The 57,671-nt window shown below is 35.9% G+C and carries 51 protein-coding genes and 2 pseudogenes (1 of these 53 running past the window's edge); 28 read left to right on the forward strand and 25 right to left on the reverse strand.

The features are described 5' to 3' along the window. Positions 1 to 63 precede the first annotated feature (63 nt). The 4 genes from BCR22_RS10985 (at position 64) to lepB (ending at position 3,479) form a co-directional block, all read left to right on the forward strand. Positions 64 to 885 (forward strand): WxL domain-containing protein, encoded by an 822-nt coding sequence (locus tag BCR22_RS10985; protein WP_069654933.1) that lies wholly within the window; start codon positions 64 to 66, stop codon positions 883 to 885. Positions 886 to 973: 88 nt separating this feature from the next. After that, entirely contained in the window at positions 974 to 2,122 is a 1,149-nt protein-coding gene (locus BCR22_RS10990; RefSeq protein ID WP_069654934.1) for a WxLIP family cell surface protein, read from the forward strand. Positions 2,123 to 2,144: 22 nt separating this feature from the next. Next, positions 2,145 to 2,813 carry a hypothetical protein gene (locus BCR22_RS15270; RefSeq protein ID WP_069654935.1) on the forward strand — a complete coding sequence of 223 codons (669 nt, stop codon included), beginning with the start codon at positions 2,145 to 2,147 and terminating at the stop codon, positions 2,811 to 2,813. Between the two features lie 15 nt (positions 2,814 to 2,828). Then, the gene (gene lepB, locus BCR22_RS15275) at positions 2,829 to 3,479 is read left to right on the forward strand and encodes a signal peptidase I (protein WP_141706573.1); all 651 of its coding nucleotides are present in this window, start codon (positions 2,829 to 2,831) and stop codon (positions 3,477 to 3,479) included. Positions 3,480 to 3,575: 96 nt separating this feature from the next. Here lepB and BCR22_RS11005 read toward each other — a convergent pair whose 3' ends face one another. After that, complete coding sequence (locus BCR22_RS11005; RefSeq protein WP_069655100.1) at positions 3,576 to 3,938, reverse strand: hypothetical protein; 363 nt, start codon at positions 3,936 to 3,938, stop codon at positions 3,576 to 3,578. 433 nt (positions 3,939 to 4,371) lie between these two features. Here BCR22_RS11005 and BCR22_RS11010 point away from each other — a divergent pair, with 433 nt between their 5' ends. The 3 genes from BCR22_RS11010 to BCR22_RS11020 all read left to right on the forward strand — a co-directional run bounded on the left by BCR22_RS11010 (position 4,372) and on the right by BCR22_RS11020 (position 7,201). Continuing rightward, a complete protein-coding gene (locus tag BCR22_RS11010) occupies positions 4,372 to 4,947 on the forward strand; it encodes a TetR/AcrR family transcriptional regulator (RefSeq protein ID WP_069654936.1) in 576 nt (191 codons plus the stop codon). Positions 4,948 to 5,055: 108 nt separating this feature from the next. Continuing rightward, positions 5,056 to 6,750, forward strand: coding sequence for an oleate hydratase (locus BCR22_RS11015; protein WP_069654937.1), 1,695 nt, complete (start codon positions 5,056 to 5,058; stop codon positions 6,748 to 6,750). A 229-nt stretch (positions 6,751 to 6,979) separates the two neighbouring features. Continuing rightward, a complete protein-coding gene (locus BCR22_RS11020; RefSeq protein ID WP_069654938.1) occupies positions 6,980 to 7,201 on the forward strand; it encodes a hypothetical protein in 222 nt (73 codons plus the stop codon). Between the two features lie 64 nt (positions 7,202 to 7,265). Here BCR22_RS11020 and BCR22_RS11025 read toward each other — a convergent pair whose 3' ends face one another. Then, positions 7,266 to 8,003 carry a class A sortase gene (locus tag BCR22_RS11025; protein WP_069654939.1) on the reverse strand — a complete coding sequence of 246 codons (738 nt, stop codon included), beginning with the start codon at positions 8,001 to 8,003 and terminating at the stop codon, positions 7,266 to 7,268. A gap of 271 nt (positions 8,004 to 8,274) precedes the next feature. Here BCR22_RS11025 and BCR22_RS11030 point away from each other — a divergent pair, with 271 nt between their 5' ends. Continuing rightward, complete coding sequence (locus BCR22_RS11030; protein ID WP_141706577.1) at positions 8,275 to 9,057, forward strand: hypothetical protein; 783 nt, start codon at positions 8,275 to 8,277, stop codon at positions 9,055 to 9,057. A 104-nt stretch (positions 9,058 to 9,161) separates the two neighbouring features. Here the strand turns inward: BCR22_RS11030 and BCR22_RS11035 are convergent, their stop codons facing one another. The 5 genes from BCR22_RS11035 to BCR22_RS11055 all read right to left on the reverse strand — a co-directional run bounded on the left by BCR22_RS11035 (position 9,162) and on the right by BCR22_RS11055 (position 12,001). Then, on the reverse strand, positions 9,162 to 9,560 hold the full coding sequence (locus BCR22_RS11035) for a DUF1622 domain-containing protein (protein ID WP_069654941.1): 399 nt from the start codon (positions 9,558 to 9,560) through the stop codon (positions 9,162 to 9,164). A gap of 38 nt (positions 9,561 to 9,598) precedes the next feature. Beyond that, on the reverse strand, positions 9,599 to 10,342 hold the full coding sequence (locus tag BCR22_RS11040) for a class I SAM-dependent methyltransferase (protein WP_069654942.1): 744 nt from the start codon (positions 10,340 to 10,342) through the stop codon (positions 9,599 to 9,601). Positions 10,343 to 10,470: 128 nt separating this feature from the next. Further along, complete coding sequence (locus BCR22_RS11045; RefSeq protein WP_069654943.1) at positions 10,471 to 10,854, reverse strand: ACT domain-containing protein; 384 nt, start codon at positions 10,852 to 10,854, stop codon at positions 10,471 to 10,473. 27 nt (positions 10,855 to 10,881) lie between these two features. After that, on the reverse strand, positions 10,882 to 11,349 hold the full coding sequence (locus BCR22_RS11050; protein WP_069654944.1) for a GNAT family N-acetyltransferase: 468 nt from the start codon (positions 11,347 to 11,349) through the stop codon (positions 10,882 to 10,884). A gap of 286 nt (positions 11,350 to 11,635) precedes the next feature. Then, entirely contained in the window at positions 11,636 to 12,001 is a 366-nt protein-coding gene (locus BCR22_RS11055) for a hypothetical protein (protein ID WP_069654945.1), read from the reverse strand. A 241-nt stretch (positions 12,002 to 12,242) separates the two neighbouring features. Here BCR22_RS11055 and BCR22_RS11060 point away from each other — a divergent pair, with 241 nt between their 5' ends. The 4 genes from BCR22_RS11060 to BCR22_RS11080 all read left to right on the forward strand — a co-directional run bounded on the left by BCR22_RS11060 (position 12,243) and on the right by BCR22_RS11080 (position 16,193). Next, positions 12,243 to 13,007, forward strand: coding sequence for a C39 family peptidase (locus BCR22_RS11060; protein ID WP_069654946.1), 765 nt, complete (start codon positions 12,243 to 12,245; stop codon positions 13,005 to 13,007). A gap of 198 nt (positions 13,008 to 13,205) precedes the next feature. Beyond that, positions 13,206 to 13,904 (forward strand): glucosamine-6-phosphate deaminase, encoded by a 699-nt coding sequence (locus BCR22_RS11065; protein WP_069654947.1) that lies wholly within the window; start codon positions 13,206 to 13,208, stop codon positions 13,902 to 13,904. A gap of 112 nt (positions 13,905 to 14,016) precedes the next feature. Further along, positions 14,017 to 14,580 (forward strand): DNA-3-methyladenine glycosylase I, encoded by a 564-nt coding sequence (locus BCR22_RS11070; RefSeq protein ID WP_069654948.1) that lies wholly within the window; start codon positions 14,017 to 14,019, stop codon positions 14,578 to 14,580. Between the two features lie 839 nt (positions 14,581 to 15,419). Continuing rightward, a complete protein-coding gene (locus tag BCR22_RS11080) occupies positions 15,420 to 16,193 on the forward strand; it encodes a MurR/RpiR family transcriptional regulator (protein WP_069654950.1) in 774 nt (257 codons plus the stop codon). A 163-nt stretch (positions 16,194 to 16,356) separates the two neighbouring features. Here the strand turns inward: BCR22_RS11080 and BCR22_RS11085 are convergent, their stop codons facing one another. After that, on the reverse strand, positions 16,357 to 19,347 hold the full coding sequence (locus tag BCR22_RS11085) for an LTA synthase family protein (RefSeq protein ID WP_240485878.1): 2,991 nt from the start codon (positions 19,345 to 19,347) through the stop codon (positions 16,357 to 16,359). A 230-nt stretch (positions 19,348 to 19,577) separates the two neighbouring features. Further along, positions 19,578 to 21,041, reverse strand: coding sequence for an AcpB/EbpR/MafR family transcriptional regulator (locus BCR22_RS11090; RefSeq protein WP_069654951.1), 1,464 nt, complete (start codon positions 21,039 to 21,041; stop codon positions 19,578 to 19,580). A gap of 389 nt (positions 21,042 to 21,430) precedes the next feature. Between BCR22_RS11090 and BCR22_RS11095 the strand changes: the two genes are divergently transcribed. After that, positions 21,431 to 22,915 carry a lytic polysaccharide monooxygenase gene (locus tag BCR22_RS11095; protein ID WP_069654952.1) on the forward strand — a complete coding sequence of 495 codons (1,485 nt, stop codon included), beginning with the start codon at positions 21,431 to 21,433 and terminating at the stop codon, positions 22,913 to 22,915. Between the two features lie 204 nt (positions 22,916 to 23,119). On the opposite strand, the gene BCR22_RS11100 is transcribed toward BCR22_RS11095, so the two are convergent. The 6 genes from BCR22_RS11100 to BCR22_RS11125 all read right to left on the reverse strand — a co-directional run bounded on the left by BCR22_RS11100 (position 23,120) and on the right by BCR22_RS11125 (position 26,918). Continuing rightward, positions 23,120 to 23,389, reverse strand: coding sequence for a hypothetical protein (locus BCR22_RS11100; protein WP_069654953.1), 270 nt, complete (start codon positions 23,387 to 23,389; stop codon positions 23,120 to 23,122). 12 nt (positions 23,390 to 23,401) lie between these two features. Continuing rightward, entirely contained in the window at positions 23,402 to 23,710 is a 309-nt protein-coding gene (locus tag BCR22_RS11105; RefSeq protein WP_069654954.1) for a hypothetical protein, read from the reverse strand. A 14-nt stretch (positions 23,711 to 23,724) separates the two neighbouring features. Continuing rightward, positions 23,725 to 24,921, reverse strand: coding sequence for a hypothetical protein (locus BCR22_RS11110; protein ID WP_069654955.1), 1,197 nt, complete (start codon positions 24,919 to 24,921; stop codon positions 23,725 to 23,727). Beyond that, entirely contained in the window at positions 24,921 to 25,337 is a 417-nt protein-coding gene (locus BCR22_RS11115; RefSeq protein ID WP_069654956.1) for a hypothetical protein, read from the reverse strand. Before BCR22_RS11115 ends, BCR22_RS11110 begins: the two co-directional genes overlap by 1 nt. 195 nt (positions 25,338 to 25,532) lie before the next feature. After that, positions 25,533 to 25,925, reverse strand: coding sequence for a hypothetical protein (locus BCR22_RS11120; RefSeq protein WP_069654957.1), 393 nt, complete (start codon positions 25,923 to 25,925; stop codon positions 25,533 to 25,535). A gap of 357 nt (positions 25,926 to 26,282) precedes the next feature. Beyond that, entirely contained in the window at positions 26,283 to 26,918 is a 636-nt protein-coding gene (locus BCR22_RS11125; protein WP_069654958.1) for an NAD-dependent epimerase/dehydratase family protein, read from the reverse strand. A 260-nt stretch (positions 26,919 to 27,178) separates the two neighbouring features. Between BCR22_RS11125 and BCR22_RS15100 the strand changes: the two are divergent. Beyond that, positions 27,179 to 27,610, forward strand: a pseudogene (locus tag BCR22_RS15100) (glycoside hydrolase family 65 protein); the annotation flags it as partial. Positions 27,611 to 27,781: 171 nt separating this feature from the next. After that, on the forward strand, positions 27,782 to 30,247 hold the full coding sequence (locus tag BCR22_RS11135) for a heavy metal translocating P-type ATPase (protein ID WP_069654960.1): 2,466 nt from the start codon (positions 27,782 to 27,784) through the stop codon (positions 30,245 to 30,247). 99 nt (positions 30,248 to 30,346) lie between these two features. On the opposite strand, the gene BCR22_RS11140 is transcribed toward BCR22_RS11135, so the two are convergent. The 3 genes from BCR22_RS11140 to BCR22_RS11150 form a co-directional block, all read right to left on the reverse strand. Continuing rightward, complete coding sequence (locus tag BCR22_RS11140) at positions 30,347 to 31,018, reverse strand: NAD(P)H-dependent oxidoreductase (protein WP_240485879.1); 672 nt, start codon at positions 31,016 to 31,018, stop codon at positions 30,347 to 30,349. Positions 31,019 to 31,125: 107 nt separating this feature from the next. Further along, positions 31,126 to 31,479 carry a winged helix-turn-helix transcriptional regulator gene (locus BCR22_RS11145; RefSeq protein ID WP_069654962.1) on the reverse strand — a complete coding sequence of 118 codons (354 nt, stop codon included), beginning with the start codon at positions 31,477 to 31,479 and terminating at the stop codon, positions 31,126 to 31,128. Between the two features lie 46 nt (positions 31,480 to 31,525). Then, positions 31,526 to 32,509: a serine hydrolase domain-containing protein gene (locus BCR22_RS11150; RefSeq protein ID WP_069654963.1), complete on the reverse strand. Its 984-nt coding sequence runs from the start codon at positions 32,507 to 32,509 to the stop codon at positions 31,526 to 31,528. Between the two features lie 438 nt (positions 32,510 to 32,947). Here BCR22_RS11150 and BCR22_RS11155 point away from each other — a divergent pair, with 438 nt between their 5' ends. Then, positions 32,948 to 33,856, forward strand: a complete 909-nt coding sequence (locus tag BCR22_RS11155) for an AEC family transporter (protein WP_083241824.1) — start codon at positions 32,948 to 32,950, stop codon at positions 33,854 to 33,856. A gap of 58 nt (positions 33,857 to 33,914) precedes the next feature. Here BCR22_RS11155 and BCR22_RS11160 read toward each other — a convergent pair whose 3' ends face one another. Then, complete coding sequence (locus BCR22_RS11160; RefSeq protein ID WP_069654964.1) at positions 33,915 to 35,432, reverse strand: UDP-N-acetylmuramoyl-L-alanyl-D-glutamate--L-lysine ligase; 1,518 nt, start codon at positions 35,430 to 35,432, stop codon at positions 33,915 to 33,917. Positions 35,433 to 35,895: 463 nt separating this feature from the next. On the opposite strand from BCR22_RS11160, the gene BCR22_RS11165 reads away from it, so the two are divergent. From BCR22_RS11165 to BCR22_RS11180, 4 genes are all read left to right on the forward strand, one after another. Then, on the forward strand, positions 35,896 to 37,545 hold the full coding sequence (locus BCR22_RS11165) for a putative polysaccharide biosynthesis protein (RefSeq protein WP_069654965.1): 1,650 nt from the start codon (positions 35,896 to 35,898) through the stop codon (positions 37,543 to 37,545). A 130-nt stretch (positions 37,546 to 37,675) separates the two neighbouring features. Then, the gene (locus tag BCR22_RS11170) at positions 37,676 to 38,398 is read left to right on the forward strand and encodes a pseudouridine synthase (RefSeq protein ID WP_069654966.1); all 723 of its coding nucleotides are present in this window, start codon (positions 37,676 to 37,678) and stop codon (positions 38,396 to 38,398) included. A gap of 124 nt (positions 38,399 to 38,522) precedes the next feature. Then, on the forward strand, positions 38,523 to 39,410 hold the full coding sequence (locus BCR22_RS11175; protein WP_069654967.1) for an ABC transporter ATP-binding protein: 888 nt from the start codon (positions 38,523 to 38,525) through the stop codon (positions 39,408 to 39,410). Continuing rightward, positions 39,407 to 40,228: an ABC transporter permease subunit gene (locus BCR22_RS11180; protein WP_069654968.1), complete on the forward strand. Its 822-nt coding sequence runs from the start codon at positions 39,407 to 39,409 to the stop codon at positions 40,226 to 40,228. Before BCR22_RS11175 ends, BCR22_RS11180 begins: the two co-directional genes overlap by 4 nt. 170 nt (positions 40,229 to 40,398) lie before the next feature. Here the strand turns inward: BCR22_RS11180 and BCR22_RS11185 are convergent, their stop codons facing one another. Next, positions 40,399 to 41,241, reverse strand: coding sequence for an NAD(P)H-hydrate dehydratase (locus tag BCR22_RS11185; RefSeq protein WP_069654969.1), 843 nt, complete (start codon positions 41,239 to 41,241; stop codon positions 40,399 to 40,401). 150 nt (positions 41,242 to 41,391) lie between these two features. Between BCR22_RS11185 and pepV the strand changes: the two genes are divergently transcribed. From pepV to tnpA, 4 genes and pseudogenes are all read left to right on the forward strand, one after another. After that, positions 41,392 to 42,807 carry a dipeptidase PepV gene (gene pepV / locus BCR22_RS11190; protein WP_069654970.1) on the forward strand — a complete coding sequence of 472 codons (1,416 nt, stop codon included), beginning with the start codon at positions 41,392 to 41,394 and terminating at the stop codon, positions 42,805 to 42,807. A 188-nt stretch (positions 42,808 to 42,995) separates the two neighbouring features. Next, positions 42,996 to 43,949, forward strand: a complete 954-nt coding sequence (locus BCR22_RS11195; RefSeq protein WP_069654971.1) for an ABC transporter ATP-binding protein — start codon at positions 42,996 to 42,998, stop codon at positions 43,947 to 43,949. A 1-nt stretch (position 43,950) separates the two neighbouring features. Further along, a complete protein-coding gene (locus BCR22_RS11200) occupies positions 43,951 to 45,468 on the forward strand; it encodes an ABC transporter permease/substrate-binding protein (RefSeq protein ID WP_069654972.1) in 1,518 nt (505 codons plus the stop codon). A 1,261-nt stretch (positions 45,469 to 46,729) separates the two neighbouring features. Then, positions 46,730 to 47,203, forward strand: a pseudogene (gene tnpA / locus BCR22_RS11210) (IS200/IS605 family transposase). Between the two features lie 236 nt (positions 47,204 to 47,439). Here the strand turns inward: tnpA and BCR22_RS15765 are convergent. From BCR22_RS15765 to BCR22_RS11220, 3 genes are read right to left on the reverse strand one after another with little or no spacing between them, the layout of a single operon-like run. After that, entirely contained in the window at positions 47,440 to 48,273 is an 834-nt protein-coding gene (locus BCR22_RS15765; protein WP_240485880.1) for a hypothetical protein, read from the reverse strand. A gap of 20 nt (positions 48,274 to 48,293) precedes the next feature. After that, on the reverse strand, positions 48,294 to 49,496 hold the full coding sequence (locus BCR22_RS15770) for a DEAD/DEAH box helicase (protein ID WP_240485881.1): 1,203 nt from the start codon (positions 49,494 to 49,496) through the stop codon (positions 48,294 to 48,296). Then, positions 49,483 to 50,640: a Hachiman antiphage defense system protein HamA gene (locus BCR22_RS11220; protein WP_069654974.1), complete on the reverse strand. Its 1,158-nt coding sequence runs from the start codon at positions 50,638 to 50,640 to the stop codon at positions 49,483 to 49,485. Before BCR22_RS11220 ends, BCR22_RS15770 begins: the two co-directional genes overlap by 14 nt. Before the next feature lie 383 nt (positions 50,641 to 51,023). Between BCR22_RS11220 and BCR22_RS11225 the strand changes: the two genes are divergently transcribed. Then, a complete protein-coding gene (locus BCR22_RS11225; RefSeq protein ID WP_069654975.1) occupies positions 51,024 to 51,593 on the forward strand; it encodes a matrixin family metalloprotease in 570 nt (189 codons plus the stop codon). 6 nt (positions 51,594 to 51,599) lie between these two features. Then, positions 51,600 to 52,436, forward strand: coding sequence for a hypothetical protein (locus BCR22_RS11230; RefSeq protein WP_240485882.1), 837 nt, complete (start codon positions 51,600 to 51,602; stop codon positions 52,434 to 52,436). A 138-nt stretch (positions 52,437 to 52,574) separates the two neighbouring features. Here the strand turns inward: BCR22_RS11230 and BCR22_RS11235 are convergent, their stop codons facing one another. Together BCR22_RS11235 and BCR22_RS11240 are read right to left on the reverse strand one after the other, a co-directional pair. Further along, positions 52,575 to 53,558, reverse strand: a complete 984-nt coding sequence (locus tag BCR22_RS11235) for a LacI family DNA-binding transcriptional regulator (protein ID WP_069654976.1) — start codon at positions 53,556 to 53,558, stop codon at positions 52,575 to 52,577. Between the two features lie 13 nt (positions 53,559 to 53,571). Next, on the reverse strand, positions 53,572 to 55,053 hold the full coding sequence (locus BCR22_RS11240; RefSeq protein ID WP_069654977.1) for a sucrose-6-phosphate hydrolase: 1,482 nt from the start codon (positions 55,051 to 55,053) through the stop codon (positions 53,572 to 53,574). 248 nt (positions 55,054 to 55,301) lie between these two features. Here BCR22_RS11240 and BCR22_RS11245 point away from each other — a divergent pair, with 248 nt between their 5' ends. Both BCR22_RS11245 and BCR22_RS11250 read left to right on the forward strand, forming a co-directional pair. Further along, positions 55,302 to 57,263, forward strand: a complete 1,962-nt coding sequence (locus BCR22_RS11245) for a sucrose-specific PTS transporter subunit IIBC (protein WP_069654978.1) — start codon at positions 55,302 to 55,304, stop codon at positions 57,261 to 57,263. Next, on the forward strand, positions 57,253 to 57,671 hold the 5' portion of the coding sequence (locus BCR22_RS11250) for a glycoside hydrolase family 13 protein (RefSeq protein WP_069654979.1). Its footprint extends 1,195 nt past the window's final position; the window shows 419 of its 1,614 coding nt (coding positions 1-419); it begins with the start codon at positions 57,253 to 57,255; its stop codon lies off the right edge, out of view. Before BCR22_RS11245 ends, BCR22_RS11250 begins: the two co-directional genes overlap by 11 nt.

The raw sequence follows: 57,671 nt of genomic DNA on the forward strand, positions 1-57,671 counted from the left end.
GTTAACTTGGATATTAGCCAAGTTGCCTTAATAGATTACACACATTTTAGGAGGAAAAACAATATGAAAGCAAGAAGTCTTTGTACAACAACATTAGCAGCAATCTTAGGAGTAGCGGTGGTAGGAACAGCATCCCCTGCTTTGGCGGCACCAACAGAATTAAGTTCAACAGGAAATGTAACTGTAGAAGAAGGAACAGCCGGTGGTGGTGACCAAGGAACGGTCGATCCAGAAAATCCTGATCAAACATTACCAACTCCAGATCCAGACTCTCCAGGAGAAAATACAAACCCAGATACTGGTTCCCTAGTGATTGAAAAAACAACAAATTTAGACTTTGGAACAATTAAAACATCAGCGAATACTGTAACAAGTTTTGCGAAACCAATGAGTTTTGAAAGTGGTGCGAAAAAGCGTGGCGCATACGTACAATGGGCAGATGTTCGTGCGGGAGGAACATACGGTTATACAGTGACCGCTCAATTATCAAGCCAATTCAAAGATAGTACAGGAACAAACGTATTGACAGGGTCAACAATTGATTTCAGTAACGGATTACTTGCGGCACAAGGCGACAATACAAATACAGTACCATCAAGCGCACAAACTGCTTTTCAACTAACGGAAACAGCGAACGATGCAAAAACAATCGTAACGGCAAGCAAAGATAAAAAAGAAGGTAAAGGTCGTTATGCAATGGAATTTGGTCAAAGTAAAGATTCAACGGTGGGTGTCGCAGGTACTGATGCGAATTCAGTGAAATTAACTGTCCCAGCAGCTACAGCTTCAAACATGGCAGCAACAAATTATACTGCAACAGTCACTTGGAAAATTACTGCTGCACCAGCTGAAGAAGAAACACCAGAAGAAACGCCAGAAGCATAAGCAGGCTCTTCGATTTTTGTAGAGGAACAAGTGTAACTTGTTCCTCTGCGTACATAGAAAAAATACTTTAGAATAAATGAGGTTAGTTATGAAATCACATATAGGATCTATAAAACAATGGGTGAGTATCTTCTTGAGCATCGTGGTTATTGGGCTCTTTTTTTTAAAAGCAGTTCCTAGTTATTCCGCTGCTGAGAATCCAGCAGGTGCTACAGGTTTTACTTACAGTATCACTTTTCCTGACAATCAAGTAGATAAAGAATTAGGCTATTATCAATTAAAAATGACGCCAGGACAGCACCAAAAATTAGCAATTGCCTTAAGCAATCCCAGTGATGAAAAAGTGACCATTGATGTGAAAGTCAATGGAGCAAAAACCAATCAAAATGGGGTCATTGAATATGGGGAATCTACAATCAAAAATGATCCGTCTCTAAAATTTGACTTTACAGATCTAGTAAAAGCACCAGAATCTGTCGATCTAGCGCCAGGAGAAACCAAAAACTTAGAATTGACGGTGGCTATGCCAGAAACCGGCTATGATGGCGTTATAGCTGGGGGTGTTCAGTTGATGCGTGCTGGCCAAATAAATGCCGCAACAGGCGGTGGGGGCTCGAAAATCATCAATCAATATGCCTATGTTATTGGGATGGTTCTACAAGAAACTGAGACCAAGATAGATCCTGATTTGACTCTAAACAACGTCAAAGCTGGGCAAAGCAATTATCGTAATGCAATTTTCGTCAATTTTTCTAATGTGATGGCCACGTATTTAAATAATATGACTGTTGAAGTACAAATTACAGAAAAAGGAAAGGAAACGGTATTATACGAACGCAAACAAACAGCGATGCGGATGGCACCAAACTCATTTATTGATTTTCCAGTCAGTATGAATGGAGAGCGAATGGTTCCAGGCGATTATGAAGCGGATATCCTAGTTACTTCAGGGAAAAAAAAATGGACATGGAAAAAAGAGTTTAAGATTACAGATGAGGATGCCAACAAATTTAATGAACGCGATGTAGGTCTGGTTCAAGAAAAAGGATTAGACTGGAAATTGATTCTACTAATCGTTGCAGCCTTTCTAATATTGATCATTCTGCTCTTTATTCTTCTACGTTTTCTTCGAAAAAAGAAACAAACCAAAGAGGACATAGCCAAAAAAGCACGTAAAAAAAAGAAAAAACAAGTAACTGAACCGACAAGCAACAAACGAAAGAAGCCAAAGAATTAATGGAGTATAGGAGCTGAAGAGAGTGTCTATCGTAGATTGGATTTTCGTTACAGGTATCGCACTAACGATCGTTGCACTCCTAGGATCCGCCTATTTTTTGGTACAGATCTTACGAACATCGCAGCAGATTCGCCGGCTACCAGTCAGACGAATAAAAAATAAGAAAAAACGACGTTTTATAGCGCGCAAACGTCAAAAGTTGATAAATAAGAGGAAACGAAGCCTTAGATATTGTCTTGTTCTATTGGTAGTAACGGTTCTATTTGGTGGAGCATCTGGCTATCTTTCCTACTATCAATCAATGAATTTGACAACAGATGATTCGGATTCTGTCGTTAAAGGGTATTATCTCTTGCGTGATTTTGAACAACAGATCACGATTGCTAAAGAAAAGGGCGATGACGAAGAAAAAATGCAAAAAAATATTCGGTATCTTGCTACCGCAATGGCAAGTTACGGATCGAAAACGGCAAGTACGTCTAATTCACAAGAAGGGCAGTTGACATTGAATCGCTATTATAATGCCGTCAAACAATTAGGGATGAATGCCAGTACTCAAACCAAAAATTTTTATGGCAATGCCGCTGTTGTCAACGATTTTTTAGAAGACATCAAAAAGGTACAGACGTATGAAAAAGCAGCATTCGCTTATTATAATGTGGATGAGTCTGCCTTCTCACAAGAGAAATAAATGGAGTGAGAAACGATGAAACAACGTCCGATACCTAAAAGAAAGAACACGACCAAAGTTAGTCGTAACACCCATATACCATCTAGTGGGAAAAGACTTAGTCCTTCAAGAGACAAGCGAGTCTCTAAGAAAAAGCGGCGCAGACGCGGGTGGCAGATAAAAGAATTCTTTCTAGCAGTGACTTTAGTTAGCGTAATAGCTATAGGGGTAAGTGTCTTCTTCATCAGCATCCTAACAGTTCGCGGCTATAGTATGGTTCCGACATTGCGTGAAGGAGACAAGGTATTAATTCAAAAAAAAACAACGTTTCGCCGATTTGACTTAGTCGCATACACAGTCGGCGACGGAGACCCGCAGATTCGACGAATCATCGGATTACCAGGAGAGACAATCCGATATACTCAGGATACGTTGTTTGTGAATGAGCAACCAGTGGACGAAAAATTTTTGGTAGACGAAATCAATGAGAGCCAAAAAAATGGACGTGATTATACGGAAGATCTTGAGCAACAACCGATTGTGATTCCAGAGGGGTATTATTTCGTATTGGGGGATAACCGCCCCTATGCGACGGATAGCCGACATTACGGATTGGTTGCGGAAAAGCGTTTCCTTGGTAAAGTGACCACACAGTTGTTTCCGTTCAATGAAATCAAAGCATTTTAAACTATAGTGAGGTCAGCAAATAAGCTCCGTTAACAAAAATAGCCGGTTGAAAATTGAGAAAATTTTCAACCGGCTATTTTTTCTTAAAAGGATCGATTATGGTAAAAATTTCTTTTTTAGTTTTTTAACGAATATGATCGAAATTTTCGATACAATAAAACTGACAGCTATTGTTGAAAAAATAACTATGGCAACCTTAATTCCGTCATTCTGCCATTCTCCGTTTAAAATAGATAAATTAATCAAGCCGTAATAAGCTATTATAGAAAAGAAAATACCTAAGAAGTAAAAAGCCATAATCTCACAACTACTTTGAGTCCCTTTTCTTGCTTCATATTCGGAATAACCACTTTGAAAGGGGATTGGACTGCCATTTTGCGAAGGGTCAGGTTTCATTGTATTTCTAACTAAATCAGTGGTATCTATTTTAGTAGCATTTTTAAAGTCATGTTCAGTCATAGTTTTCTCCTTAATTTTAATAAAACATAGTGAGATTTGGTCCCATTTCTTCATTAGCAGCCACTTTATCAGAATAAATATATAACTGAACTGATTGTATAGTAGTTTCCTTCAAATTGGTACAGAAACGAATAGATGGGTTAAAAAGCTTGTGTATGGCAGGAACTGTTGGACCGTTTGCTTTCAATCCTTTTGAAATGGGTCATTGTACACATATCCCCACAGCCAGTATAGAAAGTATATTGATTAAAAACTCTGTACGAGTAGGAACCATTTCTGAACAGCTCTCTTAGAAAAAACGAAATACCATCCATTAAAAGCCATTTTCTACGAGGACCAACCATTAACAATCCATAAAAATCCCTCAAAACCTTATATTTTCCTTTCATTTTTTGGTATGATGAAGCTATCTAAAAAAAGTGAGGAAAAAAACATGAGTGAATCACAAATAACCAAAAAAGCTATTTCATCGGCATTGATTGAATTATGCGATAGAAAGTTATTCAATAAAATCAGCGTTCAAGATATCACCAAAGAAGTTGGCTTAAATCGTCAAACGTTTTATTATCATTTTACCGACAAACAAGATCTTTTGCGCTGGATTTACACACACGATGCATTGATTTATCTAGATTCACCAGATGTGTCTATCGACAATTGGGAAGAGCAAGCTTTGAAAATGCTAAAAGCGATTCAAGCCAAAAGTGATTTTTACTATAATACGGTCAGTTCTGATTCAGATATCTTAAGAACATGCTTTTCAGCGATAACGAATAAACTGTTCATTAATTTATTTGATCAAATGGATAAAGAAAACCAATTGCTGCCAGAAGACAAAGTATTTTATGCCCGATTCTTTTCATATGGCTGTAGCGGTGTCTTGATTGATTGGATTCTCGGTAGTTACAAAGAATCACCACTAGAAATCGCGACACAGTTATTCCGTTTGGCTAAAGATACTGAATTTTTCTCTTACCGTCTCTATGCCCAGGAAAATGAACTGTTGTGACAAATTGTCCATAGTGTCTAAAAAGAAGACGGAATGGAAAGGCTATCACAAGACATTTACATGAAAGCATTGTACGCTAGGTTCATAAATTGAATCGGGGGGATTTTCATGAAAAAAAGACATATTGGATTAGCTGCCGCAAGTGCATTAGGTGCGGCTTACCTTGCTAAAAAAGTATCTGCTGAAAAAAAAGCAACAACTGCTGCTGAAGTAGAAGAAGAAATCAATAGCCGTTATTACGGAGACAAACAGGTTTATCTGATTGGCGGTGGTATTGCAACTATGGCGGCAGCGGTTTACTTAATACGAGATGCTAATTTTAGTGGAAAGAACATCCATGTGATCGAAGGGATGAAAATTCTTGGTGGAAGTAATGACGGGATCGGTACGAATGACAAAGGCTTCGTCGCGCGTGGTGGTCGGATGCTAAATGAAGAAACTTATGAAAATTTCTGGGAATTGTTCGACAGTATTCCTTCACTTGAATGGCCCAATCATAGTGTGACAGAAGAGATTTTGAATTTTGATCATTTACATCCGACGCATGCACAAGCTCGTTTAGTGACAAAAAATCAAGAAATCCTTGATGCTCATACAATGGGCTTTGATAACGAAGATCGTCTAGCGATGACAAAACTATTAGCGGCATCTGAGGAAAGCTTAGATGACGTAACGATTGAAGAGTGGTTTGGTCCGCATTTCTTTGAAACAAATTTCTGGTATATGTGGCAAACAACATTCGCGTTCCAAAAATGGAGCAGTGCGTTTGAATTACGTCGTTACATGAATCGAATGATTTTAGAATTTTCTCGTATTGATACCTTAGAAGGGGTTACTCGAACACCGCTAAACCAATACGATAGCGTGATTTTACCATTGAAAGCATTTTTAGAAAAACATGGGGTAGACTTTACGCTAAATGAAGATGTGGTTGATTTAGAATTTGAACCAGGCGCTGAAATTACCGTAACGGCGTTGAAACTTGGCGATGGAGAAACAATCGAACTAAACGCAGAAGACGTGGTAATCATGACTAACGGAACGATGACAGATAGTTCGACAGAAGGGGATTGGAGTACACCAGCGCCAGTTGTTACAGAAGAATCTCGTTCTGCACGTCTATGGCGCAATATTGCGAAGAAAAAAGCTGGCTTAGGGAATCCTGAACCATTCTTTGGAAACGAAGCTGAAACAAATTGGGAAAGCTTTACTGTCACTTGTCGTGGGGACAAATTATTAAAACGAATTGAAGAATTTTCTGGCAACATTCCTGGATCAGGTGCTTTAATGACGTTAAAAGATTCAAGTTGGTTGATGAGTACCGTTGTGGCGGCGCAACCTCATTTTAAAAATCAAGACCCTGATACGACTATTTTCTGGGGCTATGGTATTTACACAGATAAAGTCGGTGATTACGTGAAAAAACCAATGCGTGATTGTACTGGGGAAGAGATTTTATACGAATGGATTTGCCAAATGGGGTGGCAAGCGGATTGGGATGAAATCATCAAAGATGTAGTGAATGTGATTCCAGCTTACATGCCTTATATTGACGCACAGTTCCAACCACGTAAAATGACAGATCGTCCGCAAGTTGTTCCAGAAAATAGTACGAATTTTGCGATGGTCAGTCAATTTGTGGAAATTCCGAAAGATATGGTCTTTACAGAAGAATATTCTGTACGAGCTGCGAGAATAGCTGTCTATACGTTATTTGATATTGATAAGGAAATCATTCCGGTGACACCTTACAATCGTGATCCAAAAGTGTTAGCAAAAGCTGCTCAGACGATGTTTAGATAATAAGTGATAGGTACTAAAAGAGTGAGGCTGGATGTGACGCGTAGTGTGATGTCCTAGCCTTACTCTTTTAGGATAACTCTAATCAATAGAGTTATAGGAAGAATGACCTAGAAAAATCTCGGACTTTAGATGGATGTTTCTCTCAAGACAAAAACGTATAATAGAGAAGTAGGGAAATAAAGAAGAGAAAAAATAACAGATAAAGTCAAAAGGAATAGGGGAATGGTTCATGAAACGAGTATTTAAAACAGTAGTATTTGAGATGAGTTTGTATTATGGGTTGTTGGCCATTGTGTTGCCATTGATTTATGCAGTTACATATCATGTTTCATTTATGTCTGTTTTTAGCGTTGAGTGGCTTGCGGTGACACTATTCATCTATCCAATCGTACTTATTTTATCCACTATTCGTTATGGATATGGTCGAATGAGGAAAACGACTCATCTGTAAATAGAATAAAACAGCTAAATTAAAAGCATGCAACTTTTAGTTTAGCTGTTTTATTTTTGAGAACCTATAATGTTAATTGTTCCATATTGAATGCGTCTGTCATTGCTTGTGTAGCCTTTTCCATTGGTGTGACTGATTCTAATTCACCTTGCACAGCGATTCGTGTTGTCGCATACATATCGCCACAGGTGATCAATGTGATCATCTTCTTGCCTGGGACGTCATCGATCAACTCTACTCTGGAAGGATCGATTTTTTCAACATAAGTGATTTTATATGTATAAACATTGTTCAAATCTGTCGTATAAATCAGTTCTCCTGGTTTTGAATATTCCAGTGGTGAAAACAAAGAAATCATGTCCTGTACACGATGACTAGCAAGAGCATAATTGCCTTTCCCCATCTCTTGATCCGGCTTCATCGTTCCAGCACCCGTTAGTAAAACAACATTGTCTAATCCTCTGAAAATCGGCAAGTTGATTTTTACATCAGGCAGTGCAACGGCACCAACAACAGGCAGGTTTTTATTTGACAGCTGGGCTTTTAGAACAGCTTCTGTACTAAGAGATTCAACTGCAGCAAAGTCAAAAGAAGTATCGGTCTGATTATTTTTTTGAACGATTTCAGGCGTTAACTTCTCTACAGCATATTCTTTTCCATTTTGTTGAATCAACCAATTTCTGATTTGTGTATTGAAAACTAAGGCTAAACCAACAATGAGTAATAAGAATAGGAAGATATTAATCAGCCAATTACTTTTTCTTGATTTTTTCTTTTTAGGGCGTACTTTTTTCGAGGCCATAAGCATCCTCCTTTTTTCTTTTAAGTGTATCATAAATCAATTTGAAACCCTAGTTTAAAATTCTTATTTTTTTTATAAATAGATATATTAAAAAGGAACCTTAAAAGTACGGAAATTGCACATTATTTTTTAGTGGATATCCTTTATCTGATATAGAAAGTGGGCACTTTTTAACTCTTTGTAACTTAATCTTAAAATAAAAGACACAAGCTTTTCTTTCAGAAATATTGTAGAATGGAATAGAAGACAAACGATGGGGGTGATAGAACAAATGTTGGATTTGATTTATGTACATATTGATATGACGAGTAATGCAGTATTATCAAAAGGGATCACACATACAGACTTTACGCGCTCCATTGTTCATCACCCTAAGAACCTGCTATTACTGAATCCTTCTGTTGAAGAAGGGGAGTACGATATGCACAGCGGATTAAAAATTATTCGCGGACAAGAGAATGTAGAGTACTATTTTTCTACTGCTCATCGGCGCAAAATGAACGAAGAGATTAAATGGATCGATTTTTCAGATGTTACAATGCTCAAAGAATTGACACCTTTGGAAATTTCAGAGCTGCTTTACTTTGGTCATATGAAAACGAGTCTTCATTCGCCATTTTTTTATAAATTACAAAATGATTTCGTTTTTTTTGAATTTGTCGATCACATGACAAGGGTTTATTATCGTTATATCGACGAGTTTTATCGGATTTTGGCGGATAAGATCACTCGGGTGATTTTGGAAAAAGTCAATGATCGAAAAACATTCTTTAAACGAGGCATTTCAGTTGAGAAGCTGGATGTAGAATTATTGAAAGAAATGAAGACAATTTTACAAGAAGGCGTTGTTTTTTGTTTCGATCAGATGGATATCAAAGGCAAAGAATACCATATCCCTATTCATGTAGTGGAGGATTCTTTATGGAAAACAAAAAACTTTGCGTATCGCAACGAACCAGTAATAGCAATACTGATTTACAATACAGCCAAACGAAGATGGCGTTTAATGCAAGAAGATGAGTTTGGATTCACCGATTTACCCAGACAGGCATAAGGACATTATAGAATAAAATGAGCAAGCAGAAGAAAGTGAAAACTAAACCGACCTACAAACGTTAGATCAAAATCTAATGCTTTTAGGTCGGTTTAGTTTTTAATTCAGCTTGTCTTTTTTTCGTCTAGTTCATTTTCCTTATCTTTCAACGCATCTTCAATTTCTTTATGCAAGAAGTACGAAATCACTGTTCGGATCACGACCAAAATGGCTAATTTTAAGATATCTTGAAAGGTTGGTTTGATGATCGATTCAATAATATCTGCAGCAATCAGTATTTCCAAGCTAAGCAAAATATAACTACCTAGAAAACTTTTAATGAAATTATTTTGTCGGGCCATCACAATACGATTTCGGTCTAAGCGTTCACTTTTTAGAAAATCGATTCCAGCCATGATAACACCCCAAATCAAGACAATGATTGAAAAAATATTCAACGCTAAAATAAATAGATCAAAAAATGGAATCAAGTTATCCATAATATTTTGAGCTAAATCGTGCATTCGGTATCCCTCCTTTTTGGTAAGACCATCGAAATGATTTAGTCTTGTTGGATGCCTTTTTTAGCAGAAACCAGCAACATCATCGGTCTACGCAACTCATTACGCATTTCAGTACTAGCTTCTAACATTTCAGGAGCAGGCATTGGCTCGACAATTCGGGTAAGCTGAAAGCCGTTCGTTAATAAGCCATCTAGATAAGTTGTTAAAGTCTTATGGTATTTCAGGACTGATTCACCTAAAAAGGTTGTTTCGCGAATACTCTCATCAAAATAGCGGTCAACTGGCCAATAAAGGGGTTGCTTATCCTGGTCGTAAATCCAATCTTCTGTTCCTTGTGCGGTAAAAATTGGATGTTCTGCGGAAAAGACAAAATCGCCACCAGCGGTTAAACAGTGATTGACCTTCTTTGCAATCTCATGGAATGAAGGCACATAGTGAAGTGCCAACGAGCTGATGACAATATCGAATGTTTCGTTCAACCCGTCGATTTCTTCCATACCCATTAAGTGATAACTGATTTTTGAGGAATTTGTCATTTCCTTCGCTTTTTCAATCATTCGTTCAGATAAATCAATGCCAATGACTTTTTTAGCACCGTTCTCAACGGCATATCGGCAATGCCAGCCGTAACCGCAGCCAAGATCCAGAACCGTTTTTCCAGTAAAATCAGGGAGTAGTTTTTTCAGCTCATGCCATTCGCCGGCACCTTCCAGCCCTTTTTTTGATCGATCCATTTCGCTGTACGCTGCAAAAAAGATAGGGTTGTCATACTCATTTTTCATTGTATAGCTCCTTTTAAAAAGTGTATGTTCTATAGTCTATATTGTATCAGATTGCTAAAATAATACCCATAAAAGAGAATGGAACAAGAAGTTGAGCTTTTATAAGGTGCAACTTGATGCTTACCGTTTTAGTGAAAAGTATGACCGCAATCACACAATACACGAATAGCGTTGTCTTTATCCTTGTTTTTGATTAAAAGGTAATCTGTATTATAAGTAGAGAGGGCGAAAATCGAGATATGATTTTCGGCTAAAGGGTTGGCTAATTGTGTTAAAATACCGATTAAAGAAAAGTCTAATTCACCGACGATCTGGATAATAAACCAATCATTATCGACAGAAAGAGCTTGATCCGTTTCAAGTGAGCCACAAGGAACAACAATCGAACATTCATCTTCTGTATAAGTGATACTTTTGAAGTCGTTTATCTCATGAAAAGACATAGGGATTTTGGTATGGGTAGGAAATTTCATGATTGTATAGTTTAGTTTATCTAATAATTTTAGTTGCATTGTGTTTCCTCCATATACCTTTTATATTTAAACAGGAAGCTGTAATCGTACTTGTGAACCATAAATAGGCGGGACCAGCTGACAGGTGTCTTCAAAGCCTGCATCCACACATAATGCTTGGGTGAAGGCTTTGTCCTCATTGACAACAATCATAAGTTGGTCGATCGTTGAAAAGTGTTGACGAATGAATGATGGAAGCAATTGAATGGCTTGTCGAACATACCCATTATTTAAATGGCGAAAGTCAGTTGAAATATCTTGCACAATTAAACAGTTTTTATTATCAGAGTAAGGACTACTGCCCTTTGCTTCAAACAGGGTCAAAAAAGCAACCAAATGCTCGTCTTCGAAAATAAGAACAGCGTGCCGTCGTGGGTCTTTTTGTGTTAATGCAATAGCAATTCTAGGCTCACGAACATAGCGTAACTTTATGTCTGATAAGCAGTAATGATCGATAAGTGTTTGATGTGTATCATTATACATTTTCAAATACATGATTGTCCCTCCTGCCAGATAAGATACTTTCTTCATCTTTAGTATACCCCGTTTACTTGCTTTTGTGCAGTGATCTTATACTATTTTTTCTCTCGGAACAAAAACAGCCCATCTATTTCTTGCTAAGGTTCTGTAGACGTAAAATCGAGATGTTTATAAAAGTCAAAAGCATAAGGAGAAGTGTTTAGCGTTAGTTTTTTAGTGTTATAAGTTGGCGAGTAATCTCTTGTTTTTAGACAAAAAAACAGCCAGAGAGAAATAGTATCTTTCCCTCTAACTGCTTTGTTTATTTGATTAGACGTTTGTCATTTTTAGACAAAGTACTTACTTTTTTTATATGTTCAACAGTAATCATCCGAATTTGTTGACTATCTTCTTGTAAGCGTAGCATGATCGAATTACCAATTTTTTTAGAAACGATCCAACCGGAAACTGTTTCAAACTTTTGAGAAGTCGGCACTTCCTTTAATTGTAAAACAACTAAACTTTTTTGAGCAGAAGCAACTTGTAATTTCTTAAGAATTTCTTCACGCTCTTTATTTTTGCTCTGCTTATCTTTAGAGTCGTCTAAAAACGCCGAAAAGAAACTTTGGGAAGACTGGCTGATCAATTTTGAAATGCTTTTCATTGTTGATTTATGGTTATTGTCCATTCTTCTACCTCCTTTACGAATTTACTGCTACTGTCAGACTCTGAATAATCAGGTACTATCATTCTACCTAAAAAAGACAAAAAATTCAAGAAAATATGTTCGTAATAATTTCGTCAATGATTATTCCTACTTGCTTTTTTCAATATATTCAGTAATATTAGAAGTACTGATTACTGTATATGTAATTCGTTTGAAAGTGAGTGATCGGCTAAGACTTTCAACTGAAAAGAAGGAGATACCAATGAACCAAAAAGAGACGAAGAATTCAAAAGTTTATATCATAGGATTATTAGTAGCAACTGCATTTGCAGGAGCGATTTTAGCAAAAGTAGCACCGATGGAAGAAGGACACGGATTTTCAGCTTTATTTAATGATAGTAAGGCGGACGAGATAAAAGTAACGGAGACAAGTGAAACTAAAAAAGAACCAGAAAAAGTCAAAAAACTAACGTATACTGAACAAATCAATCAAGATTTAAGTGATGGGAAATTTGCGAACCGGATGCCAATCAACTTATTATTGCAAACAGACGATAAATGGAAGACAACGCCATATGGCATGGGAAATCCTGATGGGAATACCTTAGAAATTAATGGTTGTGCGATTTTGTCTTTAGCAATGGTATCATCTTATTTAGATAACAAATCATATACACCTCAAGATATTTTAGACTGGTCCAAAAATGATTATTTTGTTGAAGGGGAAGGTACGGCTTGGTCGGCGTTCTCTGATTTTGCAATGGTAAAAGGGTATCAATTTCAAGATCTTGAAACAGATATTGCCTCTGTAGAAGAGCACTTGAAACAGAAACATCCTGTAATCATATCTGTAAAGCCAGGTTTATTTACAAAAACAGGTCATATCATGGTGCTTAGTGGGACAAATAACGGAAAGTTTTGGCTGAATGATCCAAATGATTCAGAAGCAAAAGGACATTCGAAAAAAGAGTTTACAGCGGATGAATTGATGAATGAAGCCTTGAATTTTTGGGTAATCTACAAATAGAGAGTTGAAAGATTTTAATTGTACATTATCGCAACAAGATAAAGCTGATATTTCATAGTGCTACTTAATTTAAAGTGTGGAGCAAAACGGCGTTTTTCGTTTGGGCTACACTCTTTTCTATTTTTCGGAAAAACCGTTGACATGGGATGGTTCCCACATTATACAATGGACGTATAAAAAGGAAATGGAGTGAGCCACATGAAAATTATGATTGAGAAAGACTTTGAAGCAATGAGCGAAACAACTAAAAATATTTTATTTGGTCATATGAGCCAAGATAAACGGGTTAACTTATCAATAACAGCAGGGAATACCCCAGTTCATGTTTATAAAAAAATGGTAGAAATTGTAAAAGATTCCCCCAATTATGCCAATGTTCACTATTATAACTTTGATGAAATTCCTGTCGCTGGTCAAAAGGAAGGAATAACGATCACAGATTTACGAAAACTATATTTTACTCCTGCCACTATCGATGAAGCCAATATTCATCCTTTAACCGTTGAAAATTATGCTGAACAAGACAAACGTTTGGCAATGGACGGCGGATTAGATGCCATGTTGATCGGTTTAGGTGGAGATGGTCATTTCTGTGGGAATATGCCGACAACGACAAGTTTTGAAAATTTGACTTACAAGATAAAGGTCACTGGTGAAGAACCTTGGTTTGTACCAGACATGATGGAAAAAGACATGGAGTTCGTTACTATGGGACCTGTTAGTGTCATGCGGGTAAAACACTTGATTTTGATCGTGAATGGTGAGAAAAAAGCTGAGATGGTAAAGAACGTCTTACAAGGACCCGTCACCGAAGAGTTCCCTGCATCTATTTTACAATTACATCCGAATCTTACTGTTATCTTAGATGAAGCAGCAGCAAGTAAATTAGATAGATAAATAGCTTTTAAAGATTAAGGTAGTAAACGGCCTTGATCTTTTTTAAAACTCAATTTACAAACGTATGTTCTCGTGTTATTCTTGATTAAACGTTATAAGAATGGAGTCGAATATGGAAAAAATCAGGTGTGATTGGGCACAGGGTAAAGAATTAGAAGAAACATATCACGATGAGGAATGGGGAACCGCTGAGCATAGTGATCAAAAACTTTTTGAAATGCTGATTTTAGAAAGTATGCAAGCTGGGTTGAGCTGGTCAACGATTCTAAAGAAAAGAGGGACACTCACCAGTGCATACGATCAGTTTGATTATACAAAAATTGCCGAGTATACCCAAGAGAAGATCGATTCTTTATTGAAAGATCCAGGAATCATCAGAAATAAGCTAAAAATCAATGCAACAATCAATAATGCGCAAGTCTTTATGAGGATTCAAGAGGAATATGGTAGTTTTGATCAATTTATTTGGGCGTATGTGGATGGAACACCAATTAAAAATAGGTGGAAAGAAGTTGGAGAAGTTCCAGCATCAACGGAATTATCAGATAAAATCAGTAAAGATTTGAAGAAAAAGGGATTTAAATTTTTAGGTACAACGACAGTCTATGCATTTATGCAAGCAACAGGCATGGTAGATGATCATTTAGCACATTGTTTTAAGCGACAAGAAGAGTAAAAATGCATAGGACAGGGTATTTCTAATGTGTAAAAATAGAAAGGATTTCAAAAAGAACTACTTTCTTTTGAATTCGTTTTTCAGTTTACATACTAAAGGCAACGGTTTGCTATGTATCTGGATTGTAGAGGATATATTTCAGGGAACGTTGCATGTTTTACCAACCTAAAACGGGAATAATAGTATCATGCAATTTTTTATCAATAAATAGATTGACCTCGTCAGAACTGTCTCATACATACAATCTGGAGTATAAAGTAGAAATTTCCTCTTGTACTTTTTTTGAAATAAGATAAGCTTTAAAGAGTAGATCTTGAAAATTATTTGTATAGGCACCATTTTCTTCGACTCATGATAGTTTGAAAATAAAAGAAGGCAGCAATTACGTATCTAACAGTGCGCTATTTATTAAAAAACGGGTCGATTAGAAGAAATAGATGGAACAAAAGAACTAGACATACAGAGTACAAACAAAGTGAGTTTATTCACGGATAATGTTTTACTTGATAAAATAGTTGGCTATCTGCAACAGGGGAACCTGTTTAGCCAAGATAAGGGATGTCTATATAGAAAGATGATGCTGTCTTTAATCAATCCGCAGACATGTAAAATGGTCGAAGTTGACTCTATTTACTTGATGATCGAGCTAATGAATAAAGGAGAAGGCCGATCGGTTTTACCTAAGCGTTTCTTTCTGGAGAAACAGGATTAATCGTTGTAGTTCACTAAAACAGAACAGCAAGTTCCTATCAATATCGTTGGAAATACTTGGAACTACCACCATGTTCGTTCGTTTTCAGAGAATAGTAACGCTTTGAGATAGAGAGGATTTGATTTGTGTGAGTGATATTTATAAGGATATCAATTCAAACTATGAGAGATTGTCAGAAGCCGAGCGGGAAGTTATTCATTTTATTTTAAAATTTGAAGAAATCGAAGGGTTAAAATTGAAAGACATCAAAGATGCGCTGTATATATCGAATACTACAGTCATTCGGGCATGTAAAAAATTAAATTACGCGACATTTAACGAACTGAAAGCTGCATTCATCCAATCGAGAGAGAAAAAGAAACAGATTTACCCAAAACAATCCAATTTTTTACATGTATTAGATAGTATAAAGAAAGAGACGTTAACGACTTTAGAATTAGTGGACGAAAAAAATATCGATAAAATATGTAACTGTCTAATCAATGCAAGAAGAATTTTTTGTGTAGGAACGGAATCAAGTGCTCAAGTCGCATCTGAATTTAATGATAAGCTAAAATCAATCGATTTTTGGACGAATGATTTTTCAGATAAACGACTGATTGAACGCATTCCTAAAATCAGCACGTTTCAAGATGTGGTTGTTGTATTTTCGTTAAGTGGTCGACACGAAGAGCTCGATGAGATCATGATCGAAGCTAAATGCAATAGAACAACCATCATTTCAGTGACGAATATAGCAGCGACTAAATTAAAATCGATTAGCACATACTGCGTACTGACCAGTAATACTGGTAACCAGAAAAAATTTTGCTCACGATTGATGCTCCATATGATGAGTAATCTGATCTATGAAAAATTAATAACAAAAGTACCTATTTTTGATGGAATATCACGTAACTAAATTTTTGTGACCAAGTAGGTACTGTGCAACATCAACTCGTTCCTCGTTGTGTTTTACAGCAATTCCAGCTTATTTCCGAAGGGATTGCTTCTGCTCCCAACGTTTATGTGCATTTAGGGTGTGATACAAAATGATTATTACTTTTGTATCACACCCTTTTTAATTATTTAACTTTTTGTTCTGCCCATTCAGCAGAATATTGTTCACCTGCAACTAAGTCATATTGAATGTACTTATAATCCTCTAGTATTTCTTTTTGTTCCTCCGTTAAATCTTTTTCTAAAATGATCTTATTTTTTTCTGTAACAAATACTTGTTTCCCGTTATAACGGTTTGAGACACTTTCTACTGGATCAATCGTGGATGCCGGAAGTTTATTTGTTACCTGAGTTAATAATGCATAGAAAGGAGTTACCTTGATATTGGCTTGCTCAAATGCTAAGGCATTAAAATTAAAGGGTGATACAACGTTTTTATTTAATTTTTTTATTTGATCTCTGCTAAAAGCATTGCTGTAAATAAAATAATCTGTCTCATGGTGCTCTAAACCATATTTTTTTTGATCATTACCACTATAAAGAGAAGGCAAGTGGTCACCATAGAAGACAAAGGTGATCGGTTTTTGGATTTTATCCAATTCCTTTATGAACTCTTTAACAGCTTCATCTGTATAATGAAGTCCTTGCATGAAGGTCGATAGTTCCCCTTTTCTGCTCTCTAAAACAGCTTTTCCTTCAGCACTGTAATCAAGCTTATCATAATAATCTTGGTAAGGCATATGATTTTGCATGGTTGATAATTGAATAAATTGAGTAGTCTCTGTATTACTTTGTAACGCTTTTAATGTTTCTTTGTACGCTGACTCGTCAGAAATTCGTGGACTTCTTTCGATTTTATCTGTATAAGTCAATTTGTCTGGGCTGTCTACATAATAAAATTTATCAAACCCAAATTTTTCAAAGACACTTTTTCTTTGATACAATGATGCAGTAAAAGGGTGAATTGCAATTTTTTCGTCGAACAGGTTTGTAATATTAGGACTTACATGTTGCCCTCCGACTAACTGGGTATAGGGTGTAACCAATGAGGCGGATAGACTACTGATATCCAAACCAGTCAAACTTTGCCATTCCATATTAGCGGTACCGCCACCATAACCTACGGATAGCATTGTACCACCCGTATTTTTTTTCATGAGCTCTTTAATTGTTGGGATTGGGTCATTCAGTACATTAAGGTTAGGAACTCTAGCAGGATCACTAAAGGTTTCACTTAAATTTAAAATAAGAGTTTGATTTTCCAACCAATCGTTTCTTGTTTGATTGATTTTTTCAGCTTCGGCATTATATTTTTTCATTAATTCTTCAATTTTATTTTTTGAATAGTTTTCTGGTTTATCCATTATCTTGATATCGATATTATTCAGAAATTGAATAATCGGACCATTTTCTAAAACTGTTTCACCTTGGTTGATAAAGAGTTTATTGACTCTAAATAAATTAAACAATAAGAAAGAAGGTGAATTTTTATGATTTATAAAAAAGACACTTGAAAATAGAACGGACAACGTAATGATGCCAATAATTCTTTTTTTCCAATTGAATTTTAGCGCATATTGATGCTGTAGCTTTCTTTGCACCACGATACTAGAAATGGTCAACACGAGGATTAAAATCGCACCAGCCATAACCAAAACAGGACTAACCATGGAAAGTAATTCCGAAATACTATTTAACATCTTCAAGTCTGAAGGAAAAACAGGCTCATCTCTTAAATTGACTTTTATCACACTGGAGACAGTTAAGAGTAAGTCAATCAAAAAGGTTAACGAAAAAACGTACCAAAAGCGATTCGTAAGTAATAAAAGTAATAGGAAAAAGCCCATGATGATCATAGTCGTTAATATCAAAATAGATTGACGTTGCGTAAAAATTTTAAGGATTACTTGGAAAGTCTGCGACCAACCGTCTGTTTTATCAAGTAAAAAGAGTTGTACGCATGTGAAAAAGTAAAAGAAGATTGCAACGAAAAAGAACGCTTTTCTTCTGTAAATCCATGATTTTATGCTGCGTAGCTTTTGATAAAATTGAGTAGGAGAATCGAAACTTAAGTCGTTTATTCGCGTTTTATATAAGGATGATTTTTGAAGCAGTAAGCAAATCGTAATCAAACTAATCGCTATAAGCAAGTATATACCAGTATACTTAAGGATATTTAATAGCCAATTTAAGCCGGAACTAGAGAGCTTTATCTTCCAAAAAGTGGAAACTCTATAATTAGTCAATGGCCAGCTAGTGAGTACTTGTGTGACAATCAAACTGGTAGCGATAAAAGTACCAGTAGCTTTTAAGCTGATTTTTTGTGCTATAGATTCTGAAAGAAGAAATAAGCTTAAAGCATAGTAGACCGAAAATAAAGAATAGGGTACTGAAAATCGATTAGCTGTAGATGCATCGCCTCGAATAAATAAAGAAACTTGCGTCATCAGTAAAATCAAACCAAAAAGAAGCCCTAAACTAAAACCTAGATGCAAAAATTTAAATTTTATTTTTTTTTCTAGATTTAACTGTTTGACGACATAACCAATAAAAAATAAATAGAAAATCCAGACCACATTTTTCCCTTCTTGAAAGCCCCAAATGTCTTTATTAAATAAAGTAGGCAATAGGACGAAGGCAATGGTCAAACCAATGGTTATTCTTTTTAAACGGTCTGTCGATAAGGTATTGAGTCTCTTTGTTAATAGTGGAATACTGCAGAATAAAAGAACACAAGACACAGCATAAATGAAGTAGTTTTGGCTAATTGGAAATAGTATTATCCAATAATCGCGAAGATTCAATGCGGAAGACTTAATATAAAAAAAGACATTGTTTGTAAGTGCTATAACCATGTATAGTAGGAAAAAACTACTTAGATAGCGCAATACTTTTATATTAGCTATTTTCTGATAATGATAGCCCATATATAAGGGAACCAAACTAAGACCAGCTCCTACTGCCACCTTCATAAAGGAATAGATGTAAAACTTCCCAGGATACAACGTGTAGGTTGGTACAGTAGTTGCAGAAAGTAATACTCGTTGCATGATGATTAGAAAACATGCAATCAAAATTGTTAAAAATTCATAATTTTTAGATTCATTTTTTTTCAAAGAAACACACCCGCTATACACATATTTAAAGATACCTTATTCGCATAATGCCGAATAGGTATCGTTATTCTACAATATATAGTAGCGTAAAATGGCTAGTATTACAATCCTTCTTGGAGGAAGATGATAGTGTTATATTTACTATTCGCTTATAGGACAAATTTCTCACGTTTGAATAAATATAATTTCGCTATTTTTTATGTAATAAAGTTTAAATAAAATAAAAAAAATCAATTTTTTTCAAAATAATCTTCATAAACCAACATTAATTTATCAAAACTCTTAGCATCTGGGATTAGTGGCATAACAATGATCGGAATCGTATCAATATAGATTTCAGGAATATTTGTAATAATGCAATCATAAGCAGAAGCTTCTTTTTCCAGCTCATCTAATGACCTAACCTGTAGCGGTGTACAGGAAAAGCGACCTCGTAAATAATAATTAATTCGTTCAGAGAGCATGTTCATGTAATCCAAACCAGAATTAAATAAAAGGCAGGCTTTCAAGGTAGGAGTGGAATATTCTAATCGGTCAAGTAAGTTTGGCCAATGGGTAAACAAAATCGAAATCGCTTCGTAAACCATATATTCTTTATAAGGATTCGCATAAAAAATTGCTTGCAAAGAGTGGATCAGTTCCATTGGAAAATGACCATATAAGTTTTTGATACTTGTAAGAAATTCTTTGTTTTTATCATGCAAAATATAGGTTCGTCCATGAATTTGATAGTCTAGGTTATAGAGCCGCATAAAAATATCATCAAAATTATCACAGTGACAATCCATTTTTTTCTCGATTTCTTGTAGAAGATGTTCGATTTTTTGATACTTTAAAAGAGCATTGCGGTCGCTTTTCACCAGTTCTCGTAGCGTTTCTATCGAATCAATATATTGATCACTAAAAATTAAATAGAAAAAAATACTTAAATTACTTGCGGATAAAGGTAGCTGAAATTGGCTATAAAATTCAGCGCAAGCATAGGAATCGTTAAGAATGTCAAATTCTTTTTCTGATAAATCGTGAAGTTGATTGTCACTATTATGTTTTAGCAGATTGATAATGGTATACGTGTAAAAACGTAGACGATTCAATAAAGAAAAATCTAAGTTGCGCAATGATTCATCTGGAATGGCTTGACTAATAATCTGGAGGTCAACTTGATCTAAAATAGCTAACTGAGCGGGTGTCAACAAACTTTCAGCTACTCCGTACTTCTCATGAAAATAATGTTGCATAAAATTACAAATACTATGTGGATCGCCGACAAGCTGCATTTTTTTTAAGTTAATCGTAAAACCTTCTATTTGAAGGAGTTGATTGACGCGAAGGACGATTCGCTTGATTGTCGAGACACTGATGTAAAGATCGTTAGCTAAATCAACGATAGTAGAGAAATTATGTAAGAAAATCTTTTCAATTAACTGGAATTCAACACTATTTTTTATGAACTTTTGATAAATAATGGTTTTGCAGAATCCAAAATTTGTTGCTAAACGAATACCATATATTTTTGACGATTCAATCGTGGCAGGTGAAAGTACTGTTTCTAATTCAACAATATCTGATTTCAACGTTTTTACAGGAACATTTAGAGATTCGGATGCTCTCGTAAAAGAGAGCCAATCGTTATCAGCTAATAGCTCTACTAACTCTAATTGACGTTTTGATCGAGAGGAAAGAATTTCTTTCAATAGTATCAACACTTTCTGTTTTTATGTTATTTTTTTATTTATTCTGCTTATAATGAAGTAAATATCAAGTTGCACCCTATTTTAACTTGAAACAGTCTATTTTGTCTATATAACCTAGATAATAATGTATTATTTTTTACAAAAGCTCGAAATATATAGACCATTTTTTTCTTTTAAGTAGAAAAAAATGACCTTTATAATCGCCATTTTGGGATAACATTTGTAATATTTAGCGTATTTTGTTTGATTGTTATGATTATTTTAATAGAAAAGACTGATTTAACCAAGTATTCCTTTTTTATGACGATAAATGACCTCTTTTTTTCTTACAAAACGTTTAAACTAGTGTTAAGCCAATTGAAGGTGAAACAAATAGATGGGAGACAATTATGAAGAAAAAGTTATTAGGGTTAGCGTTGATGTCAACAATTATTTTAGGTGGAGCAGGTTTGTTAAATGCAGATGAAGTGAATGCTCACGGCTATGTAGAAACGCCAGCTGCTCGTGGTTACCAAGGGTCATTAGACAAAAATACTCTGGGCTGGACAGCAGCGATGGAAAAATATGGGAATGTTATTACAAACCCGCAATCGTTAGAAGCGCCAAAAGGCTTTCCGCAAGCGGGTCCAGAAGATGGCCGTATTGCTTCTGCAAACGGTGGATTAGGACAAATTTCTGACTTCGTATTAGATGAAACTGGAGCTGACCGTTGGGTGAAGCAAACGGTTAAGACAGGTCAGAATACATTCTCTTGGTATTATACTGCGCCTCATAGCACAACGAAATGGCATTACTATATCACTAAAAATGGTTGGAATCCAGAAAAACCAATCGCTAGAAAAGATTTACAATTGATTGGTGAAGTAAAACATGATGGTTCAACTGCATCAAATAATAAATCACATCAAGTAAATATTCCAGCAGACCACTCTGGCTACCATGTTGTTTTAGCTGTTTGGGATGTAGCAGATACACCAAATGCCTTTTATAATGTCATTGATGTAAATGTAAAAGGGAATGGAGAAATTACACCGCCAGTTGAAGAGATACCAGCAGCCCCAACGAATGTCAAAGTATCAGATGTGACGGTTTCCTCCCTGAAATTAACATGGGATACTGTTTCAAATGTAAAAGAATATAATGTATACCGCGATGGAAAAAAAGTTGCGACAGTTGGTGGAACGCAATTTAATGATACGAATTTAGTTGAAAATACAAGCTACGCTTATCAAGTAGAAGCAGTTGGAACAACTGGTAAAATTTCTGAAAAAAGTACAGTTGTTAAAGCAACAACACAAACATCAGAAGCAGAAGACAATCAAAAACCGACAGCACCAACCAACGTTCATTCTATGGGAACAACTGAACATTCAGTTGACTTGATGTGGACAAAATCGGCACATTTCTTAGGGGTCAAACAGTATGAAGTGTACCGCGATGGAAAAAAAGTTGCCACGACAGAAAAAACAAGCTTTAAAGATACTGGGTTACATGCTGAGACAACGTATAAATACTCAGTGAAAGCCATCAGTGTTGGCGGAAACGTATCAGAGACTAGTGCTGTATTTTCTGTGAAAACAAAAGAAAAACCAAGTGGTCATTCTACTTGGAAGGCCGACAACGTTTATAATACAGGCGATAAAGTATTCTTCAATGATTTAGAGTATGAAGCAAAATGGTGGACCAAGGGTGATCGTCCAGACAAATCAGATGCGTGGAGATTACTTTCAGATAAAGTTCTGGAATGGGAAACAAGCAAAGCGTACAGTGGTGGCGATACCGTAACGTTCCAAGGTCAAACATACAAAGCAAAATGGTGGACAAAAGGCGACCAGCCAGGAACTGTAATAGTTTGGGAATCTATTAAGCAATAGAGGATATAGAAAAAAAGTGTTAGATAAGATGTACCGACCCTCAAAAGATAGAGCTAAACATCTAACTTTTTGGGGTCTTTTTATATGGCAAAATATAGTATGGAATTTAAAATGCAAATTATACAAGAGATGATTTTACACTACTTTAAGCGATTTAAAACAAGTACAGTTTTAGTAGAGTGTTATCAATTTAATCATTGAATGCTAAGAAGATAGCTTATCTAAAGTTTGTTGTTGTTTCTCAAAAGCTTCTGTTACTTTTTTTCCAAACTGACCTTTAACAGCACCTTCTACTATTTGAGAGGAAGAAGACAATGCCTTTTTAGCACTTTCTATGGCTGTTTCACCTTGCTTTTTAGATTCTTGTTTCATGTTATGAGATTTCTGTATCTTGGCTGAACCAATTGCTTGTACACGTATTTTTTCTAAATTCTTTTTTAACTCTTTCAATAATTTTTTTGCTAATTCTTCCAATAGAACAACTCCTTATTCTTTATTTGCTTTTTGGAGGTCATTTCGATAGTCTTGTTCAAGTTTTTCTTGTTGTTGATATAGCTGTTTTTTTGCTCTTGATAACGCTTCGTGATAGTCATTTTCTACTTGCATAATTGACTGTTTTGCACGATCGAAAGGCTCGCTATCTACAGCTGACTGTTGAACAATTCGGTAAATATCTGACAACGTTTCTTGTATTAATTGTTCTCCTGTTCGTTGTGTATTTTTTAGTATATCTTCATCTGCTTCTAGTTCACGGCGTTTTCGCTGATAATCGCCTGTAATCTGTTCCTCTTTCATACGTTAGCTCCTTGTTAAGGCTTTAATTGTTGCGCTAGTTGTTGATCTGTTTGAACCATTTTGTCGATTTTACTCTTGATTTCTTTCGCTAACGATTCGAATTTTTTATCCATCATTTTTGCCTTATTGATTTTTTGTTGAAAAAATTCGGTTGGTTCACCGACTATTCGTTGTTCAGTAGCTCCTATCGCTGATAAACTATCCTTCATTTCAGTATCAGACAGTACTTCTATTTGAGAACGGGCTTCCCGTAATGTTTCTTGCCAGATATCTTCTGCATCTGTAATTGCATTTTGATATATTTTTATAGCATTAGCCATCGCATTTTGATAAGTTGCTCGACCTGTAGTAACGGCTAGTAACGCCTGTTGATCATCTAAATAAATTTTTTCATTCTTTGATAGTCCGCCACCACTGGCAGTTAGTTTGGCTTTTAGTTGATCTAACATAGTCAATTGAGTTAAAAATCCACGCATCAGAAAATGACTGGCTTGTATCATGGCTCCTTCAGAATTTCCTGAACTATCTGAAATTTTTAATTGACCTGTTTTTTCATCAAATGTCCAACTATTTAATTTATGACTATTACCATCTATCCATACAATTGTTCCGAAATCATCACTATTTCCAAAACGAGTATTAAAGTCATTCCATAGTGTGACATCATCATTTTTTTGGCGGTAATTTAAAAATAAGTGAGGATTTTCTTTCATAAATTTTTCCTCCGTTGGTGTTAAGGAACGATATTGAAACCAGCCACTAAAAACCGTTGTTGGTATGTTAAAGTGAGCGCCTACTTTTAGCATATAAGCTGATTGAGAATAGCCAGTTAGCTGATTAATTGTCCAATTCGGATTGTTGTCGATGAGTTCTCCCACGTACTGTAAAGCGATGTCTGCTTGAGGAGAACCATTCGGAGACATTCCTTTTACAGCTGCTTTTAAATCGTCAGAGTCACTAGGATAGGTTCCAGCTGCAACGACTGTTACTTGTCCATAGTCTGGAGTACCATTCACTATGGGAGCTACTGCCATGCCTTGAAACCCGTAGTCCCCATTTTTGACTGAAAGAACTTTGTAATCAAAATTCCCCAGAGGGAGAATGTCTTCAGGTTTAATTTGCTTCTGTTTCTTTCCGTCATCGCGAACATAATTAGGATCTACTTCATAAACAAAATCATTTAAATCAACCAATTCCCTATCTGTAGCCATCATATTTCTCCTTCACTTTTATCAGAATAGATAACCTTTACTGGAGTACTAGTCATTCCACTCTTAATAATATCTCGAAAATCAGAATCTATAGGTCCGAAACTAGTAAGTTTTTCCTCGTTATCCTTATATATGATATTACCAGTATCTTTTGTTCCATTTTGAGTTGTTATGTTAGAAGAAAAATGCCAAAAACCAGTTTTTTCATTATATACACCAGACATTTCTGGAATAAATTCAATTTTTTGAACATCTACAAATGTATTTTTTATCTGTTTGGCTATCTTTTTCTCCATTCTTAAAATTTGTCTTTCGTTCCTCTGCTGTTCATGTTCTTTTTGATTAAAAAACACACTAGCACCTCCTATTAGAATAATGATAATAATTCCTATTAGTATCCATATTTTTTTTTGCAAAAGCACACCTCATTTTGAGTTTCTGTTTATAAAATAAGCTATCATGATTTTTATTTTATCATTTTGTTTATTTTTCCCCAATTAACTATCAGTTTTATCAGTGTATTGGATTTTATTTCCATTATCTTTATAGTTAGGATCAACTTTGTAAACTTCTTGATTTAAGTCTTTTAATACCTTTTCTGTAGCCATTGATTAAAAACTCCTTTCCTCTTTATTAGAGAAAATAACTATAACCTTAGTCTCTGTTAGCCCCTTTTTCAAAACAGGCAATTCTCCACTTCCTAAATAGGACTCATCAATGTTATCTTTAGGAGACATACTTACTCCAATTTCTGAACTTACGCCATAGCTAGTTGATACTGTAACCATAACTTCTGTATAGCCTGTTAATTTATTTTCACCGTATTCCTCATCGAATTCAATTTTTGTCACATTCGCAAAGGTATTTTTAATTTGCTTTGCAGTTACTGTTTCCATTTTTATTACTTGTTGCTCTTTTCTTTCCTTCGCACTTTGATTAAAAGTAAACAAGCTGACACCTCCAATTAGTACAAGTAAAACAATAAACCATTTTTTCTTTTTCAAAGGCTCATTCTCCTTTAATTATCAGGATCTTAGTGCAAGAATAGATATGTAAAAATAATATTACTCTAAACTGATTATCCCAACTAAATTAAAAAGAGTCAATGTTTTAATTGTGATAAATCATCTTCATTAGTTGTTAGTATGTCAAAGTGAGCGCCGGCTTTTAGCATATAAGCAGATTGGGAATAGCCAGATAATTGATTAATCGTCCAAGTGGGATTATTGTCAATAAGATCTCTTACATATGTACAGTTTGCATTTTGAATTTCATACTATATTTTTCCATATAAAAAAACTCAAAAAAGTAGATGTTTAAGTCTAACTTTTTGAGGTCGGTACAATTTGAAAATCCTTTTTTTATGTTCGTCTATGTGTGTAAACAGAAGGTTTTCCTTCGAGAACATTGGCAATTTCGACAGCTAATTGTTCTCTTGAAATGGGGTCATATCTTTTGGTAAGTTTTTTGATTCCAGGTATTTTTTTTAGAAAATTGATCGCTGCCGCGCTTATCACGGAAGAAAAACGCTCTTTATCCACGACAAGACTAGGGTAAATAATTACCGGTTCACTTGCTTGTTCTTTGATTAATTGTTCAGCTTGGAGTTTAGCATCCATATAGTTTCTTAACGGGAATGGTGCGCTGTTTGCTGATAGAAATAGAAACTTAGCAGGAGTTGCTTGTGTGTTCAGATACGTTAAAATAAGTCGAACGGGTTCTAGAATAAAGCGGTCGTAAGTAACATTTTTAGTCGGTTGCTCTCTTAAAATTCCGATTGCGTCAATGACCCAATCTGCTTTTTGAACAGCTGAATGCCAATGGGTGTCTGTTAAAATGTCAGAGCGAACCCAATGGACTTTTCGTGCCCAATCTGTTGTTAAGTTACTTGGTTTTCCGTTACGGGAAATGCATAGTACGTTGTGTCCGCGGTCAATCAATTCTTCGGAAAGTTTTTGTCCAATAAAGCCACTGCCGCCAAAAATAGTTATCTGCATTTGCTCTTCCTACTCTCTTCTTGTTATCATGCTAAACCTGTCTTATCGTTAGTTTATCATTATCTATTAAAATGAGACAAAAAAACGTACGCAAAAGGAATTGACTTCACCTTATTGCATGTAAGATTAGTATTGTATACTAACTGAAACACCAAAATGATCGCTGATTATAGGCGTGTTTTTCTATCAAAAACGATTTTGTAGGTAGAAGCCGTTAATTCTTTTGACGTGAAACTATAGTCAATTCTCAACTTTATGAAAAGTTAGGCGTTTTCGTACAGCATGATACTTTCTTAGATAAGGATTTGATGCCGAAAACAGCATTATCATTAGATGATTTACTATTGAATCAACATTGGTCTTGGGATTGTATTTTAGGTTCTTGCTTTATCAAACAAGCAGATATGTTACAAGGGATTTATTACTTTGGTGAACGTTTTTCTTGAGCGGAAAGAGAGCGAAATTTCTTATTCTATGAGCCGATGACTGTTTATGAGTCATCTTTATCGGCAAGTGTTGATGCGATTTTAGCAGCAGAATTAGGAATGGAAGAAAAAGCGGTAGAAATGTATCAGCGCACAGCTCTCTTGGATTTAGATAATTATAATAATGATACTGAAGATGGAGTGCATATCATCTCAATGACAGGGTACTGGCTTACAATCGTGCAAGGCTTTGCCCAAATGAAGAGTTAAAATACGATTTATAATTGAAAGGAATAGTAAATTTGATCGTGAGTATAGGTCTGCTTTTTGTATTGACAATTCTATTATCCTACCTTAAAATAAAGAAGAAATAGATTGACTACAATTATAGTCGTTTAGTTTATAAAGCCAAAAATAAAACAAAGGAGATGGAGAGAAATGGAAGCAAAAACCTTTGATATAGAAGGAATGACCTGTGCGTCATGCGCACAAACAGTAGAAAAAGCCACTGCTAAACTCGCTGGTGTGTCAAAAGCAAGTGTCAATCTAGCCACAGAAAAGTTAAATGTTGAATACGATGAAAGTAAACTATCAGAACAAGACATTCAAAAAGCAGTGTCAGATGCGGGGTATGAAGCGTTAAGGAATGTTCAACAACGAACATTTGATATTGTTGGAATGACGTGTGCCTCATGTGCGCAAACGGTTGAAAAAGCAATAAGTAAATTAAGAGGAGTCACAAAAGCTTCTGTCAATTTAGCCACAGAAAAAATGGTGGTCGACTTTGATCCCGCTGTTTTAAATAGCGCAGATATTACCAAAGCCGTATCAGATGCAGGCTATGAGGCAATTGAGCAAGTAGATTCTGCAGATACTGTAGACAAAGACCGCGAGAAAAAGCAAAAGCATATCAAGGATATGTGGCAACGTTTTTGGTTATCAGCAGTTTTTACGGTGCCATTATTATACGTCGCAATGGGGCATATGATTGGGTTACCACTACCCGCATTTTTAGATCCAATGATGCATCCGGCCACATTTGCGATGGTGCAATTGATTTTAACGATTCCAGTATTGTATCTAGGGAGAAGCTTCTTTACGGTTGGGTTTAAAGCATTCGTCAAAGGTCATCCTAATATGGACTCTTTAGTTGCTTTAGGAACAAGTGCGGCTGTAGCATACAGTTTGTATGGAACAGCGATGATTTTTGCTGGTGATCCACAATTTACAATGGCCCTTTACTATGAATCAGCTGGCGTGATTTTAACCTTGATCACATTGGGAAAATATTTTGAAGCTGTTTCAAAAGGAAAAACATCAGAAGCAATCAAAAAATTAATGGGCTTGGCACCAAAAAATGCCCGTGTCTTCCGTGATGGGCAAGAAATGGAAATTCCAGTAGACAGCGTTCAGTTAGATGATACGATCATTGTTCGTCCAGGAGAAAAAATTCCGGTAGACGGTGTGGTGATTGAAGGCTCATCAGCCATTGATGAATCAATGCTGACAGGCGAAAGTATGCCAGTTGAGAAAAAAGTCGGTGATAATGTTATCGGTGCAAGTATTAACAAGAATGGTAGCTTCCGTTTTAAAGCAACTAAAGTCGGCAAAGATACAGCATTGTCTCAAATCATCAAATTAGTAGAAGATGCGCAAGGCTCCAAAGCACCGATTGCCAAAATGGCGGATAAAATTTCTGGTGTCTTTGTACCGATCGTAATGGTTTTATCTATGTTAGCTGGCTTAGCTTGGTATTTCTTAGGACAAGAATCTTGGGTCTTTGCATTGACGATCACGATTTCTGTTTTAGTTATCGCTTGTCCATGTGCGTTAGGACTAGCAACACCGACAGCAATCATGGTTGGAACAGGAAAAGGCGCTGAAAATGGCGTACTGATCAAAAGTGGCGATGCTCTTGAAACAACGCATAAAATTCAAACAATCGTTTTCGATAAAACAGGAACCATCACTGAAGGGAAACCGAAAGTCACAGACATCATAACTACAAATGGCATGGAACAAGATGAGTTACTCCGTTTAGCGGCATCTGCTGAAAAAGGATCAGAACATCCGCTAGGTGAAGCAATCGTCAACGGGGCAGAGGAGAGCAACTTAGCTTTTGCTGCAACAGAAGAGTTTAATGCAATTCCAGGGCATGGGATCGAAGTGATGATCGAAGGTAGCCGTTTACTATTAGGAAATAAAAAATTGATGGATGACCGCAACATTTCTTTAGGAAATTTAAGCGTTACCTCCGATCAATTAGCAGAGCAAGGAAAAACACCGATGTATATTGCAAAAGACGGTAGCATTGCAGGAATTATCGCAGTTGCAGATACAATCAAACCAAACAGTATCCCGGCAATCAAAAAACTACATCAAATGGGTATCGAAGTGGCGATGATTACAGGAGACAACAAACGAACAGCTCAAGCAATTGCGAAACAAGTCGGAATCAATCGTGTCTTAAGTGAAGTCTTACCAGAAGATAAAGCAAATGAAGTAATGAAACTTCAAAAAGAAGGTAGGAAAGTTGCCATGGTTGGTGATGGAATCAATGATGCACCAGCGTTAGCCCAAGCGGATATCGGAATCGCGATTGGGTCTGGGACAGATGTTGCAATGGAATCAGCTGATATCGTATTGATGCGCAGTGATTTGATGGATGTACCGACAGCGGTAGAGTTGAGTAAGGCGACAATTAAGAATATCAAAGAGAATCTATTCTGGGCATTCGCGTATAATACATTAGGCATTCCAGTAGCGATGGGTGTTTTGTACTTATTCGGTGGACCATTGTTGAATCCGATGATCGCAGGCGCTGCAATGAGTTTTAGTTCAGTTTCTGTATTGTTGAATGCATTGAGATTGAAAGGGTTTAAACCTTCAGTAGTGAAGAAATAAGACTAAAAATCGACTACTACCTTAGTGATCAGTAAAAAGAGTACTGAATCTAAGAGGAATAGTCGATTTTTATTTATATAAACGTGTAAATAGGTCTTTTTAGACAACCGTTGTGAAAATGTCCTCTTTTGCTTGTCGTTTTTTTAGTGGTATTTTTCCACTGTGATAGCCTAATCCAAGCATATAAGAAACACCAAATTCGGAGCGATCTAATAGCCCTTTTTCACTTAAATAAGCTTCTAATTCAACTCGATCAAAGCCTTCAATTGGACAACTATCTATGTTCAACAACGCTGCAGTGGTCATCATATTAGCCAAAGGGATATAGGTTTGTTTCGATGCCCAGTCAAATAGTGAACGCTCACTATTTAAATCAAAATCTTTTGTCTGAAATTGCTTGAACATTCGAGTCTGTGGAGCATCGGCTGAAAACGGTAGACCAAACACGTCTTCTACCATGTGTTTGACATGTGCGCTTTCCGCTGTAACATTTTTACGTGCTAGCGCTATGATAAAATGACTGGCTCCGTTTAAACTGTTGATTGCGCCCCAAGCAAATTCTTTCAACTCTTCTTTTATCTGCGGGTTTTCAATTAGTAAAAATGCCCATGGTTCATACCCAAACGAACTTGGAGACAAACGAGCAGCTTCTAAAATTGTTTCCCAATCTTCTGTCGGGATTTTTTTAGCGGGGTCAAATCCTTTTGTAGCATGACGGTGTTCAAAAGCGGTTAAAATCTCTTGTCTTTTTTCTGGTGTATTTGTAGTCAATTGGTTTTCCTCCATTTACTTGAACGTTTATCGCATAAGCAATAAGTGACTTTAGTGTAAAGGAAGCATGCATCGTTGTAAATCGGGGAATTTTTTTATACCATCGTTTAATGTACTTGTGATTTTGACTGTTGCGTATTAAATGAATTGCCCCAATGATACAGTGCCTCAATAACAGGAGCTAAGGTTTGGCCATAATCCGTTATGGAATAACTCACAGCAATCGGTTTTTCCCGTAGTACGTTTCGTTGAATAAGGCCATCTATTTCTAACTCTTTTAACTGTAAGCTCAACATTCGTTTGGTAATGCCAGGGACAAAGCGTTGTAATTCACTGTAACGATAAGCACCTTCAAAAATCAAATGGTATAGTAGCACACATTTCCACTTGCCTGAAATGAATTGCAAGGTTGATTCTACAGAACAGCCATCTAAACAATTGTGGATTTTTCGTTGTTTCATGATCTCACGCCCTTTTATTCATATTATTAATGGAAGTACCTATTTTTTAAAGTAAAACGGCAGAAAGTTCTTTGTGCAATGCCCACACATCTTGTCCCAAGTTACTCATAATTGTGATGGTTTTGTTCAAGGAGCGATCATACGAAGATATAAACGAAATACCTGGGTCTTGTCCCTGCATATAAGGGAAAGTCCGTTCATTCTTTTTTGCAATCCAAAAACCATAACCGTAATAATCAGAAGCTTGCATTGTTTGCATTAGATTGACTGCGTGGGTAGAAAGTATTTTTCCACTTAACAATGTCTGCCAAAAACGTTCAAGATCTTTTAAGGTAGTAAAACAACCACCAGCGCCAGTGCCTTTAACATCTATGCTATAAATATTGCTATAGTATTCTTTTGATTCTTCATCATAGATGTACGCATTCGCGGTATTGGCAGGCAACCGGTCTAAGGCAAAGTAACCTGTTGAAGTCATACCAGCAGGATCGAAAATCACTTGTTTCAAATAGCTATCAAAATTCTGACGAGTGAGTTCCTCGATGATCGTAGCTAAAAGAACATAGCCTGTATTATTATATTGAAATTTTTTCCCCGGTGTGTCGACCATTTTTTTATCAATAAAAAGTGGAAGAAGAGCGCTGTTTTTGCGTATTTTATAATTAGGATAATCTTCCCATAATTCAGCATAATCATTAAGTTCTTCTTCATCATAATAATCTCCAATCCCAGAAGTGTGATTGAGTAGTTGGTGCACAGTAACGTTAGGGTCGATATTCGGCATTTTTTTTGAGATAATTTGGTTGATAGGTTGATCGATCCCAATTTTCTTTTCTTCTATCAGTTTCATAATGGCAACTGCAACGAAAGTTTTACTGCCAGATGCTGTACCGAAAGCCGTATCAACAGTATTTTTTAGTTTGTTAGGAAGATCTCGGTACCCAAAAGCTTCGAATAGTAACGATTCATTATTTGATGTGACGTTAACAAAACCGCTGAAGTCTGATGGAATAGATTGTTTCAAGTTCATGAGTGAAGCTCCTTTATTTGCATATGTATTTGCCTAGTATATCGTTACGATTAGTTTATCATTAATTAGCTGATAGGTGGTTCATTTTTTTTACTTTCTATAAATATTTTGCATGAGGGAGAAAATGGATACTGAAGAAGACCTATCTAGTCTCAAAAAAATTGAGTAACATCCCTCTGAAATCATTTTTACCACCAGAATCAAAAATTTTTTGACTGTTCTCTTAGTGCTTCAAAACACAGGAAGGTGCGAGTTGATGCTAGTAGTATTAAGCTCCTGATACGACCTTAATACTAACACTATCTTGTACTTATGAAGGGAAAAAGACAGCTGCATAAATCAATTTACGTGGCTGTTTTTGTTGAACTCGGTAAGAAATCAATTTTTTTGCTATACTTTAGAGGAATACTAGAAATTGATAAGTGAGGTGCGAGTTGGTTGAAAGAAATTTTATTACAAGCAATTGGGTTTTGTTTTGTCATATTTTTGGGTTATTTGATGAAACGAATTGGTTTGTTAAGTAAAGTGGATGGTGGAATGTTATCTGTTATTATTGTAAATGTTACGTTGCCTGCAACAGTCATTGTTAGCTTAGCTAATGTAGTTGTTTCGGGCACCTTATTTTTCTTGTTGATAATGGGAATCCTTTTGAATATATTGGTGATTTTGATTGGTGGGAGAGTTAGTAAAAAGCGGCCTGTTTTAGAACAGAAATTTCAAATGTATTCAATGTCAGGATACAATATTGGCAACTTTAGTTTGCCTTTTATTCAAGGATTCTATCCGTTGGCTGTGCCATTTCTTTTGATGTTTGATATCGGAAATAGTGTGATGCTGACAGGCGGAAGTACGTTGTTGATCGATAAAATCGTGGGAGCTAAAGAAGAGACAACGCTTAAGCGAATTGTTTTGTCTTTATTTAAATCAGTGCCTTTTACGGTCTATATGGTCATGTTATTGCTGAGGATCATTCAAGTTGGATTGCCTGTGGAAGTGTTGGGCATAGTAGAAATGATCGCAAAAGCAAACGGTTTTTTATCGATGTTTATGATTGGGTTATATTTTGAACTAAAATTACCTAAAAAAGCCTTGCAATTAGTAAAAGAAGTTCTAGTTTGGCGTTATCTGTGTGGTGCAGTTTTTGCGTTATTATTTGCTTTCGTGGTGCCGTTATCTCCATTGTTGCGTATCGTGTTAGTCGTTCTAAGTGTTGCGCCGATGCCGACCTTTTCAGTAATCAATAGTGTTAAAGCTGGAATGTCAGAAGAAACAGTTGGATTTACCTCTTCCGCAAGTATTCTGATCAGTTTGGTATTGATGACGCTTGTAATGATGTTGATGGGCTGATAAAAATAAAAGAGGCGGAGAGGTGACTCGTAGAGTTCTATCTCCGCCTTTGTTGTTTTTAGTCAAGTATCAAACGTTCTGCGATATAAAAGTCACCCTCATAAGGCGTATCTTCCCCGCCGACTTTTTGATACAAGTCAGCACCCTTACCAGCTAGAACAACTGCATCGTCCGATCTGCATAAAGACAAGGCCTCTTTGATTGCCTCGCTACGGTCAAGAACTGTTTTGATTTCAATATCTGTTGTAATATGAGCTGCAATCTCAGCACAGATATCCGCCGGATTTTCATCCGCTGGATCATCAGTCGTTAAAATGGCAACATCAGCCAGCTCCGATAAAACAGTGCCAAAATCTTTTCGTCTAGAAATGGCTTTATTTCCCGTACTTCCAATCACGACAATTAAACGACCACTAGGATGTTCTTCTTTGACAAACGTTAAAAGATTTTTTAAACTGTCGTAATTGTGCGCATAATCCACATAGATTTTTGCCCCATTTTTATTTGTTAATAATTCCATTCGGCCAGGAACCGTGGTTTCCTTGATTCCTTGCTGACAATCATTTCGTGTAGCACCTACTAAAGCACTAGCGAGAACGGCACTTAATGCGTTCCCTTTGTTGAAATCCCCACCTAGACGTAAGTGATACTCACCAGAAACAGCTAGTGTATCGTTGTTCGCTTCGATAGAAAAGGCAAGTGAATCATCTGGGTTCGTTTGGTAGAGATACTCTGTATTTACAGAGGCTTGATTACCGTAAACGATGTAAGGAACTTTATGAAGATCAGCTGTCTCTTTCAATAATTGAAAGTAATCAGATTCATGGTTTAAAACCATGGTTTTTGAATGTTTGATCAACTGGCGTTTGCAATAAAAATAATCATCGAATGTTGGGTGTTCAATCGGGCTAATATGGTCAGGTGTGATGTTTAAGAAAATTCCTACATCAAAAAATAAACCATACACTCGATTGGTTTTATAAGCTTGTGAAGATACTTCCATGATAAAGTGAGTCATGTTGTTTTCAACTGCTTCGGCCATCATTCGATATAAATCAAGCGATTCAGGTGTAGTCAAATGTGATTTGAAAAATGTCTGACCATCTAAAGTAGAATTCATAGTAGACAACATTGCTGTTTTTTTATGTGTTGCCTGATCTAAAATGAATTTAGCAAAGTAAGCGGCAGTTGTTTTTCCTTTTGTACCAGTAAAACCGATTAGCTTTAATTTATTTTGCGGATAATCGTAAAAGGCCATGCTTAAGACAGCCATTGCTTTTTTGATATCTGTTACAATGATACCTAATGTTTCTGGGACATCATAAGGTTGTTCTGCTACATAAACGCCGAGTCCCGAGTCGACAGCTTTTGCTAAATACTCGGATTTAAAATTTAGTCCTTTACAGAAAAAAAGTGTATCAGCATTTACTGTACGAGAATCATATGAAAAAGTGTCGAACATTTTATTATTCAACGAGGCAGGTAGAGTCAAAGACCAGCCTTCTGCTGAAATAAATTCTTTCAAAAGATGTTCTTTAAGTAAACAGTCACGAATTATTTCTAAAGAAATAGTCATTATTACGCCTCCAAGTGGTATCTACAATCTGAATATACGATTTTTGGGATAGAAAACTTTAGAAATTCATCATACAATTTAAACGTCAAAACTTCAAGACGCTTGCTAGTGGAGGCGAAAAAAAACTTGAGAAATCATTAATGAGATCGAGCTAATTCTAAGATTAAATTGCAATTTAAAATAACAAACACATAATAAAAATATTTTAATTAAATATAGCCTGTAATTATAGTTTTAAATTGATAATTGGTTGTTTCGGTCTTGGAATATACATAAAAAATAGATAGTTAAAAATAAAGTGTTTACTTACTTTTTTGGTTTTTTAGAAATGAAAAAGACTGTTTTTGGATGAAAAATTTTAGGAAAATATAAATAAGTTAATTTATTCAAGAAAGTCGTTGCATATACTTGATTTAACAATTAAAATAAAGAAAGCATGTTCAAAGAAAGTTGGAGGAGTTAAATGATAAATCAACCAAATCCTGCTGATCAACCGATCTTGACCAACCAAGAAAAAATGGTTAAAGGATCGGCTTGGATGACAGCTAGTAATATAATTTCTCGTTTGTTGGGTGCGGTATATATTATCCCATGGTATGCATGGATGGGAGAACACGCCAATGAAGCAAATAGTTTATCTTCAATGGGGTATACCGTATACGCTCTCTTTTTATTAATATCTACAGCAGGAATACCTGCAGCTATCGCAAAACAGACGTCTTATTACAATTCACTGAATGAATATAAAATTAGTCGTCAGCTTTTTTATAAAGCACTACAATTGATGGCTATTTTAGGAGGCATTTTTGCGATCGTGATGTATTTGGCCTCGCCTATGTTGGCAAAATGGTCTGGTGGGGGAGAAGAATTGATCCCTACGATGCGATCGTTGAGTTTAGCTGTTTTGATTTTCCCGTGTATGAGTGTGGTACGAGGCTATTTCCAAGGAAATCAAGATATGATGCCATATGCGTTGTCACAAATCGTTGAACAAGTTGCGCGTGTTTTTTATATGCTGTTGACAGCGTTTATTATCATGAAGGTAATTGATGGTAATTATGTTGATGCAGTAACACAATCAACGTTAGCGGCATTTATAGGCATGTTGGCAAGTCTCATTGTCTTATTTTACTATTTTCAAAAACAAAAACCAATGTTTGATTATCTTGCAGAACATAGTGCCAATGTACATGAAGCGTCAACTCGTGATTTATTGACCGAGACATTAAAAGAGGCACTTCCGTTTATCATCGTAGGTTCTGGTGTGACCGTCTTTAAATTAGTCGATCAATTCACGTTTTCTAATTTTATGAATACATTTACAGCGTATTCCGGCAGTCAGTTGCGTACACTTTTTGCGATTTTTAATGCGAATCCAGACAAGTTGACAATGGTCGTAATTGCCTTAGCAACCTCTATCTCTGCTACAGGGTTACCGTTGATTACTGAAGCAATTACCTTAAAAAAATATAGAGATCTATCAAAACTGATCAGTAATAATTTACAGTTGTTTATGTTTGTGATGCTACCAGCGACTTTTGGTATGATCGTTTTGGCAAAACCTCTTTATACAATGTTTTATGCACCAGATGATCTTGGCGTATCGGTCTTGATTCAAGCCTGTTTTGCAGGTCTATTTATGGGACTTTACATGTTGTCATCCACAATGTTGATGGGGATGTACGAGAATAAAGCTGCCATCAAGTACTTTGGCTTAGGATTAGCATTGAAATTGATTGTTCAGTATCCAAGTATCCGATTGTTTGAAGTATATGGGCCGTTGATTGCTACAATGATCGGGTTTACATTATCTTGTGTCTTGATCATGAGAAAAATTAAAAAAGTCAGCCATTTTAATTTTAGTTTAACATTACGACGTGGGCTATTGATTTTCTTGATTACATTGATTATGATGATCGCAGCGATCTTGATGAGACAATTCCTGTATTTATTCCTAGATCCAACACGTAAGTTTCAATCTTTTGTGATCATCTTGATCGTAGCTGCTTTTGGTGGCGGAGTTTACGGTTATATCACGTTAAAACTACGTTTAGCAGACAAGTTATTAGGCGCAGGCGTCGGTAAAATTCGCCGTAGACTAAACATAAAATAGAACTAATCAAGTAGCGGGGCCGATTGCTCCGCTATTTGTTTTTAAAGGTGTGAAGAAACACAATAGCCGTTGAGAGGGATAAGATGAGACTGCATGAGCTCTTTTCGACAGTTAAATTTAGGAGGTTACCATGCGTTTAGACAAATTTCTAGCAGAAACAGGTGTTGGCAGTCGTAAAGAAGCCAAACAACTATTGAAGAAAAATTTAGTAACTGTCAATGATGAAATCGTCAAAGATGGTAAGACGCAAATCGATGAGAAACAAGATATCATTAAATTTGCTGGAGAAGAATTAACGTACCAAAAATACTATTATTATCTGCTGCATAAACCCCAAGGGGTAATTTCAGCAACAGAAGATAAATGGGATCAAACAGTGATCGATTTATTGAAAGATGAAGATTACCGTGAAGATATATTTCCTGTTGGTCGCTTAGATAAAGATACCGAGGGGCTGCTATTGTTAACCAATGATGGTCAGCTTGCACATCAATTATTATCACCAAAAAAACATGTAGATAAGGAATATTTTGCCATAATTCAAGGAATCGTGACGGAAGAAGATATTCGCCATTTTGCAGCAGGATTTGCTTTAACCGATAAGGAGCAAGTCAAACCAAGCGAGTTGATCATTGAATCAGTGGATGAAACAAATGAACAATCAGAGATTCGTCTGACGATCCAAGAAGGAAAATTTCATCAAGTAAAACGCATGTTTGAAGCAGTCGATAAAAAAGTTGTTTATTTGAAACGATTGCGTATGGGGAGTTTATGGTTAGATGAAGAGCTGATTTTAGGGGAATACCGTACGCTGACTGAAGAAGAGCTTGAAAAGTTGAAGCTGAATAGATAAAAGAATGTAATGGAGACTGCTGTTTTGTACTAAAGTACAGTTTTCATTACATTTTCTTTGACTCTTCAGCCGAGATAAAGCTATACTTCAATCGATAATCGAGCCAATGAGGAGGAAACATAGAATGCAGGCCATTGAACTTAAAGGATTGACTAAATTATATAAAAAACAAGCAGCCATCGATCAACTAGATTTATCGGTAGAAAAGGGTGAAATCTATGGTTTTATCGGTCCGAATGGTGCTGGAAAATCAACTACGATCAAAACCATGTTGAATTTTATTTATCCAGATCAAGGGACGGCTACTTTACTTGGTTTAGATAGTATTCAAGAGGCGAAGGAAATTCGTAAGCGAACAGGATATGTATCAAGTGATGTCCGTTTTTATCCAAATATGACAACGGGTGAGGTGCTTAAATATGTGGCTGATTTTCATCAGCTAAAGAATAGTAAAAAACAAATCGACTATTTTATAGAGTTATTTGATATTGACGCGAAGAAAAAAATGTCTGATCTGTCCTTGGGAAATAAAAAGAAAATCGCCATTATGGCAGGGATTTTGCCCAATCCCGAGTTGTTGATTTTAGATGAACCTACGAATGGATTGGATCCGTTGATGCAACATCGGTTGTTTGAAGAATTGGAAAAATACAATAAAAAAGGCATGACAATTTTTTTATCCAGTCACGATTTAAATGAGGTGCAACAACATGCGCACCGAGCTGCGTTTATTCGACAAGGAAAGATCATCACCGTTCAAGATATTACAAAGGAAAAATCGCTAGGTAAAGTTATTACATTGGTGGGAGATCATATTCCCTTATCCTTATTTGAAAAGATGGGAGCAGCGATTTTAAAGCACCAAGGAAATGAAACACGGTTGTTGTATGAAGGCGATTTGCGGGAAGTCTTACCGCTGTTAGGGGATACATCGATTCAAGATTTCACGATTACAAATCCAGAACTAGAAGATCAGTTTATGGCGTTGTATGAAGGAGGAGAGGTAAAATGATTACGGCTAAAATTGAAAGCAAAGGACTTATCAAGGGACTAATTATTTGGACGATATTATTTGCGGTGATTATTTTTGGCTTTAGTGCTATTTATCCTCAAATGCATAGTTCTGCAATGGAAGATATCTTAGGCGCAAAATTAGAAGGGCTCTCTCCTGCATTCTTGAAAACATTTAATATCAGTGTGAGTGGTCAAGCGAGCTTTTCAGTTGCTACGGGTTTCTTTGCTTATTATTTTCAATATATGTTTCTATCTGCATCAATTTACGCTATGATGCTAGGCAGTCAAGCGCTGATTAAAGAAGAGACCGATGGAACGATTGAATTTTTATATGCCCAACCAGTGACACGTAGAGAAATTGTAACAAACAAATTTCTAGCAAACCTACTTATTTTGGCTGTCTTTTGGTTGAGTTCATTTGGCGTTTCGATAGGCTCGACCGTGATGTACCGCCAAGAAACAGATTCAGTGCAAACAATTACTAGAGAAATTAGTAAGATATTTATACAAGAAAGTTTGATTTTGTTGTTTTTCTTAACACTCGGCTTTTTTGTTTCAACAGGTTTAAAATCAAGTAAACAAAGTACAAGTATTTCGTTAGCTATTGTTTTTGGCTTTTTTTTAATTGGAGTATTTTCTGATTTAAACGACTCATTTAGTTGGGCAAAAATAATATCTCCTACACATATGGGGATTCCAAGTAACTTGCTAGATAAAGGATTATCTAGCGGCAATGTGGTGCTGTTGAGCCTCTTGATTATTTTGTTCTTAGGTGGAACGTATAGGGTATACCAACGGAAGGACCTGAAAGTCTAGTGAAAAAAATCCACGTCCATCAAAAAATAGGAGCGTATGCTACAGTCAGCATTAAAGCAATTCCTACACTTTGCTTCGAGCGCATTCAATTATAAGTGCTAAAGTACCAAAAGTTGAAGGCGTGGGAAATGAGCTGAATTTATTGTAAAACGTAGTGTTGGTTCTCGGAGTTAAACACTTCTTGTCAAACCTTCTGCTTTTTTCATGTAATAAGGTAAGTGGTTGCTGATTTCAGTAGGTAATACGACGTAGTTTTCTTGTCCTAACTCTTCTCCAATCAAACTGTGTAGATAAACAGCAGCGCAAAGAGCGGTTTCTTTCGTTTCAAATTGAGCAAGAAAACCAGTAATCATACCGGCAAGCGTATCTCCCATGCCACCAGTTGCCATAGCGGGCGTTCCTAACGGATTTCGATAGTGTGAAGAAGCGGTATAAATGTCGGTTCGGTGACTTTTTAAGACAATCGTTGCACCTAATTGCTTTTGTGCATCGCGATTGTTTGGAACCGTTTGGTCAACGATTTTAAGTTTGCTTAGTCGTTCCCATTCCATTTGATGAGGTGTGAATACAACCTGTTCAGGATAGTTTAAGGAATAATGATTTTGAGCAAATAACGTAATGGCAGATCCATCAAGCACAAGCCACTGCGATGATTTTTGCTGCAGTAGGACGTTTTCTAAAAGCTGTTGACTATGGGAATCAATACCTAAACCGGGTCCAACCAACAGAACATCGGCTGTATTTACTAAATTGTTGAACTCTTGACTGATCGTCCAATCCAGTACCATCGCCTCAGGTAAACGAGCATGGAGAGCTGTATGGTTTTTTTCAGCAGTTATAACGGAAGTTAAGCCACAACCGGATTTGACACAAGCCTCTGCACTCATAATAATTGCTCCGCCGTACAGGTCATTTCCACCAATAAGTACAGAACGTCCAAAAGTTCCTTTGTGAGAATGGGGAGGACGTGACTTGATTGCAGCACTCAAAACATCATGTGATAATTCTTTCATCTCAGTAGTCTCCTTCCATGATTTACTTCCAGTATAAATCTGTTTTGAATCAAGCGCAAAATATTGCGGAAAAAACTGTTCCTGCCTTTTTCTTTTAAGCCAGTTAGTGGTATGATGGGGAGGTAGAATAATGAATTGGAGTGACTAAAAATGACAATTGATTGGCAAAAAGAAGTAGACGCACGTAAAGATGCGCTATTAGAAGATTTACAAAATTTATTACGCATCAATAGCGAGCGTGATGATTCTAAAGTAACACCAGATGCACCATTTGGCCCAGGTCCTGTTGCTGGCTTAAAACATATGTTAGCGTATGGCGAACGTGATGGTTTCGTTGTGAAAAACGTGGATAACTACGCTGGTCATATCGAATACGGCGAAGGCAATGAAACATTAGGAATTTTCGGACACATGGACGTAGTGCCTGCTGGTGATGGTTGGGATACTGACCCATATGAACCTGTCATCAAAGACGGTAAAATCTTTGCCCGTGGTTCAAGTGATGATAAAGGTCCAAGTATGGCCGCCTATTATGCACTAAGAATCATCAAAGATTTAGGTGTACCATTATCCAAAAAAGTTCGTTTTGTCGTGGGTAGTGACGAAGAAAGCGGCTGGGGTGATATGGATTATTACTTCAAACACGAAGAAAAACCTGATTTTGGTTTTTCACCAGATGCAGAATTCCCAATCATCAATGGTGAAAAAGGGAACGTTTCTTTATACGCTCGCTTTGGTGGATCAAGCGAAGGTGAATATGGGTTAGAAAGCTTTAATGCTGGATTACGTGAAAATATGGTTCCAGGTACAGCGACTGCCGTGATCACAGTTCCAACTGCTGAAGCTGCTGAAAAAATGCAAGGCGCATTCAGTGTTTTTGTAGAGGAAGAACCAATTTCTGGTGAGTTAGAAGCGAATGATACAACTGTTACGATCAAAGTTGTAGGGAAAGGTGCACACGGCGCTAGCCCTCAATCTGGGATCAATGCGGCAACATTCTTAGCGGTTTTCTTAAACAGCTATGCATTTGCTGGGGCAGCGAAAGAATTTATCCAAGTGGCAGCTACACTTGTTCATGAAGATTTCTATGGTGAAAAATTAGGCGTAGCCTTTGAAGATACTAAAATGGGTAAATTAACCATGAATGCTGGTTTATTTGTCTTCAAGAAAGATGCTGAAGAAGGCAACTTTATGAGCTTGAATTTCCGTTATCCTAAAGGAACAACAGCTGCTGAATTAGAGGCGGGTGTGAAATCTACAGCAGGTGCAATCGGTGCTGAAATCGTTCAAGGTGGACGTAACCAAGAACCGCATTACGTTCCAGCAGATGATCCATTGGTTGAAACGTTATTACAAGTCTATGAAGACCATACTGGTCAAAAAGGCCATGAACAAATCATTGGCGGCGGAACTTACGGACGTTTACTAAAACGTGGTGTGGCCTATGGCGCAATGTTCCCAGGTTATACAGACACAATGCACCAAGCCAACGAGTTTATGGCATTGGATGATTTATTCCGTGCGACAGCTATTTATGCGGATGCGATTTATCGTTTGGCGAAATAAAATTTGTGACTCTAATCTTAAAATTTTAACCCCCTGACAGACAGTTGTCAGGGGGTTTTTCTATACAATAGAAACAAGTCGTTAGAAACAAATAACATTTTCAAGTATACTTATAAACATACTTAAATATAAAGAAAGATTACCTGAAAATATAGAGCAAGTGCAGACAAGAAAAATGAGGTGAACAAATGATTAATTTTCAAAATGTATCAAAGAAATACAATGATCAGTTAGTATTAGAAGACTTTGAAGTCTCAATTGAAGACGGTGAGTTTTTTGTGTTAGTCGGTCCAAGTGGTAGTGGGAAAACGACCACTTTAAAAATGATCAATCGATTGATTGAACCGACAGATGGGGATATTTATTTTAACGACAAACGATTAATCGACTACAATTTAAAAGAATTACGCTTGACGATTGGCTATGTTCTTCAACAAATCGCACTATTCCCTAATCTAACAGTTGCTGAAAACATTGAATTGATTCCAGAAATGAAACACTGGAACAAAGCTAAAAGACGGGAAAAGACAGAAGAGTTACTAAGAAAAGTCAGTTTACCGCCAGAAGAATATCTTCACCGAAAACCAGCAGAATTATCTGGTGGTGAACAGCAACGTATCGGAATTTTACGTGCGATTGCAGCAAAACCAGATGTCATTTTAATGGATGAGCCCTTCAGTGCCTTAGATCCGATTTCCAAAGGGCAATTACAATTATTAATCAAAGAGTTGCATAAAGAGTTAGCCAGCACAGTCGTTTTTGTAACGCATGATATGAATGAAGCACTCTTTTTAGGGGACCGTATCTGCGTGATGAAAGAAGGAAAAATTGTTCAAACAGATTCCCCGGAACAAATTAGAAGTAACCCAGCTAATGATTTTGTTGCACAATTCTTCCAACAAGATCACTCTAGTTTAGAAAATTATTGTGCTGCTGATTTACTGGAGTTAGGTTTTGTAGAAGATGGTCAAGTAGAGAGTGGGACGCCTATCGAATTAGAAACGACAGTATCGGCTATAATTCGTTTACTTGTTGAGGGAGCAACCGTTGTTTTAGTGGATGAGAAGGGACCTATCGGTGAAATCACAGATCGAACGATTTTGCGTTTCTTAGAGACAAAGATAGAAAAAGGTGATCAATAATATGGGGAAATTGATAGAAACATTTGCGGCCCGTAAAGAAGACTTTATTCAAGCGGTTGTCGAACATATCCAACTCTCGTTACTGTCATTACTGATTGCGATTCTTATCGCGATTCCATTAGCGATTTTATTGACGAATTATAAAAAAGTCGCTGAGTTTGTTCTGCAAATCACTGGGATTTTTCAAACGATTCCCTCACTAGCTTTATTAGGATTATTGATTCCAGTTATTGGGATTGGTAGTCCACCTGCAATTGTAGCGTTAGTGATTTATGCACTCTTTCCGATTTTACAAAATACGTATACAGGCTTGACCGAAATCGATCCTTCATTGGAGGAAGCAGCCGAAGCCTTTGGGATGAATAAACGGGAAAAACTAATCAAGTTTGAGTTGCAGTTAGCGTTACCGTATATCATTTCAGGTATTCGTACAGCGACTGTGATGATCATCGGAACAGCAACGCTTGCGGCTCTGATTGGTGCAGGTGGACTAGGAACGTTCATCTTACTAGGAATCGACCGAAACAACGTGTATCTAATCTTGATTGGGGCAATTTCTTCTGCTGTCTTGGCGGTCTTGTTTAACTTCGGGATCCATTTGTTGGAGAAAGCCACAGTCAAACGAATCGTAGCGGCATTTATGGTCTTACTTGCGTTGTTAGTGGGATCGTTTGTCTACACCCACCAAGAAACAGAACAAAAAGAAATCACTGTTGCAGGAAAATTAGGTGCAGAACCAGATATCTTAATTAACATGTACAAAGAATTAATTGAAGCAAATAGCGATATCCACGTAAACTTAAAATCAAACTTTGGGAAAACCAGTTTCCTATTTAATGCACTAAAATCTGGTGAAATCGATGTTTATCCTGAGTTTACTGGAACCGTACTTGAAACATTTTTGAAAGACAATACGAACACGTCGAATGATCCAAGAGAAGTATACGAATATGCACGAGATCAAATCAAAAAACAAGAAAATATGGATTATTTAGAACCAATGCGTTATGAAAATACCTATGCTGTCGCAGTTAAACGATCATTCGCAGAAGAAAATGGGCTGGAAACAATCGAAGATTTGAAAAAAGTTGAAAGTCAGTTAAAAGCTGGTTTTACGTTAGAATTTATTGATCGTGAGGACGGCTATAAAGGATTACAAAAACTGTATAACTTGAATTTCGATGTCAAGTCTATGGAGCCATCGTTACGTTACCAAGCAATCAATAATGGGGATGTCAATGTGGTGGACGCTTATTCGACCGATAGTGAATTGAAGCAATATGATTTGGTGATTTTAAAAGATAATAAGCGACTATTTCCACCGTATCAAGGAGCGCCATTGCTGAAAGCTGAGACACTTGAGAAATATCCGGAATTAAAAGAATTATTGCAGCCTTTAGTAGGTAAGATCACGGAAGAAGAAATGAGTGAGATGAATTACCAAGTGAATGTGGAGCAAAAAGATCCGGCGACCGTTGCGCATGATTATTTGGTGGAGCATGGGATGTTGGAAAAATAATGGTTGATAGATGAAAAGGCACAACATAAGAGAGCTATCTATCTCTTATGTTGTGTTTTTTATACTTTATAAGGTATAATAAAGGAGAAAGCAATCGCACTCAAGTGCGATTGAAAAAAAGCCAGTGCTGATAACACTGACTCTTTAGTTGAGTTTTGACTAAAGCTTGATAGATTGTTGCATTGCCACTATCTTACTTTAGCTGAGCAGATAGTGGTCTTTTTTTACCCAAAAATCAATGTGATAAAAAGTTTAATCCCTTCGACAATATAGTAAGCCACAAGCGTGACAACTATTTTCGAAGCGATATCTTTTAACAAATCTTTCAAGGACCACTTTTCCTAAGCAATAAAGCAGGACAAAAGCGATAAAGACATATCTTTATGGCATCAACTCCTTTTTCAGAGCTTCAGCCGTTATTCAACTAGTTATAGTATAACAAAGATTTCATCGAGAGTGTATTAAATATTTTACAAAATAGTAACGAGCAAACAGTCAGCCGTGGAGAATGTTCATCTGATCGAATGCTACGGATTCTGGTAGATAGCATTCTTTCTTACTATGCGCATTATTGACTCAGGCAACTTGATTCATCAGTTCGTGCTGATTATTTTTGGCTTCAAAATGTCAAGTGACCGCTTAACATCTTGAGGTGTCGGCTGTTTCCTCGTTACTATCGTGGCTACAATGATTTGTCTATAAAAAAGGCTTGCTCCGTCAAAAGTTAGCACAAAATTGGCAGATTATTATAGCAAAGTGAAGTGTGATGAAAGAAGTCAGATTTGTGGTAACTTCCTCGAAACGATTATTAAAATTTCAAAAAATCGTTGCTCCACCGTAAAATAGAACGAAAAAAAACGGTTCCGGACACCTGCCGAAACCGCGCTAAGTACAATTAAGAAGCATTGACCTGTTTTTGTCGTTAAACTCAGAACATCAGAAAAAACACTAGTAATTTCATGAAATATTGAGTAAAATAAAAACAGTCAATGAAAATTGATTAAGGGCAACTTGTACGATCAGGGTAGTAGCTGATTGTATAAGGCTCTGTGGGATGACGACCAATCTTCCTGCAGAGTGCCTTTTTATTTTGTCTAGCTGAACGACATTCGTTTGGCTAGATTTTATTGTGTGTTCTGAAAACCACCTGCTATGCGGGTGGTTCCATAGAGCTTCCAGCGAGGTAATAAAAAAGCCCCCTAAAATGTTGAACTGATATAGGTTTCCCGACCGTATCATCAACATTAAAGGAGGTTCCTTTATGAAAAAGGACAATCAAAGTTTATCACACACCGTATGGAAATGTAAGTATCACATCGTCTTTGCGCCAAAATACCGTCGCCAAATCATTTATGGCAAGTACAAGAAAAGTAACGGAGAAATCATTCGACTTTTATGTGAAAGAAAAGGCGTCGACATCATCGAGGCAAATGCATATCGAGATCACATTCATTTGTTGGTCAGTAATCCACCGAAATTAAGTGTCTCGGGTTTTATCGGTTACCTAAAAGGAAAAAGTAGTTTAATGCTTTTCGATAGACATGCGAATTTAAAGTATCGATAAGGCAACCGTAAGTTTTGGTGTCGTGGCTATTATGTCGATACCGTTGGCCGAAACAAAAAACAAATAGAAGAATATATACGCAATCAAGTTCAGGAAGATCATATAGCAGATCAGCTGACGTTGTTTGAGGAGTATGATCCGTTCACAGGTAATAAAAATAGCAAAAAATAAAAAATGAAATTCTTTTAGAATCAGCGAGAAGAAGTGGTGCGTGAGGGAGACCCGATCAGAAGGCCTTTTAGGCCGTGGCCGGTAAAAGAGGCTTTCAGCCGAAGAGCAAACCTCCAGTTCTCACTGGAGGTTTTGATTTCGTTCTATCTCATTTCATTTTAATTTAAGTGAGGGGGAGAGTCAATGGGGGAATGTAAGTTTGTGTGAAATATCTTTCATTTGTATAAATAAAACCTTTATAATTCTGAAATGATTTTTTTACCAAATGGCGAAAGCTCTTGAAAATTTGTCTCTTTTTTAAATTCTTTTAGCTTACTTTCGGTACCTTTAACTTGAGAGTAGTTATCAAAATTACTGCTAATTAATAAAAAGTCTTCTTTTGGAAATCCTAAATCTGTCAAAATACGTTCATAACCGTCAATAGAATTTGAGTATGATTTAATCATATTAATACTTTGTATGAATGCACGATTTTTAGTTGTATCAAAAAGACCTTTTTGATCAAATAATTCGTATATAGAAATCATTTTTGTCATTTTGAATTTGATAAACTCATCTATTTGGAATAAGGTGTCAATAAAAAAATTAACATCTTTCCTTGAATAGTTTCCATAAATATCTGTAAATTTATCTATAACACTTTTCATTCCTTTTGTTGAAACTAACAATAGATATACAGGATCAAGCTGTAAGTATTTTTTTTCTATGGTAATTTCTGAGCTGAAAGAATATTTTGATAGCTTTAAACCATCTAAATATTTATTATCTTCAGACAACAATTTATATTTTATGTCTTTAATTACATCAAACTCTTTAGGATAGTTTGTAATTGTATCAAATTCTAAAACAAATCTCTGTAGTAATTTGAATTCTATACCTGCATCAATCACATCAGAGTAATTTATATTAAATTTTTCGTGTAGAGCATTTGTTAGGATAGTAATTTTTTCTTGAGACTCTGGACTTGGTTCTTTTTCAAGGTATAAACTTTCATCTTCGGCGTCTATAGTTACAATATTTTCATCTTCATATAGTATATTCAACTCGATCCATGTATCAGGATCATACATTTCGTAAATTTCTCTATTTCTTATATATATATATTTCCGATTTTTGGTTTTTTAGTATTTAATCTACCAACGCGCCCAATTAAGTTGTTAAGTTCAAAAATGCCTCTTGGTTTATCATAGACGATTAAGCTATTAGTAGGAGTATTTATTCCTTCTACTAAAGTGCTAGTACATAGAATAGTGTGAATGTTTCCTTTTGAATATTCATTTTCAATGTATTTTCTTAAAAAAATAGGAGTCTTTCCATGATGGATACCTATCCCTTTTTTTAAATACTCAATATAGTACCAATCAGGATGAATACTATTTGAAATCCATTCAATTATATTTTTATCAAATTCAACATATGGTAGTGCAGGGATGTTTCTTTCTAAAAAATTGACGATATTTTTTGGAGAATCAAAATAGATAAACCTTTTATCCGTAGTTGTTCCATAATAATCGTTGAAATTTTCATCAAAAATTATTTTATTATAAACTAAGTTTAAGTTTGTAATGAATTTCTCAATTTTAATTTTAGAACGATTAAACTCAACATTCTTGATAAATGGACCCAATAACAAGATTTTATTTGATTTTTCAATAAGGTACTTATAGGTATAATTCATTTTTATTAATCGTTCATTATTATGTATATTATTACCTTTGTTTGAATTCAATTTGTAAATTTCATCGTAAACTAAAAAATCAATATTTTTTGCATCTAAATATTTTTGAAATGATCTTGTACTAATTCTTTCAGGAACAACGATAATAATTTTTTTTGACTCTGAATAATATTGTTCTAGCTCTGCATCAGATGTTATAAGTGTATAAGTATCTCCGAAGTAATGATAACATTTTTTTCGCAATTCATTCATCAGCGCAATAGTAGGAACGACAAATACCGCATCATCAATTTTTTTTACATTTCTTGCAATATATTCTAAGGCAATGAATGTTTTTCCGAAGCTCGTAGGTGCGCTTATGAATAGATTGCTCTTTGAAAGTACATTCAAACATTCTTCTTGTTCATTAGTTAGTATGACTCTATTATCTAAAAATGATGACCGTACTGATTTACTAAGCCTGCTAAAGAAACTACTATCATCAGAATAAATATCTAAATCTGTGAGGTTAAAGATAGCATGATTAATTTTTACGTTATTATAAATATTAAATAAAACTTCCTCTCTTAATTTTTTCATAGAATTATCTAAATAATAGAACTCATCTTTGATCATAGTATTCCCTACCTTTCTCAGTTGAGTATTCTTCAAAGTGCTTTAGAAATTGTTTTTTGTCTAAAATGGGAAATATGAAAATAAGCACTTCGAATTTATCTTTTAAATCAACAAGTACATTATTTGTTTCGATACAACTTTGAACATCTTTTTCAAGGTAATTATCATCACACATTAGAAAGAGTATTAATTTTTCTTCAACATCATCTGTTACTTCGATAATTTCTCCAAGCCTACTGGTTTGTATATTACGAAAAATTTCTGGATCTATGATATCTTGAGACGTTTCATTGTGTTTTTCTAGAGATGTTACGGCTTTTTTTATAGCACTGTTTAAGTTGCTATAAAATTTTGCTTCCATGTAGTAAATTTCATTTCGCTCAGGAAAATATATCGTTCCATCATTTCCCTTTACAGCTGAACCGGGGGTAGTTTTAAAAATTAATTTAGGATATAAATATTTTAAGCTTTTTTTAGAATCTATAAATTTTGAGACTAATGTGTGCATAAAAAATTCTCCAATATCGCCATGAAGGATTGTTAAATTTGTATTTATTCCTTGCTCAGAAATAAAGCCAATTTTGTGTAAGGCATCGTAATATCTTTTTTTCAAAATTTTATCTGTATATCTAGGACTAGGAGTATAAGTTGTAGCAATATTTAAGACATTAGTTTCATCAAATAGGAGATCAATCATTTTATCGAATAATATTGTTATATCTAAATTTAACTCTTCCCAATTAAAAAATCTTAGTTTTATTTTGCTAGCATAATCATTGACTAATTTACTTTTAAATTCAAGATTCTCAGTTATTGTGTATTCTTTGTAGTAGATACCTGCATCATAAGTATTTGTGTTCAAAATTCCTAAATGTTCAATAATTTCATTTTGTATTTCAACGTCAACTTTGCTATAAATGTATTTATCAAAGCTATTTACAAATATTTTTCCAATACAATATTGAGTTTTAGATAAATTTGTGTAGCATACAATGAAAAACAGATTGTCTTGCACTTTATTGTATTTGTTATAGAATTTTTCTACTTCTGCAATGCGGCCTGAATAGTTAAATTCATATGTGCCATCTCTATTGTAATAATCAAAGACGGCTGGCTGAATAGTATAATGTATTAAAATCTGCATCGTTCTCCTCCTAATAATACCCAATAAAATTAATAATTCTTGTAAGTAAACTGCAATCATAGTTTTAAAGTGATCATTATGTAAATATTTTAACATAAATAAGTATTTTATAATCATATAGTAATTAATTTTTTGTTTTTTGAATATACATATTGATAGTATTGATTAGGTGAATTTGAAACTTTTTAATAGAAAATTAAAATAGTAAAACTAATATTTGGTAGGGTAAGAATTATGGATAAGTTGACTTTAGAATTTCGGATATATGTAACTAAAAAAGTTCTTGAAGTTATACATAATTTATGATAGCGTTAAATAAACTGCTTTTTGTAAAATAAATAATAGTGTTTTGGCAACTAAGAGTTAAGAAATGGGGGAGAGAAATGAAAAAGAAAATTTTTTATGTGTTGTTTGGATTGGTATTATTGTTAGTATTATCTACAAAAGTGGACGCTGCAAAACCACCTAGATTTTCGGGAGTTTTATCTCAGGGAGTTAGAAATATCAAATATTATATTGCACCAAGTGCATCTAGTGTAGCGGGTTATATTGATAATGCTAAGCACAATTGGATGTATACTGGCTGGGCAAATCCAATTTATATGTATAAGCAAAATCACAATTGGCTATCCAATATAGATGCTCATGGCTATACTAGCTCTGGCAGTAAAACAGGAGGCTATGTTGAGTTTTATGACAATAATGATAGAGGGATTGCAACGGGAGGGCGTGCACCGAACAGAAACTACTATTATGCAATCATTCGTTTTAATATGCACTATAAGAATAATAGTTATATGAGAGATCGAATTCCAAGACATGAGATGGGGCACGCCTTAGGTTTAGCGCATATAAATGATAAGACTAGTATTATGCATCCAAGTGTAGAAGGCGGTCCTCGTAGTGTTGATAGAGATGCAAGCAACAAAATTACAGATATATATGGATGGTGATAAAATATGAAAAAACTAACTATAATAGCATTTCTTTGCTTGAGCATTCTTTTAACTGGTTGCAGCAATACGTCTTCTAAAAATGCCATAGTCAAAGACCAACCAACAGAAAAAAACAATTCAAAATCAACACCTAAAACCAAAGAAGAAACATCATCAGGAGTCAAAAAAGCAAACTACTACTCTTATCTCGATGAAGTGGATCGCACCAACATACAATCATCAACAGTAGAATCCTTTCTAATGTACGATAATACCAAACCAAAAAGTCTTCAAGAAAATACAAATGCTATTTTCTTAGCCCGTGTAATCTCTATAGATAAAGCGGATGTAGATGCTAATCTTTCTGAAACCGAAAGCAACAGCATTTTACCTGACACTTATGGAAAGCTAGAAGTATTGAAAAATATCGAAGGAACAACAGATAAAGAAGTATCATTTATCAGATCAGGTGGTGTTATCAAAGAAAAAGATCGTTTTAAAAACGCTGAAAAAGAAGAAGTAGATAAACACAATCGTTTGAGAGCTGAATCGGGCCGGCCTCCTATTACTCAGAGTGAGGATTGGGTGGAAGTGAGAGAAGATGGCGATATTGAACTTCAAGCAGGTGAGGTATACTTGTTCTTTGCTACGTATAGTGAGGAAAGAGGAGCATACATTTTAGAAGGCTATCAGTATGGTGCTTTGCTACTAGAAGATGACGAACAACCAATTTCAAGAACACGTTCTATCCCAAATGAAATTGGAAAAACATGGAAAATAAAAAATGCTTCTTCAGGTGAAGAGCAAGATCTTGGCGATTATTTAAAAAATGAGCTAGGAATCGAAATGCAAGAAAACTAACATACAATAAAAGTTATTTTAATTACAAAAATACACAAAGAGCATCAAGCCTGTTAAGAGAAAAACAGACTTGACGCTCTTTCATTTTTTTTACAGTCCCATCAAAACAGATAGGTCAAAACCCTTAAATCCAAACCATCAAGTTGTCTGCCCCTGAATTAATTTTACAGGCAACAGATAATTTTTCTCCAATTTTTTTTCAGGGTTTTGTATCCTCTGCAATAAAAGATCAACTAAAATATCCGCATAATCAGCCATTGGTTGAGCAATCGTCGATAATTGGGGAAAATAGTTCTGAACGAATTTTGTCCCATCATAGCCAATGATCTTGAGCTGTTCAGGAACATTTATCTGCAATTGCTGACACTGATTATAGGCAAGAATAGCCGTTAGATCATCTGTACAAAATAAACTGTCAATGTCCTCCGTCTCCAAAATATGCTTGATCTCTAAGTTTTTTAGTGTTGTTGATCGAGCTGTCGTTTGAATATGAAAAATTTTAGGTTCTAATTCATGTTCTTCTAAAAAATTTAAATACCCGTTTAATCGAAAATTTGTTGGAGAGTTCGATTCTTGTGAACCTGTCAGGATCGCAATTTTCCTTGCTCCTCTAACGTATAAGGTCTCAGTCGCTAAATACCCGCCTTGGAAATTGTCACTGCCGATAATGGGAATAGTATTCCCTAAAAATCGGTCAAAAGAAACAATCGGAAGTTCAACATCTTCATATTCAGTGATCCCTAAGTTGTGGGCACCAGCAATAATACCATCAACTTTATTTGCTGCAAGCATATTTATATAATGACGTTCTTTTTCCTTATTATTGGCACTATCACACAAAATGACGCGATACCCCAAATCAAAGAGTTTTTGTTCGATTCTTTCCACTAACTCCCCAAAAAACGGATTCGCAACAGTTGGGAAAATAAGCCCGATTAATTGTGTGTTTTTACCTTGTAATGAACGAGCTAAAGAGTTTGGTTGATAATTAAGCTCTTTCATCGCACGATTTACCTTATCAATTGTTTTTTTGCTTAATGAGCCGTAATTATTAATAACACGGGAAACAGTCGTAGGAGAGACACCAGCTTTTTTTGCTACATCTGTTAGTTTGACGACCATACAATTCCATCCTTTATTGATTAGTTTTCCGCAGTTGCCAAAATTGTCCTTGATAGTCTCCGTCACACGTTAAATGAAATCCTGCGTGTCCTTTTTCTGGGAATACTCGCATGGTTGCTACTTTTTCGCCATCGTTGATGAAAAGTTCAACAACGGAAGAATCAACAAAAATTTGTAATTTCAATGGTTTTTGTTCGATAGAAAATGATCGTACAACGCCATAATCTTCTCCAAAAAGAACACCAGCATGACTGCGGTCTATTGTCATTTTACCACGTTGGGAATCAAAATGAATCGTTAATCCTTGATTCTGTTCTTTATCTGCATATAAGGTAAGGGTTCCAGTGGCTAGAGAATTAAATGATAGGGCTAATTCATAATGATTTGTTGCTGTTTCATGATAAGAATCCTTGCTGTTATCAAAAAGTATTCCTTCATCTAGGCGTAGTTGTTTCATCTCTTCAACAGGACGTTGGTACAATTTTTTATCCTTTACAATCAATTCCTTCACGATGCTTAAACAATGCGCCCATTCTTCTTGGTCAGTGGGATATTCAATTTCCGGCAACCCAATCCAGCTGATTGATAATAAGCGCTCGTCGGGGGCTTTAAATGCTTGTGTAGCGTAAACGTCAAAGCCTTCATCTAAATTTTTCAAGCTAGAAGGATTTGTTAAACAATTTGATTCAGACTGATATGAGTCACCAATGACATACATATTTGGATAGATATTTTGATAATTGCAAACATCAGAATCTAACCCTTGTGGACAAAAAATAAGTAGAGCGAATTCATCTGTTAAAAGTAAATTGGGGCATTCGATCATAAAACCCATGTCTCGATCAGTAAACCCTAATTCACCGATACATTGCCAAGAAAGTAAGTCAGAACTTTTATAGGTTAGAATTTTACCTTTTTCTGTTTCATCTTGCGCTCCGATCGTCATTAGATAGCCAGACTTATAACGAAAAACTTGAGGATCTCTGAATTCAGAGGTATAACCAGCTGGAGGTGCAGCAATAAGCGGCTGTTCGATTTTTTTTATGCTACCTGATTGATCCATCCAAGCACCTAATTGATAAGAATGGCGAATCCAATCATCATCACGAACATTACCTGTATAAGCAAGAAATAACTGATCAGAAATCGGCAGAGCAGTTCCAGAATAAACGCCATGACTGTCGTATAAGCTATCTGGGAATACTTTTGTTCCTTCTTCGTTCCAATCAACCAAATTATCAGAGGTCATGTGATACCAAGATTTTATACCGTGAACGGGACCCATCGGATAAGATTGATAAAAAACATGCCACTGATCATTGAAAAATGAAAAACCATTTGGATCATTTAGTAAACCTGTAGCAGGTTGAATATGATAGCCTAAACGCCAGGTTGACGCATCTATTTTTTGTTTTAGTGAGGCAAGGTGTTCTGTCCCCCATTCTTCATAAGGCTGATAACGTTTTTCTCTAGACCAAACTTTTTTTTCGGACATATATATTCTCCTCGTAAGCGTATTCTCACATATAGTGTAACTATTTAGCATTTGAATGTCAAACGTATAACAAAATATTTATTTATGTATAGAGGTATATTTTTAATTATCATTTATAATTGATATACGTTTGACAATTATTTAAAATAGTGGCATACTTTGTATGTGAAAAAGCGATTACATTTTTTGGAAACAAGATAGTTTCTTCTATTTCAGTAGCGCTTAAATGACAATTAGGGGGAAAGAAGATGGATTACAAAAAAGTAGCAAAGGAAATCAATGACGCACTTGGCGAAGATAATATTCAGGCTGCCGCACATTGTGCAACTCGTCTAAGGCTTGTTCTAAAGGATTCGAGTAAAGTAGATCAGAAAGCTTTAGATAGTAATGAGGCGGTGAAAGGAACGTTTGAAGCCAATGACCAATTCCAAATTATCATAGGTGCTGGCGATGTAAATAATGTATATGACGAACTCATAAAAATCACCAATGTTAAAGAAGCATCTACAGCTGACCTGAAAGCAGTCGCATCGAATGGCAAAAAAAATAATCCTATTATGGCATTTATTAAGGTATTATCTGATATTTTTGTTCCAATTGTCCCGGCACTAGTCGCGGGTGGATTATTAATGGCTTTAAACAATGTATTGACTGCTCAGGATTTATTTGGTCCTCAATCAGTCGTGGAACTATTTCCGAATGTAAAAGACTTTGCGAGTATCATCAATCTATTAGCGTCAGCACCGTTTGCTTTCCTACCGATCTTGGTTGGTTTTTCTGCTACTAAGCGCTTTGGTGGAAATCCTTATCTGGGTGCTGCAATGGCAATGGCGATGGTTATGCCAGATTTAGTCAATGGCTATGGTGTGGCAAATGCAATCGCAGATGGAAGTATGCCCTATTGGCATATTTTGGGAATGGATGTTGCACAAGCCGGCTATCAAGGTTCTGTACTGCCTGTATTAGCGGTTTCGTGGATTTTAGCGACGTTAGAAAAATTTTTCCACAAACGTATTCCCAATGCATTTGATTTTACATTTACACCAATGTTGGCCATCATTATTACTGGTTTTTTAACATTTATTGTTGTGGGCCCAATGATGAGAATTGTATCAGATGGTCTGACGAATGGACTTGTTTGGTTGTATGATACAACAGGAGCAGTCGGTTTAGGTGTCTTCGGTCTATTTTACTCACCGATTGTCATCACGGGATTACATCAAAGTTTTCCAGCCATTGAAACGACTCTGTTAGCAGAAGTAGCACGAACTGGCGGATCATTTATTTTCCCAGTCGCTTCTATGGCCAATGTGGGTCAAGGGGGAGCAACGCTTGCCATCATGTTGTTAACGAAAAATAAAAAACAAAAAAGCTTGGCAACGTCAGCAAGTATTTCTGCTATGCTAGGCATTACTGAACCAGCGATTTTCGGGGTCAATTTAAAACTTAAATTCCCATTTATTTGTGGGATGATTGCCTCTGGTGTAGCTTGTTTATTCATTGGTGCTTTCCATGTACTTTCAGTAGCGATGGGACCAGCAAGCGTGATCGGATTTATTTCAATTGCACCAAAATCAATTTCATATTTCATGATCGGCATCGTTATCAGTATCTGTGTAGGATTCGTGACAACATATGTATACGGAAAACGTCATATGGAGGTTTTTGTAGGCGATGATGAAACAGCTGGAGAAGTTGCCGTCGAAATCAATGAAGATCCAGAAGCAAGTGTAGCGGCTGTCCAAGATGAAGTATTGGCATCGCCTGTAAGTGGTACACCTATTTCCTTGAAAGAAGTAAATGATCCTGTATTTGCACAAGAAATGATGGGAAAAGGGATTGCTGTGATTCCGGAAAAAGGCATTATTTACGCACCTGCTGATGGAGAATTAACCGTTATTTATGATTCAAAGCACGCCTATGGACTTAGAACAATGAATGGTGCAGAGGTGCTGATCCATATTGGAATCGACACCGTCGGATTAAAAGGAGAAGGGTTTGAAACAAATAGAAAATACGGTGAATTAGTAAAAAAAGGGGATATTTTAGGTACCGTTGATTTAGAGAAGATTAAACAGGCTGGTTTAGATAGCACTGTAATGATGATTATTACAAATACAGATGACTACGCTGCTGTAGAAGCGATTGAGCTATCAAAAGTGGATGGAGGCCAAGATCTATTGGCGGTAAGTGCGCATTATGAAAACTAATTGGTGGAAAAAAGCCACGATCTATCAAATCTATCCACGCAGTTTTCAAGATACAAATGCTGATGGTATCGGGGATTTAAAAGGAATCATCCAGCGTTTGGATTATCTGTCTTTTTTAGGGATAGAGGCAATTTGGCTCAGCCCTGTTTACCAATCGCCCAATGAAGATAATGGCTACGATATCAGTGATTACGAAGCGATTGGTTCAGAGTATGGCACCATGGAAGATATGGATAATCTAATCGCTGAAGCGCAGAAAAGAAACATCAAGATTATTATGGATTTGGTCGTAAACCATACGTCATCAGAGCATCCGTGGTTTCAGTCAGCACTTCAAAATCCTATGAGTGAGTATCATGATTTTTATATCTGGAGAAAAGGAAATGAACGTAAACGACCGAATGAACT

It is taken from the genome of Enterococcus plantarum (assembly GCF_001730295.1).
In the GTDB taxonomy this organism is placed as follows: Bacteria; Bacillota; Bacilli; order Lactobacillales; family Enterococcaceae; genus Enterococcus_L; species Enterococcus_L plantarum.

Bases quoted from the DNA above. Each gene is read 5' to 3' on its own strand.
- BCR22_RS10985 (WP_069654933.1), top strand. From the start codon at position 64: ATGAAAGCAAGAAGTCTTTGTACAACAACATTAGCAGCAATCTTAGGA.
- BCR22_RS10990 (WP_069654934.1), top strand. From the start codon at position 974: ATGAAATCACATATAGGATCTATAAAACAATGGGTGAGTATCTTCTTG.
- lepB (WP_141706573.1), top strand. From the start codon at position 2,829: ATGAAACAACGTCCGATACCTAAAAGAAAGAACACGACCAAAGTTAGT.
- BCR22_RS11005 (WP_069655100.1), bottom strand. From the start codon at position 3,938: ATGACTGAACATGACTTTAAAAATGCTACTAAAATAGATACCACTGAT.
- BCR22_RS11010 (WP_069654936.1), top strand. From the start codon at position 4,372: ATGAGTGAATCACAAATAACCAAAAAAGCTATTTCATCGGCATTGATT.
- BCR22_RS11015 (WP_069654937.1), top strand. From the start codon at position 5,056: ATGAAAAAAAGACATATTGGATTAGCTGCCGCAAGTGCATTAGGTGCG.
- BCR22_RS11020 (WP_069654938.1), top strand. From the start codon at position 6,980: ATGAAACGAGTATTTAAAACAGTAGTATTTGAGATGAGTTTGTATTAT.
- BCR22_RS11025 (WP_069654939.1), bottom strand. From the start codon at position 8,003: ATGGCCTCGAAAAAAGTACGCCCTAAAAAGAAAAAATCAAGAAAAAGT.
- BCR22_RS11030 (WP_141706577.1), top strand. From the start codon at position 8,275: ATGTTGGATTTGATTTATGTACATATTGATATGACGAGTAATGCAGTA.
- BCR22_RS11035 (WP_069654941.1), bottom strand. From the start codon at position 9,560: ATGCACGATTTAGCTCAAAATATTATGGATAACTTGATTCCATTTTTT.
- BCR22_RS11040 (WP_069654942.1), bottom strand. From the start codon at position 10,342: ATGAAAAATGAGTATGACAACCCTATCTTTTTTGCAGCGTACAGCGAA.
- BCR22_RS11045 (WP_069654943.1), bottom strand. From the start codon at position 10,854: ATGCAACTAAAATTATTAGATAAACTAAACTATACAATCATGAAATTT.
- BCR22_RS11050 (WP_069654944.1), bottom strand. From the start codon at position 11,349: ATGTATTTGAAAATGTATAATGATACACATCAAACACTTATCGATCAT.
- BCR22_RS11055 (WP_069654945.1), bottom strand. From the start codon at position 12,001: ATGGACAATAACCATAAATCAACAATGAAAAGCATTTCAAAATTGATC.
- BCR22_RS11060 (WP_069654946.1), top strand. From the start codon at position 12,243: ATGAACCAAAAAGAGACGAAGAATTCAAAAGTTTATATCATAGGATTA.
- BCR22_RS11065 (WP_069654947.1), top strand. From the start codon at position 13,206: ATGAAAATTATGATTGAGAAAGACTTTGAAGCAATGAGCGAAACAACT.
- BCR22_RS11070 (WP_069654948.1), top strand. From the start codon at position 14,017: ATGGAAAAAATCAGGTGTGATTGGGCACAGGGTAAAGAATTAGAAGAA.
- BCR22_RS11095 (WP_069654952.1), top strand. From the start codon at position 21,431: ATGAAGAAAAAGTTATTAGGGTTAGCGTTGATGTCAACAATTATTTTA.
- BCR22_RS11105 (WP_069654954.1), bottom strand. From the start codon at position 23,710: ATGAAAGAGGAACAGATTACAGGCGATTATCAGCGAAAACGCCGTGAA.
- BCR22_RS11110 (WP_069654955.1), bottom strand. From the start codon at position 24,921: ATGGCTACAGATAGGGAATTGGTTGATTTAAATGATTTTGTTTATGAA.
- BCR22_RS11125 (WP_069654958.1), bottom strand. From the start codon at position 26,918: ATGCAGATAACTATTTTTGGCGGCAGTGGCTTTATTGGACAAAAACTT.
- BCR22_RS11135 (WP_069654960.1), top strand. From the start codon at position 27,782: ATGGAAGCAAAAACCTTTGATATAGAAGGAATGACCTGTGCGTCATGC.
- BCR22_RS11145 (WP_069654962.1), bottom strand. From the start codon at position 31,479: ATGAAACAACGAAAAATCCACAATTGTTTAGATGGCTGTTCTGTAGAA.
- BCR22_RS11150 (WP_069654963.1), bottom strand. From the start codon at position 32,509: ATGAACTTGAAACAATCTATTCCATCAGACTTCAGCGGTTTTGTTAAC.
- BCR22_RS11160 (WP_069654964.1), bottom strand. From the start codon at position 35,432: ATGACTATTTCTTTAGAAATAATTCGTGACTGTTTACTTAAAGAACAT.
- BCR22_RS11165 (WP_069654965.1), top strand. From the start codon at position 35,896: ATGATAAATCAACCAAATCCTGCTGATCAACCGATCTTGACCAACCAA.
- BCR22_RS11170 (WP_069654966.1), top strand. From the start codon at position 37,676: ATGCGTTTAGACAAATTTCTAGCAGAAACAGGTGTTGGCAGTCGTAAA.
- BCR22_RS11175 (WP_069654967.1), top strand. From the start codon at position 38,523: ATGCAGGCCATTGAACTTAAAGGATTGACTAAATTATATAAAAAACAA.
- BCR22_RS11180 (WP_069654968.1), top strand. From the start codon at position 39,407: ATGATTACGGCTAAAATTGAAAGCAAAGGACTTATCAAGGGACTAATT.
- BCR22_RS11185 (WP_069654969.1), bottom strand. From the start codon at position 41,241: ATGAAAGAATTATCACATGATGTTTTGAGTGCTGCAATCAAGTCACGT.
- pepV (WP_069654970.1), top strand. From the start codon at position 41,392: ATGACAATTGATTGGCAAAAAGAAGTAGACGCACGTAAAGATGCGCTA.
- BCR22_RS11195 (WP_069654971.1), top strand. From the start codon at position 42,996: ATGATTAATTTTCAAAATGTATCAAAGAAATACAATGATCAGTTAGTA.
- BCR22_RS11200 (WP_069654972.1), top strand. From the start codon at position 43,951: ATGGGGAAATTGATAGAAACATTTGCGGCCCGTAAAGAAGACTTTATT.
- BCR22_RS15765 (WP_240485880.1), bottom strand. From the start codon at position 48,273: ATGTATGATCCTGATACATGGATCGAGTTGAATATACTATATGAAGAT.
- BCR22_RS15770 (WP_240485881.1), bottom strand. From the start codon at position 49,496: ATGATCAAAGATGAGTTCTATTATTTAGATAATTCTATGAAAAAATTA.
- BCR22_RS11220 (WP_069654974.1), bottom strand. From the start codon at position 50,640: ATGCAGATTTTAATACATTATACTATTCAGCCAGCCGTCTTTGATTAT.
- BCR22_RS11225 (WP_069654975.1), top strand. From the start codon at position 51,024: ATGAAAAAGAAAATTTTTTATGTGTTGTTTGGATTGGTATTATTGTTA.
- BCR22_RS11230 (WP_240485882.1), top strand. From the start codon at position 51,600: ATGAAAAAACTAACTATAATAGCATTTCTTTGCTTGAGCATTCTTTTA.
- BCR22_RS11235 (WP_069654976.1), bottom strand. From the start codon at position 53,558: ATGGTCGTCAAACTAACAGATGTAGCAAAAAAAGCTGGTGTCTCTCCT.
- BCR22_RS11240 (WP_069654977.1), bottom strand. From the start codon at position 55,053: ATGTCCGAAAAAAAAGTTTGGTCTAGAGAAAAACGTTATCAGCCTTAT.
- BCR22_RS11245 (WP_069654978.1), top strand. From the start codon at position 55,302: ATGGATTACAAAAAAGTAGCAAAGGAAATCAATGACGCACTTGGCGAA.